This window comes from Polaribacter sp. Z022 (assembly GCF_023555495.1).
Classification (GTDB): Bacteria; Bacteroidota; Bacteroidia; order Flavobacteriales; family Flavobacteriaceae; genus Polaribacter.
This window is the reverse complement of sequence record NZ_JALCZO010000002.1, coordinates 1-57671: the sequence shown is the minus strand read 5'-3', so window position 1 is coordinate 57671 and position 57671 is coordinate 1. Positions and strand designations below refer to the sequence as shown.

Here is a 57671-nt window from a genome sequence, read left to right as displayed (position 1 = left end):
CGCATCATTTGACGCACAACAACCTCAAAGTGTTTGTCATTAATTTTTACACCTTGTAAACGATAAACTTCTTGAATTTCGTTTACTAAGTATTCTTGAACTGCAGAAGGTCCTTTAATTCTTAAAATATCTGAAGGAGTTGTAGCTCCATCTGATAATGGCATACCAGCTTTAATAAAGTCATTTTCTTGAACTAAAATTTGGTTAGAAAGTTTAACTAAATACTTTCTAATATCTCCTGTTTTAGATTCAACAATAATTTCTCTATTACCACGCTTAATTTTACCAAAAGATACTACACCATCAATTTCTGAAACAACAGAAGGGTTAGATGGGTTACGTGCTTCAAATAATTCTGTTACACGAGGTAAACCTCCAGTAATATCACCTGCTTTACCAGATTTTCTAGGTATTTTAACTAAAGTATGTCCAGATTCAACTTTATCTCCGTCATTAACCATTAGGTGTGCACCTACTGGTAAACTATAAGAACGTAAAGCATTTCCATCTTCATCTTCAATAATTAAAGAAGCAATGATTTTCTTATTTTTAGAATCAGTCATTACTTTTTCTTGGAAACCAGTTTGTTCATCAATTTCAACAGAGTAGTTAATACCTTGTTCTAAATTATCAAACTTCACTTTTCCTCCAAACTCAGAAACAATCACACCATTAAATGGATCCCACTGAACAATAACATCTCCTTTTTTAATAGATTTTCTATCTTTATCAAAAATGATTGAACCGTAAGGAATAATATTTGTACTTTGAGTAATTCCTGTTTTCTTATCTATAATTTTAATTTCGGCTGTTCTTGATATTACAATATCAACTTCATTACCTTCATTGTCTTTACCAACAACTGTACGTAAATCTTCTATAACAACTTTACCATCAAACTTAGCAATTAACTTATTTTCTTCAGAGATGTTACCTGCAACCCCACCAACGTGGAATGTACGTAAAGTTAACTGTGTACCAGGTTCTCCAATAGATTGTGCTGCAATTACACCAACTGCTTCACCAATTTGTACTTTGTTAAGAGTAGATAAACTCTGACCATAACATTTAGCACAAATACCTCTAGAAGACTCACATGTTAATGGAGATCTTACTTCTAATCTATCAATTCCAGATTTTTCAACAGCTAAAGCTAACTGAGAAGTAATTGGTTGATTAGCTTCTAATAAGATTTCTTCAGTAACTGGGTGATAAACATTGTTTAAAGAAATTCTTCCTTCAATTCTGTCTGATAAAGATTCTACAATCTCATCGTTTTTCTTTAACGGAGTAACTTCTAATCCTCTTAAAGTACCACAATCTTCTTCGTTAATAATAACATCTTGAGAAACATCTACTAATCTACGTGTTAAGTAACCTGCATCTGCCGTTTTTAAAGCGGTATCTGCTAATCCTTTACGTGCACCGTGAGTAGAGATAAAGTATTCTAAAATTGATAAACCTTCTTTAAAGTTAGAAAGAATCGGATTTTCAATAATTTCTCCACCACCTGCAGTAGATTTCTTTGGTTTTGCCATTAATCCACGCATACCTGTTAACTGACGAATTTGTTCTTTAGAACCCCTTGCACCAGAATCAAGCATCATGTATACTGAGTTAAACCCTTGTTGATCTTCACGTAAACGTTTCATAGATAACTCAGTTAAATCGTTATTGGTTCTACCCCAAATATCAATTACCTGATTATAACGCTCTTTTTGCGTTAACATACCCATGTTATAGTTAGATACAATTACATCCACCTCTTTATTGGCTTCTTCAATCATACCTTGTTTTTCTTTAGGAATAATAATATCCCCTAATGAGAATGATAAACCACCTTGGAAGGCAAATTTATATCCCATATTTTTTATCTCATCTAAGAATGCTCCTGTAGTAGGAATATCTGTAGCTTTTAAAATACCACCAATAATTCCACGTAAGTTTTTCTTAGTTAATACTTCATTAATATAACCAGCAGCAGCAGGTACTTTTTCATTAAATAAAACTCTACCAACAGTAGTTTTTATAATTTTAGTTACTTGCTCTCCATTCTCGTCTATATCTTGAGTTCTTACTTTAATTCCAGCATTTAAGTCAACTTTTTCTTCGTTAAAAGCAATTGTTACTTCTTCTGGTGAATAAAAAGTTAATCCTTCTCCTTTAATTGGTACTTCTGGAGTAGAAATTCTCTCTTTAGTCATGTAGTATAAACCAAGTACCATATCCTGAGAAGGTACAGTTACTGGTGCTCCATTTGCAGGATTTAAAATATTATGAGAAGCCAACATTAATAATTGTGCTTCTAAAATAGCTTCAGGTCCTAATGGTAAGTGAACTGCCATTTGATCCCCATCAAAATCCGCATTAAATGCAGAACATGCTAATGGATGTAATTGTATAGCTTTTCCTTCAATTAATTTTGGTTGGAAAGCTTGAATACCTAGTCTGTGTAAAGTAGGAGCCCTATTTAATAATACAGGATGACCTTTAATTACATTTTCTAAAATATCCCAAACAACTGGTTCTTTTCTATCTATTATTTTCTTTGCAGATTTAACTGTTTTTACAATTCCTCTTTCAATTAATTTTCTAATTACAAAAGGCTTATAAAGTTCAGCTGCCATATCTTTTGGCAATCCACATTCAGATAATTTCATTTCTGGCCCAACAACAATAACAGAACGTGCAGAATAATCAACACGCTTTCCTAATAAGTTTTGACGGAAACGTCCTTGTTTACCTTTTAATGAATCTGATAAAGATTTTAAAGGTCTGTTAGATTCTGTTTTTACTGCAGATGATTTACGTGTGTTATCAAATAATGAATCTACTGATTCTTGTAACATACGTTTTTCATTACGTAAAATAACTTCTGGAGCTTTTATTTCAACTAATCTTTTTAAACGATTGTTTCTAATAATAACTCTTCTATATAAATCATTTAAATCTGAAGTAGCAAAACGACCTCCATCTAATGGAACTAAAGGTCTTAATTCTGGTGGAATTACCGGAATTGCCTTCATAATCATCCATTCTGGATTATTCTCTCTATTCTTTTGAGAATCTCTAAATGCTTCAACAACATTTAAACGTTTTAATGCTTCAGTTTTACGTTGTTTAGACGTTTCTGTATTTGCTTTATGTCTTAATTCAAAAGATAAAGCATCTAAATCAATACGAGCTAATAAATCAATTAAACACTCTGCTCCCATTTTAGCGATAAACTTATTTGGGTCAGAATCATCTAAGTATTGATTGTCTTGTGGTAATTCATCAGCAATATCTAGGTATTCTTCTTCTGTTAAGAAGTCCATTTTTTGTAATGGCTCTCCTTCAACATTCTTAGCAATACCAGGTTGAATTACTACGTAACGTTCGTAGTAAATAATCATATCTAACTTCTTAGATGGTAAACCTAAAAGGTATCCCATTTTGTTAGGTAATGATCTAAAGTACCAAATATGAGCAACAGGAACCACTAAATTAATGTGACCTACTCTATCTCTACGTACTTTCTTTTCTGTAACTTCTACACCGCATCTATCACAAACGATACCTTTGTAGCGAATTCTTTTGTACTTTCCACAAGCACATTCATAATCCTTTACAGGACCAAAAATACGCTCACAAAATAAACCATCTCTTTCTGGTTTATGTGTACGGTAATTTATTGTTTCTGGTTTTAAAACTTCACCTTTAGAAATTTCTAAAATAGCTTCTGGTGATGATAAACCAATTGAGATTTTATTAAACTTTTTTACAGTGTACTTCTCTTGTTTTCTTGCCATGTTGATGGATTCGAATTAAAATTGTAAAAATGGTCTCAATGAGACTTATAAATAAATGACAACAAGAAGTAGCATAAATCTACTTCTTGTGTCAATTTTTGTTATTCTTCTAATCTAACGTCTAAACCTAAACCTTTAAGTTCGTGCATTAATACGTTAAATGATTCTGGTAATCCAGGTTCTGGCATAGTTTCACCTTTAACAATACTTTCGTATGTTTTAGCTCTACCCATTACATCATCAGATTTTACAGTTAAGATTTCTCTTAAGATACTTGATGCTCCATATGCTTCAAGTGCCCAAACTTCCATCTCTCCAAAACGTTGACCTCCAAATTGAGCTTTACCTCCTAATGGTTGTTGTGTAATTAATGAGTAAGGTCCAATAGAACGTGCGTGCATTTTATCCTCAATCATGTGACCTAACTTAATCATATAAATGATACCAACTGTTGCTGGTTGATCGAAACGCTTTCCTGTTCCACCATCATATAAGTAAGTATGTCCAAACCTTGGTACACCAGCTGAATCCGTAATTCCATTGATTTGATCTAAAGATGCTCCATCAAATATTGGTGTTGCATATTTAGTATTTAATTTTTGACCTGCCCAACCAAGAACAGTTTCATAAATTTGACCAATGTTCATACGAGAAGGTACCCCTAATGGATTTAATACGATATCTACAGGTGTTCCGTCTTCTAAGAAAGGCATATCTTCTGCTCTTACAATACGAGCCACAATACCTTTATTACCATGACGTCCTGCCATTTTATCACCTACTTTTAATTTACGTTTTTTAGCAATGTAAATCTTAGCAAGTTTTAAAATTCCTGCTGGTAATTCATCTCCAACAGATATTGTAAACTTTTGACGACGTAAAGAACCTTGTAGATCATTTACTTTAATTTTATAGTTGTGAACTAATTCACCAACTAAATTATTTAAGTCTTTATCAGTAGTCCAAGATCCTGTTAAGTGAACATAATCATCTACAGAGTTTAACATTTTAAGAGTATATTTTTTACCTTTTGGTAAAACTTCTTCTCCTAAATCATTATATACTCCTTGAGAAGTTTTACCACTAATTAAAGTAAATAATTTCTCAATTAAAATATCTTTTAAACCTTCAAATTTACTCACAAAAGAAGCTTCTAAAGTAGCAACTGCTTCTTTATCTCTTAATCTCTTGTTTTTATCTTTTACAGCTCTTTTAAATAATTTTTTGTCTATTACAACACCTCTTAATGATGGAGAAGCTTTTAATGATGCATCTTTTACATCACCTGCTTTATCACCAAAAATAGCACGTAATAATTTTTCTTCTGGAGTTGGATCAGATTCTCCTTTTGGTGTAATTTTACCAATTAAGATATCACCAGGATTAACTTCTGCTCCAATTCTAATCATTCCATTTTCATCTAAATCTTTTGTTGCTTCTTCAGAAACATTTGGGATATCATTAGTTAACTCTTCAGTTCCTAATTTTGTATCTCTTACGTCTAAAGAATACTCATCAATATGAATAGATGTAAATATATCTTCACGAACAACTTTTTCAGAAATTACAATTGCATCCTCAAAGTTATACCCTTTCCAAGGCATAAAGGCTACTTTCATATTTCTACCTAAAGCTAATTCTCCTTTTTGTGTTGCATAACCTTCACAAAGGACTTGACCTTCTTCAACTCTATCACCTTTTTCTACAATTGGTTTTAAGTTAATATTTGTTCCTTGATTGGTTTTTCTAAACTTAATTAAGTTGTAAGAAACTTCTTCAGAATCAAAACTAACTAGTTTTTCTTCTTCATTTCTATCATACTTAATTGTAATTTTATTTGCGTCTACATAAGTTACTTCTCCTGCTCCTTCTGCATTGATTAAGATTCTAGAATCTTTTGCAACTCTACGTTCTAAACCAGTACCAACAATTGGTGATTCTGGTCTTAATAAAGGAACTGCTTGACGCATCATGTTAGATCCCATTAAGGCTCTATTTGCATCATCATGCTCTAAGAATGGAATTAAAGATGCAGATATAGAAGCAATTTGATTTGGAGCAACGTCCATATAATCAATTACATCTGGAGTAACTACAGGGAAATCTCCTTCTTCACGTGCAATAACTCTATCTAAAACAATGCTTCCATCTTCTTTTAATTCTAAATTAGATTGAGCAATTTTCATTCCTTCTTCTTCTTCAGCACTTAAATATATAGGTGGTTCTCCAACTGCAACTGCTCCGTTATCAACTTTTCTATAAGGAGTTTCAATAAATCCTAAATTGTTAACTTTTGCAAATACAGAAAGCGATGAAATTAAACCAATATTTGGTCCCTCAGGAGTTTCAATCGGACATAAACGTCCATAATGAGTATAATGAACATCACGAACCTCGAAACCTGCTCTTTCTCTTGATAAACCTCCAGGTCCAAGTGCAGATAATCTACGCTTATGAGTTATCTCTGCTAATGGATTTGTTTGATCCATAAATTGAGATAATTGGTTCGTACCAAAGAATGAGTTAATTACAGATGATAATGTTTTAGCATTAATTAAATCAATTGGCGTAAAAACTTCGTTATCACGTACATTCATACGCTCACGAATTGTTCTAGCCATACGTGCTAAACCAACTCCAAATTGACCTGCTAATTGTTCACCAACAGTTCTTACACGTCTGTTAGATAAGTGATCTATATCATCAACTTCTGCTTTAGAATTGATTAACTCAATTAAATATTTAATAATTGTAATAATATCTAATTTTGTTAATACCTTTTGATCAATTGGTTCATTTAACTGAAGCTTGGTGTTCATTCTAAAACGACCAACTTCACCTAAATTATATCTTTGTTCAGAAAAGAATAACTTATCTATAATACCTCTTGCAGTCTCTTCATCTGGCGGTTCTGCATTACGTAATTGTCTATAAATATGTTCTACTGCTTCTTTCTCTGAATTGGTAGGATCTTTTTGTAAAGTATTGTGAATAATTGCATAGTCTGCCATATCGTTATCTTCTTTATGAAGTAAAACGGTTTTAGCACCAGCATCAATTATTTCATCAATATGTTCTTTTTCTAAAATTGTATCACGATCAAAAATAATTTCGTTTCTTTCTATTGATACAACTTCTCCAGTATCTTCATCTACAAAATCTTCATGCCATGTTTTTAAAACTCTAGCTGCTAATTTACGACCTAATACTTTTTTTAATCCAGCTTTAGAAACTTTTACTTCTTCTGCAAGATCAAAAATTTCTAAAATGTCTTTATCTCTTTCAAAACCAATAGCTCTGAATAATGTTGTAACTGGTAATTTTTTCTTTCTATCAATATAAGCATACATTACTTGATTGATATCGGTAGCAAATTCAATCCAAGAACCTTTAAAAGGAATTACTCTTGCTGAATATAATTTTGTACCATTTGCGTGGAAAGATTGTCCAAAGAACACACCTGGTGATCTATGTAACTGAGAAACTACCACACGTTCTGCTCCATTTATAACAAATGTACCAGAGTTAGTCATATAAGGAATTGTACCAAGATAAACATCTTGAACAATAGTTTCGAAATCTTCGTGTTCTGGATCTGTACAGTAAAGTTTTAGACGAGCCTTTAAAGGTACACTATGTGTAAGACCTCTTTCAATACATTCTTGAATAGAATATCTTGGTGGATCTACAAAGTAATCTAAAAATTCTAATACAAATTGATTTCTTGTATCTGTAATTGGAAAGTTATCCATGAAGGTTTTGTACAAACCTTCTTCACCTCTTTCTTCTGCTTTAGTTTGAAGTTGGAAAAAATCTTGGAAAGATTTTACCTGAATATCCAAAAAATCTGGATATTCTTTAATCATTTGAGAAGTTGCGAAGTTGATTCTTTCAGTAGTGTTTTTCGTTGCCAAAAGAGAATATATTTTTGATTAAAATCTGAATTAAAATAAAGAACGAATATATACACAAAATGGTTTAGGCCTAAAAACTTACGTTTCTAGTACCTAAACCTATATTTGTTTTCCCGTTTTTTAGTCTTACAAAAAAATCGGGAAGTTGTAGCTTACTTAAGCTCTACTTCAGCTCCAGCTTCTTCTAAAGACTTCTTAAGACCTTCAGCCTCATCTTTAGAAACACCTTCTTTTACTGCTGCAGGAGCGCTATCTACGATACCTTTAGCTTCTTTTAATCCTAAACCAGTTAATTCTTTAACTAATTTTACAACTGCTAATTTAGAAGCTCCTGCTGCTGTTAAGATAACATCAAATTCAGTTTGCTCTTCAGCTGCTTCACCACCACCTGCTGCTGGTCCTGCTACTGCTACTGCTGCTGCTGCTGGCTCAATACCATACTCATCTTTTAAAATAGTAGCTAATTCATTAACTTCTTTTACTGTTAAGTTAACTAATTGTTCTGCGAAATCTTTTAATTCTGCCATTTTAATTGTTTTTAAAATTTTGTTTTATTATAATTTATTTGTGCGCTTATTCTTTTTCAGATAAAGTTTTAATAATACCTGAAAGTGTTTGTCCACCTGACTGTAATGCTGAAATAACATTCTTAGCTGGTGACTGTAATAATCCAATGATTTCACCAATTAATTCTTCTCTAGACTTAATGTTTACTAAAGATTCTAATTGATCATCTCCAATATATACAGACTCTTCTGCAAATGCTCCTTTTAATAAAGGTTTATCTGCTTTTTTTCTGAATTCTTTGATTAATTTTGCTGGAGCGTTAGCTGCTTCAGAAATCATCATTGAAGTATTTCCTTTTAATACTGTTGGTAAGTCTCCAAATTCTTTATCTGAAGCTTCCATTGCTTTTGCAAGTAATGTATTTTTAACAACTGATAACTGAACTCCTGCCTTAAAACAAGCTCTACGTAAGTTAGAAGTTGTTTGTGCATCTAATCCAGAAATATCTGCTAAATATAACGTATTTGTGTCTGCTAATACTGCTGTTAAATCTTGTATTACTTGTGATTTCTCTTCTCTAGTCATGATTATAAGTTTTAACGTATTAAACAGTTTTAACCTCAACCTCAATACTAGGACTCATAGTACTAGACATAAAAACGCTTTTTACATACGTTCCTTTTGCTGTTGTTGGTTTCAATTTAATAATAGTTTGTATTAACTCGTTTGCATTTTCTTCAATTTTCTTAGCATCAAAAGATACTTTTCCAATTGCTGCATGAACGATACCAGTTTTATCAACTTTAAAATCGATTTTACCAGCTTTTACATCTGTAACTGCTTTTGCAACATCCATTGTTACAGTACCAGTTTTAGGGTTAGGCATTAAACCTCTAGGACCTAAAATTCTACCTAAAGGACCTAATTTACCCATTACACTAGGCATTGTAATAATTACATCTACATCTGTCCATCCTCCTTTAATTTTTTGAAGGAATTCATCTAATCCAACATAATCTGCACCTGCTGCTTTAGCATCTGCTTCTTTATCTGGAGTTACTAATGCTAATACTTTAACATCTTTACCTGTTCCGTGAGGTAATGTTACAACACCACGAACCATTTGATTAGCTTTGCGAGGATCAACTCCTAAACGTATTGCTAAATCTACAGATGCATCAAACTTTACGTTAGTAATGTCTTTGACTAGCGATGAAGCTGCTGCTAAATCATAAGATTTAGAGCTATCTAACTTTGCGTGAGCTTCTTTTTGCTTTTTTGTTAATTTTGCCATTTTACTACTTTTTATAAAGTTTATGCTGGTGCATCACCTTTAACTGTTAATCCCATAGAACGAGCTGTACCTGCAATCATACGCATTGCTGAAGAAATTTCAAAGGCATTTAAATCTACCATTTTATCTTCTGCAATAACTTTAATTTGATCCCAAGTAACTGACGCTACTTTCTTTCTGTTTGGTTCTCCTGAACCTTTTTTAATTTTGGCCGCTTCTAGTAACTGAACTGCTGCAGGAGGAGTTTTTACAACAAAATCGAACGATTTGTCTTTGAAAACAGTAATAACAACAGGTAATACTTTACCTTGTTTGTCTTGCGTTCTTGCATTAAACTGTTTACAGAACTCCATAATGTTAACACCAGCAGCTCCTAAAGCGGGTCCAACCGGCGGCGATGGATTCGCTGAGCCTCCCCTTACTTGTAACTTAACTACTTTACTAACTTCTTTTGCCATTTTAAAATGTTTAATGATTTGTTTTAAATTGGAAGCTTAAAAACAAATCGGTCATATATATTTGTGTAACAATTATATCTTTTCTACTTGCATATAACTTAATTCTAATGGTGTTTTTCTTCCAAAGATTTTCACCATCACTTCTAGTTTACGCTTTTCTTCATTTACTTTTTCTATAGTACCATCAAATCCATTAAAAGGACCATCAACAACCTTTACAGTTTCTCCTATATTAAAAGGTATTGCAATATTTTCATCTTGTACAGAAAGTTCATCAACTTTCCCTAGCATTCTGTTTACTTCAGATTTTCTCATTGGAACAGGATCACCTCCTTTTGTTTCTCCTAAGAAACCAATCACTCCAGTTATAGCTTTAATAACGTGAGGCACTTCTCCTGAAAGATTTGCTTCTACCATGATATAACCAGGAAAATAAACTCTTTCTCTATTTACCTTTTTTCCATTTCTTATCTGAACAACCTTTTCAGTAGGTACTATTACCTGACTTACATAATCAGATAAACCTACTCTTGAAATCTCATTTTCTATATAAGACTTCACTTTATTTTCTTGTCCTCCAATGGCTCTAACAACATACCATTTCATTACTGAATCAGCTGCCATAATTAATTTGATTTAAACATTCCGAAAAAATTATCTAAACCTGTTTGAAAAACATAATCTATACCAGCTACAGCTAAAGCAAATACAATTGTAAAAACAGCTACAGTAACAGTTGATTTCTGAGCATCTTCTTTAGAAACCCAAGTCATATGATTACTTAATTCTTCAAAAGAATCTTTGATATATTGTATGAAATTCATAATAATTATGTTTTTTTTTGCACGGATTGAGGGACTCGAACCCCCGACACCTGGTTTTGGAGACCAGTGCTCTACCAACTGAGCTAAACCCGTTTCTTATTCATTGATAAAGGCGTTCCGTAGAAACGGAACACCCTTATATTTTATTCATTAATTAAACTAATAATTAGTCTAATAATTCTGTAACTTGACCTGCACCTACAGTTCTACCTCCTTCACGGATAGCAAAACGTAAACCAACATTTAATGCGATTGGTTGGATTAAATCAACAGTAATTGTTAAGTTATCTCCTGGCATCACCATTTCTACACCTGAAGGCAAGTTAATAGTACCTGTAACATCCGTTGTTCTTACATAGAACTGAGGACGATAGTTGTTATGGAATGGAGTATGACGTCCACCTTCTTCTTTTTTAAGAACATAAACCTCTGCCTTAAATTTAGCATGAGGAGTTACAGAACCTGGCTTACAGATTACCATCCCTCTTTTAATATCTTCTTTAGCAATACCTCTCAATAAGATTCCTGCATTATCTCCAGCCTCACCTCTATCTAAGATTTGACGAAACATCTCAATACCAGTAATCGTAGAAGACATCTTTTCAGCTCCCATACCAATAATATCTACAACATCCCCTGTATTAGCAATACCTGTTTCTATACGACCTGTTGCTACAGTTCCACGACCAGTAATTGAAAACACATCCTCAACAGGCATTAAGAAATCTTTATCTACCTCTCTTAATGGCTCCTCAATCCAAGTATCACAAGCTTCCATTAATTCCATTACAGTATCAACCCATTTTTGTTCACCGTTTAAAGCTCCCAAAGCAGAACCTGAAACTACAGGACCATTATCTCCATCATAATCATAAAAAGATAACAATTCTCTAACTTCCATATCAACTAATTCTAAAAGCTCTTCATCATCAACCATATCAACTTTGTTTAAGAAAACAACGATACGAGGAATACCTACCTGACGACCTAATAAGATATGCTCTCTAGTTTGAGGCATTGGACCATCCGTTGCAGCAACTACTAAAATAGCACCATCCATTTGAGCAGCACCAGTTACCATGTTCTTTACATAATCCGCGTGACCTGGACAGTCAACGTGAGCGTAGTGACGATTAGCAGTTTGATACTCAACATGAGAAGTGTTAATTGTAATCCCTCTTTCTTTTTCTTCTGGAGCGTTATCAATTTGATCAAAATCTTTCGCTTCTGATAATCCTGCATCAGCTAATACTTTTGTAATAGCAGCAGTTAAAGTTGTTTTACCGTGATCTACGTGTCCGATAGTACCAATATTTAAGTGTGGTTTCGAACGGTCAAAAGTTCCTTTTGCCATGATTATTAATTTTTAATTCTTAGTTTAAATATATTTAGTGTCTAATAATACGTATTAAATGAGCCAGCGATGGGATTTGAACCCACGACCTCATCCCTACCAAGGATGCGCTCTACCAACTGAGCTACACCGGCCTGTTGATAATTTAGAGCGAAAGACCGGGTTCGAACCGGCGACATTCAGCTTGGAAGGCTGACGCTCTACCAACTGAGCTACTTTCGCAAAATGTAAATTGTGGGGAGAGCAGGATTCGAACCTGCGAAGACATAGTCAACGGAGTTACAGTCCGTCCTCGTTGGCCGCTTGAGTATCTCCCCTTGAATTTACTATTTTAATGAACTTGTTATTTTGAGCCAATGGAGGGACTCGAACCCACGACCTGCTGATTACAAATCAGCTGCTCTAGCCAGCTGAGCTACATCGGCTTTTGCTGCAAAAAAACAACCCGCTATTTCTAACGGATTGCAAATGTATAAAGTTTTTTTACATTCTAAAACTTTTTATTATTTTTTTTTCATTTTTTTTATGAAATAATTGAATCACGATGTTTTTCCTTTGATCTTTTTAATTGTCTTTTTAAGTTATCTACCGCAGTATTAACACCTTCCTCAAAAGTTTTGGTTTCTCTCTTAACAATTAAATCTCCTCCTGGAATATGAATTTTTATTTCAGTTAACTTGTTTTCTTTATCACTTGTATTCAAAACTTTTAAAAAAACCTCTGCATTTACTATTTTATCATGGTATTTAACCAATGTTAAAACTTTTTCATCTACAAATTTTATAAGTTCTTTATCTGCGCTAAAATTTACTGATTGTGTGAATACCTTCATACTTCATCCTTTTTTATTGCTCCTAGGGTGAGCGTTATTATATACTTTTTTTATAACATCAAGACTATTTTTAGTATAGACTTGTGTTGAAGCTAAAGAAGAATGCCCTAGCAATTCTTTAACTGAATTTAAATCTGCCCCTTCATTTAAAAGATGTGTTGCAAAAGAATGCCTTAATATATGTGGACTCTTTTTTTCTTTTGATGAGACTCTACTAAAGTAAGTATTTATAATTCTGTAAACAAGAGTTTCGTATATTTTATTTCCTTTTTCTGTAATAAATAACTCTCCTAAGCCTATTGAAAATTCTTTTTTTAATTGTAAATATTTTTTTAAAGTTTGAATTACAGAACCTAACAAAGGAACATACCTTTCTTTATTTCGTTTTCCTAAAACTTTTATTGTTTTATCTGAAAAACTTATATTATGTTCTTTTAAATTAATTAATTCTGTTCTTCTGATTCCTGTAGAATAGAACAACTCTACTATAAGTTTATTTCTTATAGAAACAAATGTATCTTCTTTATCTATATCTTTTATTACTTCGTTTATTTCTCTTGCTGTAAAAGGCACCTGAACTTTTTTTTCTACTTTTAACATCTTATGTTTAGAAAGTGGATTTAATTCTATTTGATTTGACTTTTGCAGAAACTTATAAAAAGACTTTAAAGAACTTACTTTTCTATTGATAGTTCTATTAGAAACATTATTATTAACAAGAGTTACTATCCAAGACCTGATTAATGAATAATTTACTTCTGAAAGATCTTCTAGATTACAATTGTCGATTAAAAAGCTTTTAAATGAATTTAAATCTGTTTTATATGCAGTAATTGTATGTGCAGAATATTTTTTTTCTAAGGAAAGATAATCTAGAAACTCGTTAATCAAATTAGATGTGTTTTATAGGTAAATCTACAAAAAAAACATAAAAAAACTCGTATTGAATATTCAATACGAGTTTAATATTTTAAAATAAGTTATCTCTAACCTACTTCTTCTTGTGTTCTTAATCTTTGAACGTAAGATGCTTTTATTCTTTGAGCTCTTTTCGCTACAGATGGCTTCGTGAAGTTTTTTCTGTTACGTAAGTTCTTCATTGTCTTAGTTCTATCGAATTTTCTCTTATAACGTTTTAACGCTCTATCGATATTTTCTCCTTCTTTTACTGGTATAATTAACATGAGTTATCACCTCCCTTCATAAGTTCTTTTATATTTTTAATAGTATTTCTACTAATGTTTTATTTTTTGGACTGCAAAAGTAGAAATTAAATATGAAATAACAATTCTTATTTACTATTTATTTTTGGATTTGCTTTTGCGTTAGCGATTGAACGGTTTGTTTGAGCTCTTTTGTTTTGGTAAAAACAAAAAGCGAGTAGTGAAAGCGCGACCTTTAGGTAACGCCCGAAAAAATTATCAGTTATCAGTTATCAGTTATCAAAACTAAAAAACAAAAAACTTATGTAGCTGGTTTATATTCTTTTCTGTCTATTACTATTTTTGCGATAATTTCTTTCAAAATTTCTGAAGTACCTCCTCCAATTGGACCTAACCTACTATCTCTTAATAGTCTTGCTAAAGGATATTCTTCCATATAACCATAGCCACCTAACATTTGTAATGCATCATAAATAACCTCATCTGCCATTTTTGTAGAAAGTAATTTAGACATACTAGCTTCTTTAACTACATATTGACCATCATCTAAACGTTTGGTTATAGAGTAATTGTATTCTCTACACATATCTACTCTACTTGCCATTTCTGCAATTTTATGTCTTAATACCTGAAAATTATCTAAAGATTTACCAAAAGCGACTCTTTCTTGTATATAATTTAAAGCATAATCTACAGCATATTCTGCTCTTGCATGAGCATTAACACCCATTACCAACCTTTCTAAGGCAAAATGTTGCATTATATAAGGAAAACCTTTTCCTTCTTCTCCTAACAAGTTTTCTGCTGGAATTTCTACATTATCAAAAGCTATTTCTCCTGTATCTGAAGCTTTCCAACCTAATTTTTCTAACCTTGTTGCTGATAATCCTTTAGAATTTCTGTCTACAACAAAAAGACTGATTCCTTTATATTTATCTGATGGGTTTGTTCTTGCTGATACAATTAAGTAATCTGAATCTACTCCATTTGTAATAAATGTTTTTGACCCGTTTAAAATATACTTATCTCCTTGTTTTATAGCTGTAGAGCGCATTCCTGCAACATCTGACCCACCAAAAGGTTCTGTTATACAAAGACAACCAATCATATCTCCTTCTACACTTGGAACTAAGTATTTATTTTTAATAAAATCACTTCCTTCTTTATTAAGATGTGTCATTGCTAAATACTCATGTGCCCACATTGCTGCAGCAAATCCACCAGAATTTACTTTTTGTAATTCTTCTAAAAAGATAACTGTATAAAATAAATCTAAGTTTAAACCTCCAAATTCTTCTGGAGTATTTAAACCAAAATATCCCATTTCTCCAAATTTCTTCCAGATGAAACGCTCTACCCTACCATCTTTTTCCCACTTATTAATATGAGGAACTACTTCTTTCTGTAAAAATTCTTTGAAACTAGCACGAAAAGCTTCATGCTCTTCAGTAAAATACATACTGTTCATTATGATAAAAATTGGTTTTTATTCAGCCACCAAATATAAGACTATTCTATCATATTTATCCAAAGGAAAACCACTGATATTTTTTAACTCTGAAATATTTTGAAGTTCAGCAACTTCATCTCTATATTCAAATATTTTTTTACATAGATTATAATCGATGTAAGGTTTTTTTAATAAATCTTTAAAAGAAACTGTATTTACGTTAACCTTTTTAATAATAGGCTTTTCAATAATTTTAAATACTGATAAAACTTTTTTTACTACTTCTTGATCTAAACCCCAAACTTCATTAAGCTGATTATTATAAGTAAAACCTTGTAATTTTGTTCGGTATTTTACAATACGTTCAGAATATGCTTCTCCTATACCTCTTATTGTTTTAAAATCTTCTGCAGTAGCTTTATTAATATCTGAAGTTGATATTGATATCTTTTTAATATTATTTGAACTATATAAGTTTTTAGATGTAATTTGATTTCTTTTTGTTACCCATTCTGGAAATTTAAAATATGGAGAAATCTTATTTAATAAACTGTCTGAAACTTTTGTAACTTTTTGAAATTCACTTTTAGAATTGACAAATTTATTTGTTTTTCTAAAAAGTAGCAATCTATCAATTTCTTCTATTGACATTCCTAATTGTTCTCCTTTAAAATCTGTTATATAATTAGGATTAAAAGGATAAATTTTAGGTTTTCTATTTTCTAACTCTACACTCTTTAAACTATCTATTTGATTACGAAAAGCTAAAACTTCTGAAGTTTTTAAGTCTATTTTATTATTTGAAGTAAAATCTACAAAAACAATAATTAGTTGAAAAATGATAATTAACGTTACTAAAAAGAAAATCCCATTTCTTTGGCTTTTGTTATACCAGAAATGGGATTTAAATATTTTCATATTGAATTTCTTATTAACTTTTTGTTTTAATAGCATTCATATATCTAGAAAGCTCTTCTTTTACTTTAGGAGCTAAAATTATTAAACCAATCATATTAGGAACCATCATTGCAAAAACCATTGCATCTGAGAAACCAATTACTGATCCTAAACTTGCTGCTGCTCCAATAATTACGAATATACAGAAAATTACTTTGTAAGTATATTCCATTTTTTTAGATCTTCCGAATAAATATACCCATCCTTGAAAACCATAATAAGACCAAGAAATCATAGAACTAAATGCAAATAATACTACTGCAATAGTTAAAACATATGGAAACCATGAAATAGCAGATTCAAAAGCTCCTGAAGTTAATAATATTGCTTGTGCATCATTTAAAGATGCATTTTCAGCTGCAACATTACCAGTAATAATTAAAACTAAAGCTGTCATAGTACAAACCACAACAGTATCTATAAAAGGCTCTAATAAAGCAACCATACCTTCACTTGCTGCATATTTAGTTTTTACTGCAGAATGCGCAATAGATGCAGAACCAATACCAGCTTCATTAGAAAATGCTGCTCTTCTAAATCCTTGAACTAAAACTCCTACTGCTCCACCTGCAACTCCTTCTGGACTAAAGGCTCCTTCAAAAATTTGTCCAAATGCACTTCCAATCATATCGTAATTAGAAAAAATTACAAATAATGATGCTGCAACATAAATTGCCACCATAAAAGGAACAATTTTATCTGTTACTTTGGCTATTTTTTTAATTCCTCCAATAATTACAATACCAACTAATACTGACATTACTAAACCAAACAACCATCCTTTACCATGTAGTACAGAAACCCCACCAACTGGTGTAGTAATATTTTCTACTAATTGAAATGCTTGATTTACTTGGAACATGTTTCCACCTCCAAAAGATCCTCCAATAACGAAGATTGCAAAGAATGCTGCTAATATTTTTCCTAAAGTTTTATTTTTAAGTCCTTTTGTTAAATAATACATTGGACCTCCATAAACAGTTCCATCAGATTCAATATCTCTATATTTAACACCTAAAGTACATTCTACAAATTTAGAAGCCATTCCTAAAAACCCTGCAATAATCATCCAAAAAGTAGCACCTGCACCACCAATAGAAACTGCAATTGCAACACCAGCAATGTTTCCTAAACCTACTGTTGCAGATAAAGCTGCTGTTAATGCCTGAAAGTGAGAAACTTCTCCATCATGACCTTCTATAGCTATTGTTTCTTTTATATCACCTCCTGGAGTAGAATCTCCTGCAGCAATCATAGAATCGTGCTTATCTATTTCATCATATTTACCTCTAACAATATTTATAGAAGTAAAAAAACCTTTAAAGTTTATAAAATTGAAGTAAAAAGTAAAATACGTTGCTCCCAAAATTAAAGGGAATAATACCCAATAAATACTAATTGTATCTGTAAAAGGAATTTGATAAAAAATAAAATCTACAAACCATCCTGTTGCATTACCAAATGCCTCATCTATTTGTTGATCTAATCCTTTTTCTTGTGCAAATGTTAACATTGGAATTGCTAATAAAAGCAATGAAAGAAGTTTTTTCTTCATAATATGTAATTGTTAGTTTTTCAATTAGTAGCGTGCAATATCATAAAAATATGCGCTTTTAACAACTTTTGAGCGTTAAAAGTAATTTTTACATTAAGATATCTTTAAATCTTTGCAAATCTTCTTTAAAGGATTTTGGATAAAAATCCAACTGCATATTTGTTTTTGATAAATTAAAACCTGTTTTTGCAGGTCTAGGTGCTGTTTGGTTTAATGTGGATGTAGATATAGGTTTAATTAAACTTTTATCTAACTTAAATGTTTCTGCAATTTGTTGGGCAATTTCATAAACACTTAGCAATTCATTTGAAGCAATATTAAAAACACCCATTGCTTTTTTATCTATAGAAATTTTACATGCTAAAGCCAAATCTTTTACATAAGTAGGTGTTCTAAATTGATCATCAACTATTGTAATTTCTTTTCCTTCTGATAACATTTGACGAACCCATAAAACAATGTTATTTCGAGACATATCAAACACTTTACCATATACTAATATGGTTCTTAAAATAGTGTAATTTATTTTTGACTCTTTTAATACTTCTTCAGATTTTAACTTAGACAATCCATAATAACTTAAAGGATTTGGTGTATCAGTTTCTTTATAATTTCCTTTTTTCCCATCAAAAATAAAATCTGTTGAAATATGAATTAAATGAATATTTAATTCTTGAGAAATTTCTGCCAACCATTGTACAATAGTTACATTTAACAAATCGCAAGCTTCTTTATTGTTTTCACAGTCGTCAACTTGCGTCATTGCAGCTGTGTTAATAATAAAGTTTGGTTTTATTGTAGCTAATTGTGCTTTTAAATTTTCTTCTTTTGTAATATCTATAGAAACATAAGAAAAATCATCTCTCCCACTTCTATTTTTTCCTCTAGATAAACCAAAGACTTCATATTTTTCTTTTTCTAAAAGTAATAATTCTATTAGTGACTGCCCTAACAACCCATTACTACCTGTAATAGCTATTTTAATCATTTTTAAAATAAATCTCTAAGTTTTATAATTTGTTCTGGTCTTCCTAATACAATTAAATGAGAGCCTTCTGTTAAAATACAATCTGCTTCAGGATTAATTATATAATCTTTATCTGGATTTCTATAACCAATAACTGTACACCCTGTTTCTTTTCTAAGATCTAAATCTAAAATTGTCTTATTTAAATATTTTTTTGGCAAATCGTCTACAGCTATTTCTTCTAAATTTGCAGTTGTTTCTCCTTCTATGGTCAATCTATCAACAAATTCTATTACATCTGGAGTTGTAACTAAAGAAGCCATATGATCACCTCCTAATTTATCTGGCATAATTACATTATCTGCTCCTGCAATTTTTAATTTACTATAAGAAGACTCATTTGATGCTCTACTTATTACCTTACAATTACTATTTAACTGACTAGCAGTAAGAACCACAAATAAGTTATTTGCATCAGAAGGCAATGCTGTAATTAAATTTGCAGCTTTTTCTATACCTGCTCTTATTAAAGTTTCGTCTAAAGTGGCATTTCCATTAATATTTAAAATTCCTTCAGAGTCTAAAAACTGAGACATTTCTTTGTCTTTTTCTACAACAACAAAGTCTTTATTATAGTTTTTTAATTTTAAAATTGCTTGTTTTCCATTTCTTCCATAACCACAAACAATTGTGTGCCCTTTTAAATTTTCTATTTGCTTTTCCACTTTTTTGTGTTTAAAATGTTCAAATAACCTACCACTAACTAAATACTCAGAAAACGACGAAACAGTATAACCAAAAATAGATATACTTGTTAAAATCAAAAAAATTGTAAATACTTTCTCTTCTGGAGTAAAAGGTTTTACTTCTCCAAAACCAACTGTAGTTATTGTAATTACAGTCATGTATAAGGCATCTATAAAAGAATAACCAGACAATAATTTATATCCAACAGTTCCAATTGTAATAATTGTAACCACTAAAAGAAGTGTCTTATTTATTCTAGAATCTAATACTTTTATTTTCATATACTACAAGTCAAATACTGAGCTTCTTTTGGTATACATCTTATCTTTTAACTTAAATAAAAAGGCCATTGTTAAATAAAACCCAAAAGATAAACCAACTGTAAAAAAAGTAACATAAATAAAAAACAAACGTACATTTATGGCTCTTATACCCATTCTATCTGCTAATCTAGAAGAAACATGAAATCCATTTCTTTCAAAATAATGTCGAATATTATCAATCATTTATGTTAAAAAATTTAAATGCAAGATACTATTTTATCATTTGTTAACAATACACCAATTAAATTAAAATTGGATTCTTTAACTTTGCGTTTTTCCAAAAAATTTTCCTCTTTTGAAAGACCAAGAATATATTGAAGTTTACGGAGCTAGAGCTCATAACTTAAAAAATATCGATGTAAAAATTCCTCGTGAAAAATTAGTTGTAATTACTGGTTTAAGTGGAAGTGGAAAATCTTCATTAGCTTTTGACACCATTTATGCAGAAGGTCAAAGACGATATATTGAAACTTTTTCTGCTTATGCTCGACAGTTTTTAGGAGGCTTAGAAAGACCAGATGTAGATAAAATTGATGGTTTATCTCCAGTAATTTCTATAGAACAAAAAACCACTAACAAAAGTCCACGTTCAACAGTTGGTACAATAACAGAAATTTACGATTTTTTAAGATTATTATATGCAAGAGCTGCAGATGCTTACTCATATAATACCAATGAAAAAATGGTAAGTTATTCTGACGAACAAATAAAACAACTTATTTTAAAAGATTTTGCTGATAAAAAAATTGCTGTTTTAGCACCTCTTGTTAAATCTAGAAAAGGACATTACAGAGAGTTATTTGAGCAAATTTCTAAACAAGGTTTTGTTAGAGTTAGAGTTGATGGTGAAATAAAAGAGATAGAAAAAGGAATGCGTTTAGACAGATATAAAACGCATGATATTGAAGTTGTTATTGATAGATTAAAAGTTAATAAATCTATAGACAAACGCTTAGATGAAACTATAAAAACAGCATTATATTCTGGTAACAATATAATGATGGTTATTGACATAGAAGATAACAATCCTCGTTATTTTAGTAGAGAATTAATGTGCCCAACATCTGGAATTGCTTATCCAAATCCAGAACCAAACACATTTTCTTTTAACTCTCCAAAAGGAGCTTGTAGTAAATGTAATGGTCTTGGAATTACTAATGAAATTAACCTAGAAAAAGTAATTCCAGATAATACAATTTCAATTAAAAATGGTGGTATTTCTCCTTTAGGAGAACAAAAAAATAGTTGGATTTTTAAACAACTAGAAAATATTGCAGAACGTTATAAATTTAAATTAACAGATGCTATTAAAGACATTCCAAAAGAAGCTTTAGAAATTATATTAAATGGTGGTAATGAATCTTTCGAAATAAAATCTAAAGCAGCTGGTGTAACTAGAAATTACAAAATTGATTTTGAAGGAATTATTTCGTTCATAGAAAACCAATATTCTAGTGCAGAAAGCACAACTATTAAAAGGTGGGCAAAAGGTTTTATGGATGAAGTTTCTTGTTCTTCTTGTAAAGGAAAAAGACTTAAAAAAGAAGCGCTTCACTTTAAAATTACCGATAAAAACATCAGTGATTTAGCTCAAATGGATGTTACTGAATTAGCAAACTGGTTCAAAAATATTGAAGAAAAACTATCAGACAAACAACTTACAATTGCATCAGAAATATTAAAGGAAATAAGAACTCGAATTCAGTTTTTGTTAGATGTTGGTTTAGATTATTTAGCTTTAGATAGAACTTCAAAATCTCTTTCTGGTGGAGAAGCTCAAAGAATTCGTTTAGCAACTCAAATTGGCTCGCAATTAGTTGGTGTACTTTACATTTTAGATGAACCTAGTATTGGTTTACACCAAAGAGACAATCAAAAATTAATAGATTCTTTAGTAAAATTAAGAGATATTGGAAATTCTGTTTTAGTTGTAGAACATGACAAAGACATGATAGAACACGCAGATTTTGTTTTTGATATTGGCCCAGGTGCAGGAAGACATGGAGGAGAAATTGTTAGCGAAGGTACTTTTAATGATTTAAAAAAACACAACACCTTAACTGCAGATTATTTAACTGGCAGAAAAGAAATTGCTGTTCCAAAAAAACGTAGAAAAGGAAATGGAAAATCGATAAAACTAAAAGGTGCTACTGGTAATAATTTAAAAAATGTATCTGTAGAATTCCCTTTAGGAAAAATGATTTGTGTTACTGGTGTTTCTGGAAGTGGAAAATCTACTTTAATAAACGAAACTTTATATCCTATTTTAAATGCGCATATTTATAGAGGTGTAAAAAAGCCTATGCCATATAAAAAAATAGAAGGTTTAGAGCATGTAGATAAAGTTATTGATATTGATCAATCTCCAATTGGTAGAACTCCACGTTCTAACCCAGCAACTTATACAGGTACTTTTTCAGAAATTAGAAGTTTATTTGCAAAAACACCAGAAGCAGCAATTCGTGGTTACAAACCAGGTAGATTCTCTTTTAATGTAAAAGGAGGAAGATGTGAAACCTGCCAAGGAGGGGGTGTTAGAGTTATAGAAATGAATTTTCTACCTGACGTACAAGTTGAATGTGAAACATGCCAAGGAAAACGTTTTAACAGAGAAACTTTAGAAATTAGGTATAAAGGAAAATCTATTTCTGATGTTTTAAATATGACTATTGAAGATGCTACAAACTTCTTCGAAAACATCCCTAAAATCCATAGAAAATTAAAAACTATTAAAGATGTTGGGTTAGGATATATTACACTTGGTCAACAATCTACAACGCTTTCTGGTGGAGAAGCTCAAAGAATAAAACTAGCTTCAGAGTTATCTAAAAGAGATACTGGAAATACGTTTTATATTTTAGATGAACCTACAACAGGCCTCCATTTTGAAGACATTAGAGTTTTAATGGAAGTATTAAACAAATTAGCAAATAAAGGAAACACTGTTTTAATTATTGAACACAATTTAGATGTTGTAAAATTAGCAGATTACATTATAGATGTAGGAATTGAAGGTGGAAAAAAAGGAGGAGAAATTCTTTGTACAGGAACTCCTGAACAAGTTGCAAAACATAAAACGAGTTATACTGCAAAGTTTTTGAAAAAAGAACTAATTTAGCAAGCATTTCTTTTTTCAAAAAAAAGAAATAAACTTTAAATTAAAATTACAGAATATGACAAATGACGACAGAAAAATAAAAGAAAAATTACAACCAAAAACTTGGAACGAAATAAAAACTAACGATTCTTGGGCTATTTTTAAAATAATGGCAGAGTTTGTAGAAGGTTATGAAAAGCTTAGTAAAATAGGACCATGTGTGTCTATTTTTGGTTCTGCAAGAACAAAACCAGACCATCCTTATTATAAATTAGCAGAAGAAGTTGCTTTTCAATTAACACAAAATGGATATGGTGTAATTACTGGTGGTGGACCAGGAATTATGGAGGCAGGAAATAAAGGTGCTCATAGAGGTAAAGGAACTTCTGTAGGTTTAAACATTGAACTTCCATTTGAACAACATGACAATCCTTGGATAGACCAAGGTAAAAGTTTAGATTTTGATTATTTTTTTGTTAGAAAAGTAATGTTTGTAAAATACTCTCAAGGTTTTGTTGTAATGCCTGGTGGTTTTGGAACTTTAGATGAACTTTTTGAAGCAATTACATTAATTCAAACTCATAAAATAGGAAGGTTTCCAATTGTTTTAGTTGGTACAAAGTTTTGGGGAGGATTGCTAGACTGGATTAAAAATACTTTGCTAGAAGAAGGAAATATTAGTGAAAAAGATTTAAACTTATTTAGAGTTGTTGACACAGCTGAAGAAGCTTTAGAACACTTAAATAAATTCTACGCTAAATATCAATTTAAACCTAACTTCTAAAATGTTTTTAAGAAGAATTCTATTTTATTTGTTTAGTTTTTGGTCAGTCTTTTTAGTAGGACAAACCAACATTAAAACTATGTTTTACAATACCTTAAACTACAACTCAGATTTATCGAGTCAAAATAGAACTCACCATTTAAAAACTATTTTAGAATCTGTGCAACCAGATTTATTTATGGTTTGCGAAATAAAAAACGAAACTGCATCTAATTATTTATTTAATAATGCAGTTTTGCCTTTTAATAGAAATTTTAGTAAAACACCTTTTAGCCAAGGGCAATCTCCAGATACCAGTTTATTACAAACAGTTTATTACAACTCTAACAAACTAATTTTAGAAAATAATGCTGTAATACCAACAGGAACAAGAGATATTAATCATTATACTTTTATTATAAAAACAGAAAACAATGAAAGTAATCCTATAAAAATTGAAGTGTTTGTTACCCACCTAAAAGCATCTAGAGGTAGTTACAATAGGCAAAAAAGGTTAAACTCTGTAAATAGTTTTGTTAGAGAACTAGACAGATTACCAAAAAACAGCAATATTATTTTTGCGGGCGATTTTAATTTTTACACAAGTAATGAAGAAGGTTTTTTAAGTTTAATTAACGAATCTAATTCTATTAAAATTGTAGATCCTATAAATCGTTTGTGCCCTACTTTTCCTAATGATGGTAAAGATTATTTTGATACAGACTATAACTCAACTTATTTTTGGAATAATTATTCTTTTAAAGATATTCATTCTCAATCTACAAGATCATCTGCTTTAAGTGATGGTGCTGGAGGAGGAATGGATGATCGTTTTGATTTTATAATGATGTCTGAAAACTTAAAAACTAACAGCAATTTATTTTATAAAAACGGAACTTACAAAGCTGTTGGAAACAATGGAAACTGCTACAATTCTTATGTAAGCAACACTTCTTGTACAGGAGAGTTTTCTCAAGAAATAAGAAATGCATTATATAATTTCAGTGATCATTTACCAATTGTAATGGAAATAGAAACTCCAGAAAACACATTAAGTGTCTCTAAAAACCAACAACCAATTACCTTTTCTTCTAATAATGTTATTAATAACTATTTATCTTTTAACATTCTTTCTTCATTAAACTTAAAAAATGTGACTATTTATAACAATCTAGGTCAAATAGTAAAAGAATTAAAAGTTACAAATCAAACAGAAGTTACTATGAATATTAGTTCATTTTCTAAAGGTATATACTACATTAAAGCTGATTTTTACAAACCAATTAAATTTGTGAAAATTTAATTGAAAAAACAATTTTACATATTACTAATTTGCATTTTAGCGACTCCATTTTTGTTTTCTCAGCAGAATTCAATCAAAATAAAAGCTGAATTAGATGTAGAAAATGATGAATTAAAGATTCAACAAGAAATTATCTTTCACAACACTTCAGATTCAATATTAAATAACATATATCTACATAATTGGGCAAACAGTTATAGAGATAGAAAAACACCATTATCTAAAAGATTTATTAAAGATTTTAAAAAAGACCTATATTTTGCTAAAGAAAAAGAATTAGGCTCTTCAACAATTAAAAGTCTTTCTGTAAATTTTGAAAACGTTACTTATAACGAATTAAAAAATCAAGCAGACATTATAAATATAGATTTAGAATACCCTTTATTACCTAAATCTAAGGTTAATATATCTGTAACATATATTGTAAAAATACCCAATGCTCGTTTTACAAAATATGGTAAAACTAAAACAGGTTATCATTTAAGAAATTGGTACATAACACCAGCAATTTATAATGATGGTTGGCATTTTATGAGCAACTTAAATTTAGATGATTTATATGAACAAGGAACAGATTTTGAAATTGAAATAAATGTTCCAAAAAATCATATTGCAGAATCAAACTTATATAGATACGAAACAAAAAAAGAGAAACATAATAATTATTTATTTGTTGGAAAAAACAAAACAGATATTCTTTTAGGTATTAATAAAACTACACAAATAAAAACATTTACAACAAAAACTGTAACTGTACATACAGATGTGTTTTCTGAAGAGTTAGATTTTAATTTAACAACAAGTATTTTAAATAGAGAATTACTTTTTATACAAAAATATCTAGGCAAATATCCTCATGTAGAAATTTATATAGACAAAGCTACATCTAGTAAAAACCCTATTTTTGGGCTAAACCAACTTCCAAAATTCTTACGTCCATTTTCAGATACTTTTAAATGGGATATAGCAATGTTTAAAGCGCTCACAAAAAGATATATTGAAAACACAATTTTACTTAACAAAAGAAAAGATTATTGGTTAATTGATGGTATTCAAAACTATTTAATGATTGAATATATTGAAAAATATTACCCAGAAGTTAAACTTTTAGGAAACGCTTCTAACTCATGGTTTTTAAAACGATTTAATATCTCTAAATTAGAATTTAACGATAAATATCCTTTCATTTATCAGTTTACAGCTCGTAAATTCTTAGATCAAGCACTAAATACTTCTGCAGATTCTCTTTCAAATTTCAATAGAAAAATTGTAAGTAAATACAAAGCTGGTTTAGGTTTTAGATTTCTTAAAGGTTATGTTGGAGATAGCATTTTAAATCAAACCATACAAGAGTTTTATCAAAATAATCAATTAAAAATCATCAACGGAAATTCCTTTTACAAACTTCTTTCTTCTAAAACAACTAAAAATTTAGATTGGTTTTTTAATGATTTTGTAAAAACAAATAAAAAAATAGATCATACCATTAAATCTATCAAAACTAAAAAAGATAGTATTTCTGTAACTATTAAAAACAAAAGAAACATAACAACTCCTGTTGCTATATATGCTTTAAAAGGAGAAGAAATTAAATTAAAAAAATGGGTTTCTAATGTTGACAGTACAAAAACAGTTAATTTTAAAAAAGGAGATTACGATACATTTGTTTTAAATTATGAAAACTTATACCCAGAACTAAACACTTTAGATAACTGGAAAAAAGTAGAGAAAAAAATATTTCATAAACCCGTTAAACTTTCATTAATAAAAGACGTAAGTAGCCCTAATTACAATCAATTATTTTACCAACCAGATTTAAGTTATAATTATTACAATGGTTTAATTCTTGGAATGAAACTTCATAATAAACCGTTAATAAAAAGGAATTTTGATTTTAAAGTTGCCCCATATTACGCAACTAAAAGTAAATCTGTTGTAGGTCAGTTTGCACTTTTATATGATCATTTTTTTGAAGAAACTAAATTATATAAAATTTCATATGGTCTTGTTGGTAGCACTTCAGATTATGCTCCAAATCTTGCTTATAAATCTCTTATACCATATGTAGATATTATTTTTAAAAGAAAAACATTAAGAGATGCTAGTACAGAATCATTAAGAGCAAAATTAGTACACATTAATAAAGATGTTGCTCCTAGTGCTATTAAAACCGACCAAGATAATTATAGTGTTTTTAGTTTAAGTTACAATTATTCTAATCCAGATATTATTAAAGAGTTTAGATACAGCTTTAATACAGAATTTGCTAAAAACTTTTCTAAAGCTGCTTTAGATTTAAGATTCAGAACATTAACATCTACAGATACTCAATTAGATTTTAGGTTTTTTGCAGGTGTTTTCTTTAAAAACAATACAAATGGAGATTATTTTAGCTTTGGTTTAGACAGAAGTAATGATTATTTATTTCAGTTAAATTATTTAGGAAGATCAGAAAGCACAGGTTTTTTTAGTCAACAATACATTATTACAGAAGGAGGGTTTAAATCGGTTTTACCAACTAGATTTGCTAATCAATTTATGATTTCTAACAACTCTAGCATAGGTTTATGGCGTTGGTTAGAAGTTTACAATGATGTAGCTTTTTTAAAAAATAAAAATCATCCTGTTTACTTTGCTTATGAAAATGGAGTACGTTTTAATTTTGTTCATGAAATATTTGAAATATATTTTCCTTTTTACTCAAATAACGGATGGGAAATCTCTCAAAAAGCCTATCCTCAAAAAATTAGATTTTCATTATCTGCAGATATAAAATCTATTTATAACTTTTTTAGAAGGGGTTTTTTATAAAAACACCTATATATAGGTATAAAAAAGGGTGAAAACCCCCATACTTAGTACTACTTTTTAATCATCATAATTTATATTTTTGGCTAATATTTTAACCAAATAACTTACTATGAATATGAAAAATTTTTTATTATCCATTTTTCTTATTTCTTTTTGCTTTCAAAGTAAAGCTCAAAACGACAAAGAAATTAAAGAAAAAAAGAACGCATTTGCAATTTCAATTGGATCTCCTGGTCTAGGATTAGAATATGCAAGAAAACTGAGTCCAAAACTTAATGCAAAACTTGTTTGGCACTCTTTTAAATTAGAAGATTTTGAACAAGAAGATCTTGAAATTAAAGATGATAAAGTGGATTTATTAGCAAACGTAGAAATATCTATTATAGATATGGGAATAGAATATCTACCGTTTAAAAATTCTGCATTTAAACTTACTGCTGGATTTGGAATACTATCTAAACTAAATACAAATGCAGTTATAACTTATACCGAAGATGTTTCTGTAGGAAATGTAATAATTTCTAAAGCAGATGTTGGTGAAATTGATGCAAACATAAGTTGGAGTGGAGTTGCTCCTTATTTAGGTCTTGGATTTGGAAGAGCTATACCTAAAAGACGTTTAGGTTTTGGACTAGAAATTGGGACATATTTTGCCTCTTCACCTACTGTAGACCTAACAGCATCAAAGCTACTTGCACCTACAGCTACTCAAGAAGACAACCTACAAGAATCTTTAGAATCTTTTAAATTTATTCCTAGAATACAATTTAGACTTGCTTACAAATTTTAAATAAAAAACTATGAAAACCAATAAAATATTAACATTATCAATTGCATTTTTGCTAACCACATTTGCAATAATTACATCCTGTAAAAGTTTTGACGAAATTACTGAAGACTTTGATATTATTATTAACAACTCTGTCTTTAAACAGCAAATCCTTGTAGAAGTTTTTGACCCAGTGGATCAATCAAATTTAAACGGAAGCAATGTTTTAAAAGTAGAAGTTATGGGAGAAGATGCAGACAAAATTGTTACAGATGCAGGTAATAGTACAAGCACCCTTAAAGTTGTAAACGGTGCTATAGCTTTAGCTGTAAACCCTAACAAAAATACTAATAATGAACCTGTACAATTTATGTTAAAAATATCAGGAGACAATTACTTAACAACTACAATTCCTGTTTTTTTATCTGAAAACGATTCAATAGCCACATTTAGTGCTAATGTTGTAAATAAACTAAACACATCTAAAGGTGTAGATTATATAAAATCTGATGAAACATTAGTTAACAATACTTTAAGTCAAGATGTTTCTGTAGAAACATCTGGTACTAAAGCAGGCACAACATCTAAAGTAACAATTAAATCAGGTACAATTTTTAAAGATATAAATGGAAACAATATTTCTGGTAACAAAATAGAAAGTGAAGTTGTTCACTTTAATAGCAATGACCCAGAATCTCTTTCTTCTTTCCCTGGTGGTTTTATGCCTCAAGAAATTACTGATGAAAATGGTGACAAAGTAGATGATGCGTATTTTGAAACTGCAGGTTTTGTTTCTATAGACATGAAAATTGGTGATAAAGAAGTTAAAAACTTTTCTGAACCAATTACAATTAAAATGCAAGTTGCTCCTGATTATGTTAACCCAGAAACAGGAAACGTAATTAAGGTAGGTGACATAATTCCAATTTGGTCTTACTCTAAAGATGATGGAAAGTGGGATTATCATACAGATGGTACTGTTACTAAAGACAGTAATAATAATTTTGTTGTAGAATATACTACTACACACCTTTCATGGTATAATTTAGATTTTAAAGGTAGAAGATGTTCTAGTTGGGTAAGATCTGGTGGTAGATGGACATATTCTCCTTTAGCTAAAATTAATGTTTCAATGAATGGAATTACAAGAGCTAATGCTTTTAGATTGTTTAGTACATTTGTTTATGAAGGAACAAACCAATCAGTATCTCGTTTTGCAGGAAAAACAAAATCTTGGTATGATGGTCAAACTTTTCAATTAAACAACGCTCCTTCTGGAAGAAATATTCAAATGGTTATTTATAGTGGTCAAAGTAGATATAGAAAAGGAGAAATACTTTATAAATCTCCAGCTTTTAATCCATGTTCTGGAACTGTTAACTTAAATGTTTCTAGCATTATTTCAAAACTACCTCAATTGGTTAATGTAAAAGTTAATTACACTGGAATTTGTAATGGCAAAAAAATCGAGCCTTCTGTATACCTTTACATGAAAGACCCAACTTATGGTTATTGGAGATATATTGGTTATGTTTATAAAGGAAGTGTTACCATAAGACAAATAGAATTAAACAAAGAATATGAATTTGGGACATACTATAATGGTCAATTCTATTCTCAAAGTTTATCGTTTGATAAAACCGAATACATCAATGATAACTATCAAATTCCTTCTGATTTATGTAATAGACTATTTTAAAAAAACGTAATATAAATCTTAAAAAGAGATATTGTGAAAACAATATCTCTTTTTTTTATATTATATTTAAAATAAATAATAATTATATTCATAAAATTAACATATTCATAAAATAACAATTACATTTTTAAATATCAACTAAAAAAACTATCTTTGCATCACTTAAAAAATCCTATAAAATGTTGCAAGAAACACAAACAAAGAATAATCAAAAACTTTCTTTTGAGGATTTTAAAACTGAAGTTTTAAACGATTACAGAATTGCTAAAGTAAGTAGAGAATGTAGTTTATTAGGACGTAGAGAAGTTTTAACTGGTAAAGCTAAATTTGGAATCTTTGGTGATGGTAAAGAAGTTCCTCAATTAGCAATGGCAAAAGCTTTTAAGCACGGAGACTTTAGATCTGGATACTACAGAGATCAAACCTTTATGATGGCTTTAGGAGAGTTAACTGCTCAACAATTTTTTGCAGGTTTATACGCTCATACAAGCATAGAAGCAGATCCAATGTCAGCAGGAAGACAAATGGGGGGTCATTTTTCTACTCATAGTTTAAACAATGATGGAACTTGGAAAGACTTAACAAAACAATATAATTCTAGTTCAGATATATCACCAACTGCAGGTCAAATGCCTCGTTTATTGGGTTTAGCACAAGCTTCTAAAATTTATAGAAACGAAAAAAGTGTTCAACATAAATCAAAATTCTCAAATAAAGGAGATGAAGTAGCTTGGGGTACAATTGGAAACGCAAGTACAAGTGAAGGCCTGTTTTTTGAAACTATAAATGCAGCAGGAGTTCTACAAGTTCCTATGCTAATGAGTGTTTGGGATGATGAATATGGAATTTCTGTACACGCAAAACATCAAACAACAAAAGAAAGTATCTCAGAAATTTTAAAAGGTTTTCAAAGAGACAATGAAAATGAAGGTTACGAAATATTTGTTGTAAATGGTTGGGATTATGTACAACTTATAGACACTTATAATAAAGCTGCAAAAATTGCTCGTGAAGAACATGTACCAATTTTAATACATGTTAAAGAACTTACACAACCTCAAGGACACTCTACTTCTGGCTCACATGAAAGATACAAAGGTAAAGAAAGATTAAACTGGGAGAAAGATCATGATTGTATTTCTAAAATGCGAAAATGGATTTTAGATTTTGAATTAGAAACTGAAAATGGTGAAATCTTACGTTTTGTTGATGGTGAAGAAGACTTAATTATTTTAGAAAAAAGCGCAAAAAAAGAAGTAGTTAACGCAAAAAGAAATGCTTGGAATTCCTATATAAATGAAATAAAATATCAAGTTACAGTTGTAGCTGATATTTTAGATAAAATAGCAACAAAAAGTAAAAACAGTAATTTTATTTTAAAAAACAAAAAAGACTTAGTTGCAATTATAGAACCTAGCAAAAAAGATGTGTTATCTACTGCAAGAAAATCTTTAAGGTTTTTAAAAGATGAAAAGTTTGCAGAAAAAATATTACTTCAAAATTTTATTAAAGATTGCCTTAAAGATGCAAATGAAAAATATTCAACTTTTCTATATAGCGAATCAGATTTAAGCGCATTAAATATTGTAGAAAAAAAGCCTACTTATTCTAAAAACAAAACCTTAGTAGATGCTAGAATTATCATGAGAGATAATTTTGATGCTATCTTAAAAAAATATCCTGAAGTTGTTATTTTTGGGGAAGATGCTGGTTTTATTGGTGATGTTAATCAAGGTTTAGAAGGGCTGCAAGAAAAATACGGAGATATAAGAATATCAGACACAGGTATTAGAGAAGCAACTATTATTGGCCAAGGAATAGGTTTAGCTATGAGAGGTCTAAGACCAATTGCAGAAATACAATATTTAGATTATCTGCTTTATGCATTACAAATTATGAGTGATGACTTAGCAACTCTTCATTACAGAACTTTTGGTAAGCAAAAAGCACCTTTAATTATTAGAACTAGAGGACATAGATTAGAAGGAATTTGGCACGCAGGTTCTCCGATGGCTGGAATTATTAACCACGTAAGAGGTATTCATGTATTGGTTCCTAGAAACATGACAAAAGCTGCAGGTTTTTACAACACTCTTTTAGAAGGTGATGATCCTGCTTTAGTAATTGAGTGTTTAAACGGTTATAGATTAAAAGAAGAATTACCAATTAATCTAGGAGAATACAAAACTCAAATTGGAGTTGTAGAAACTGTAAAAGAAGGAACAGATTTAACTGTAGTTTCTTATGGATCTACATTAAGAATTGTAGAAGAAGTAGCTATAGAATTACAACAAGTTAGCATTAATATTGAAATTATTGATGCTCAAAGCTTATTACCTTTTGACATAAACCATGACTGTGTTAAAAGTTTAGAAAAAACTAATAAATTATTAGTAATTGATGAAGACTTACCTGGTGGAGCCACAGCTTATATTTTACAAGAAATTTTAGAAAATCAAAACGGATATATGCACTTAGATAGCAAACCTGCTACTCTAACTGCTAAAGCTCATAGAACTGCATATGGTACAGATGGAGATTATTTCTCTAAACCTTCTGCCGAAGATATTTTTGAGAAAATTTATGAAATTATGCACGAAGCTAATCCAAACAAATACAAAAGCCTATACTAACACTTTTGTAAAAATATTTAAATGCTCAAAACTATTAAGTTTTGAGCATTTTTTTTTAACATTATAATAAGAACTGATAAGTTCATATTTTGGTAAATTAGTAGATTAATTAACAACAAACAACCATGAAAAAATTATTTTTACCCTCACTACTACTTACATTTTTTCTATCATCAAATGCTTACTCTCAAAGTGGCAAAATCCTAAAAAAAAGAAAGAAAAACAAGAAAGTAGAAAAAATAATACCTGTAACTAAAAAAAAGAAAAGTAAAACTTCAAAATATACAGATTTTGTAAATAAAGACACAAAAACTGATGAAGGCTTATTTAAAATTCATAGCAATAAAAATAAATTTATTTATGAAATCCCTAAATCGTATTTAGGAAAAGAAATGTTATTAGTTACAAGATTAAAAGATATTCCTGCTGGCTTAGGAGGAGGTTATGTAAATGCAGGTTCTAAAATAAATACCCAAGTTGTAGTTTGGGAACATTTTAAAAATAAAATTTTATTAAAAGTAAAATCATACAATGCAATTGCTAATGATTCTTTACCAATTTTTAAATCGGTAAAAGCTAATAATTTAGAACCAATTATTTATTCTTTTGATATTAAAACTGAAAACATAGATTCTACAGCAGTCTTAGTTGATGTTACAAAATTCTTTTCATCAGATATTAAAGCAATTTCTGGTTTACCATCATACTTTAGAAAAAACTACAAAGTTAGAAGACTAGATGCATCAAGAAGCTTTATTAATTCTATAAAAAGTTTTCCTAAAAACATAGAAGTTGTTCAAGATTTTACTTTTGATGCTGATGCTCCTCCAAGCAACAGAAGAACTAACACTATAACATTACGTATTAATCAATCTATGATTTTATTACCAGAAAAACCAATGATACCTAGAATCTATGATAAAAGAGTAGGTTATTTTTCTGTAGGAAATATAGATTACAGTTCTGAAGCTTTAAAAGCAGATGACAAAAGGTATATAACACGTTGGAGACTTGAACCAAAAGACATTGAAGCATACAACCGAGGAGAATTAGTAGAACCAATAAAACCAATAGTTTATTATTTAGATCCTGCAACTCCAAAAAAATTAAGAAAATTCATAAAACAAGGTGTAGATGATTGGCAAAAAGTTTTTGAAACTGCAGGTTTTAAAAATGCTATTATGGCAAAATTGCCTCCAAGTAAAGATGAAGATCCAGATTTTAGTATGGAAGACATTCGTTATTCTTCTATTAGATATGTAGCTAGCACAACAAGAAATGCAATGGGACCAAGTGTTTCAGATCCACGTTCTGGAGAAATTATAGAAAGTGATATTATTTGGTATCATAACCACTTACGTTCATACAGAAATAGATATTTATTAGAAACTGGCGCTGCTAATCCTTCTGCTAGAACTTTAAATACTCCTGCAGAAGAAATTGGAGAAATGATGCGAATGGTAATTTCACATGAAATTGGTCATGCTTTAGGTTTACCACACAATATGGCTGCAAGTTATGCATATCCTGTAGATTCTTTACGTTCTGGAAACTTTACTCAAAAAAACGGAATTGCTGCAACTATTATGGATTATGCTAGATATAATTATGTTGCTCAACCAGGAGATAAAAATATAAGGTTTATAAGACAATTAGGACCATATGACCACTACTCTATTAATTGGGGTTATAGAGTAATACCCAATGCAAAAAACCCAAAAGATGAAGTTAAAACTTTAGACAAATGGATTGAAGAAAAGTCTGGAAATCCTATTTACAAGTTTGGTTTTCAAAGAAGAAATAGTTTTGACCCTGAATCATTAACTGAAGATATTGGTAATGACCACGTAAAAGCAAGTACTTATGGTGTAAAAAACCTTAAAATTGTTGCTAAAAACTTACCAAATTGGACTTCTAACCAAACTAACAATTACGATGATTTATCTGAATTATATGGAGAACTAATGAGTGTTTGGGCTAGATATGTAGGACATGTTGTTGGTAATATTGGTGGTATTTATGAAAATAATAAAAAACCAATTGAAACAGGAAATATATACACACCAATGAGTAAATTGAAACAAAAAGAATCGATGAGTTGGTTACATAAAAATGCTTTTCAAACTCAAAAATGGTTGTTAGATAAAAATATTTTAAATAAAATAGACGAAGCAGGTTATGCAGATTTTATGTTGCGTTATCAAAACATATTTTTAAACGGAATCATCAATTCATCTAAAATTAAAAGAATGATAGATTCTGAAATCTTAGATTCTAAAACATATACTGCAACAGAAATGATGAAAGATTTAAGAAGAGGAATTTTTTCTGAAACTACTGCAACCAGAAATGTTGATGTAAACAGAAGAAATTTACAAAAGTCTTATATTGAACAAATGAGCTTGTTATTAAAAGATGATAAAACTAAATATTCTGATGTTCATTCAATTGTTAGAGGCGAATTAGAAACTTTAAAATACCAAGTTAATATTGCAAGTAAAAGAGCAATAAATACAATTTCTAAATACCATTACAAAGATTGTTATGCTAAAATTAACAACATTTTGAATCCAAAATAGTAGTTTATTACCTACTTAATATACTCTTACCTATTGCGCATTGTAAACACAGTTTCTTTGCGCAATAATTATTTTTAAGCTCTAATAATGATTGGGTTTCATAAGCATTATTAGAATCTATTTTTAATTCTTTAAATTTAGATATTATACTATTTTTTTCAGGTTTAATTTTTTGCAGTAATTCTAAAAACTCACTTTCATTAACAGTTCCACTACGTTTTTGATATAAAAATTTTAATGGAATTATGGTATTTATCAACAACAAATCAATAAATGGTTTGGTTATTTTTTTTGGTGAAGATTTAGATTCTTTTTCAAAAGTGTAATGCGTTTTCCAAAATAGATTTACAGTAACATCAAATAATTTATAAAACTCATTCAATTTTTTACTTTCTAACATTTTTGAAAATAAATTTTGATGTATATGATATAATGAAGCCAATTGTGCAATTCTAATTGTTGGAAAATTAGAAGGTCTCATCCTAAAAAAAGAAAACATATTTTTAGTTTTTGATTCTAGCTGAAACTTATGTTGAAGGTATTTATAGTCCTTTTTTAATTGCTGATAATATACATTTTCAACTTCTTCTTCTAAAAAACCTCCTTGACCAAATAATAAAGCCGTTATTACACTTTCATTAAAACGTACTTTTCTTAAAACAGAGAAATCAAATGATGTTGCCAATCTAAAAAAAGCGTCTCCATTAACTTTTAATCCAAAATTTTTAGCAAGTAATTGAAACAAAGTAGCTTCAAAATCATTTTTATTTATTTCTAAAACAGCATTCATTTCAGTAGATTTTCTTTCTAATCTTTCAAAAAACAAACGTTCTTTCCAGTTATTTAAAGTAAAACTATCTATTGTTGCAATTTCATTTTCACAAGGAATCCAACTTTGTTTTACAGCAAATAAATTTCTATAATTTTGCAATGCCGTTTTTAAAACAAAATCTTTTAAAACCAATACAGGTAAAGGTTTGTTGTTTTTCATATAAACTTCTGCATCATCTTCCCAAACAACATGTAAAATAACAGCATCATAATTTTTATCTATTTCATGATGATGCATGTACCAATCTGAAGATTTTAAGTGAATTTCTACATTTCCAACCCAAAGTTGATGATTTATTTTAATTTGAGCATTTAAAAAGTCGGGACCAGAATTAAAATTATGCATACCCGTTTTAACAACCAGTAAATCATCATTCTGTGTAGTTTTTAAATCTTGAAAAGAAAATAACTGGTATTGCCACACATAATGAAGAAAATCCTCATTCATAGTTTTTTGTTTTCAAGATACAAAAATTCATTTATAACGATATCAATTTTTATAATCATGTTAACAGAAAACCTCTATCATAAAAAGTTATTTTTGCATTATAATTTAGAAAAATGAATATTATAGAAAGTCTTAAATGGCGATATGCTGTTAAAAAATTCGATTCAAACAAAACGCTTTCTGAGTCGCAAATAAACACTTTAAAAGAAGCTTTTAATTTAACTGCAACTTGTTATGGTTTACAACCTTTAAAACTTGTAGTTATAAACAATAAAGAAATTCAAAAAGAATTGGTAGAGCACTCCATGAACCAAACTCAAATAGAACAAGCTTCTCATGTTTTGGTTATATGTATTCCTAATAATTACACTTCTAAAGAAGTAAAAACATATTTCGATTTAATTCAAAAAATTAGAAATACACCAGATGAAATCATCAACCCATTTAAAGGATTTTTAACTTCTGAAATAGAAAAAAAGACTCAAGAAGAATTACATATCTGGAACAAAAACCAAGCGTATATAGCATTAGGAAACCTAATGACAGTTTGTGCTGTAGAAAAAATAGACGCTTGTCCAATGGAAGGTTTTAATCCTGAAAAATATGATGAACATTTGAACTTAAAAACTCAAAACTTAAAGTCAGTTTTAGTATTACCTGTTGGTTACAGAGCAGAAGATTGTTACATGAAAGATTTAGCAAAAGTTAGAAAAGAAACACAAGATATTGTGATAGAAATAAACTAAATTTATACCATAAAATTTTTTAATAAAATGAGTGAAGTTGTAAGAAATTTAGAACCAAAAATTGTTTGGAATCATTTTGCAGATTTAAATGCAGTTCCTCGTCCTTCAAAAAAAGAAGAACGTGTTATACAATTTATGGTAGATTTTGGTAAAAGTTTAAACTTAGAAACTTTAGTAGATAAAGTTGGTAATGTAATCATTTCTAAACCTGCCACTAAAGGATTAGAAGACAGAAAAACTGTTGTTCTTCAGAGTCATTTAGATATGGTTCATCAAAAAAATAATGACACAATTTTTGATTTTGATTCCGAAGGTATTAAAATGATTATTGATGGTGATTGGGTTACTGCAGATGGTACAACTTTAGGAGCAGACAATGGTCTTGGTGTTGCTGCAATTATGGCTATTTTATCTTCAAAAGATATTCAACACCCAAACATTGAAGCACTTTTTACTATTGATGAAGAAACTGGTATGACTGGGGCAATGGGTTTAGAAGGTGGTATTTTAAAAGGTGACATCCTTTTAAACTTAGATACTGAAGAAGATGATGAAATTGGAATGGGGTGTGCAGGAGGAATAGATATTACTGCTACAAGATCTTATACAGAAGAAGAAACTCCAGAAAAATCTACTGCTTTTTCTATTACTGTAAAAGGTTTAAATGGAGGACATTCTGGAATGGATATTATAAAAGGATTGGGTAATGCAAATAAAATTATGAATCGTTTATTGTTTGACGGTTTCACAAATTTTGGTTTACGTATTTCTGAAATAAATGGAGGTAGTTTACGAAATGCTATTCCTCGTGAAAGTTTTGCAACTGTAACAGTAGATACTATTTCTAAAGAAGCTTTTTTATTAGAAACCAACCTACTTATTAACAATATAAAACAAGAGTTTTTAACATTAGAACCTAATTTAACAATAGAAATTGAAGCAATTAATTCTGTTAACAAAGTAATAGATTTAGGCGTACAAGAAGGTTTGCTAAAATCTATATACGCTGCTCATAATGGAGTGTATAGAATGAGTCCAGATATTACTGATTTAGTAGAAACTTCTAACAATATTGCAAGAGTTATTGTAAAAGAAGGTAAAATTAAAATTGGTTGTTTAACACGTTCTTCTTCAGAAAGCAACAAATTAGATTTAGCAAATTCTTTAAAATCTGCATTCGAATTATCTGGTTTTGAAGTAGAATTATCAGGAGAATATCCTGGTTGGCAACCTAATGTAAATTCAGAAATTTTAGAAACTGTAGCAAACCTTTATGAAAAACTTCATGGTGAAAAAGCACATGTTGCTGCTTGTCATGCAGGTTTAGAATGTGGTATTTTAGGTCAGAATTACCCAAAAATGGATATGGTTTCTTTTGGTCCAACTATTAAAGGAGCTCACTCTCCAGATGAAAGAGCAAGCATCTCTTCTACTCAAAAATTTTGGAAATTTTTGATAGAAATTTTAGAGAATATTCCAAAGAAATAAAATATAAAAAGATGTTTAAAACCGAAGTTTATACTTCGGTTTTTTTACACTTAACTTTGTTTAAAAAAACAGAATAACAAAACACAAAACACTAAAAATCAATAATTTAAAAAATTACCTTTTTGTTAACATCTTTAACTTTATAAAAACAGAAAAAAACGTAATTTTACTTTTTAGAAAGATAACTAGTTATAATGGGAAAAATCATAGCAATTGCAAATCAAAAAGGTGGTGTTGGTAAAACAACAACTAGTGTTAATTTAGCAGCTTCTCTTGGTGTTTTAGAAAAAAAAGTTCTGTTAATTGATGCAGACCCACAAGCAAATGCTTCATCTGGTTTAGGTATAGATGTAGAAAGTGTAGATTATGGAACTTATCAAGTTTTAGAACATACTATTTCTACTAAAGAAGCTATAGTAACAACAGAATCTCCTAATGTAGATATTATACCTGCACATATTGATTTAGTTGCAATTGAAATTGAATTAGTAGATAAGCAAGAGAGAGAATACATGCTAAAAAAATCTTTAGCAGATGTAAAAAACGATTATGATTATATTTTAATAGACTGTGCTCCTTCTTTGGGTTTAATTACTTTAAACTCTTTAGTTGCTGCAGATTCTGTTATTATACCAATTCAATGTGAATATTTTGCTCTTGAAGGATTAGGAAAATTATTAAACACAATTAAAAGTGTTCAAAATATTCATAATTCAGAATTAGATATTGAAGGTTTATTATTAACTATGTTCGATTCTAGGTTAAGACTTTCTAATCAAGTAGTTGATGAAGTAAGAAAACACTTTTCTACAATGGTTTTTGATACTATTATAAGAAGAAATACACGTTTAGGTGAAGCACCAAGTTATGGTGAAAGCATTATTGCTTACGATGCAACAAGTAAAGGTGCTATAAATTACTTAAATTTGGCCCAAGAATTATTAAAAAAGAATTCGTAAAATGGCAAAAGCAACCAAGAAACAAGCTTTAGGAAGAGGATTATCTGCTTTATTACAAGAATCTTCTAACGTAATTTCTGCATCTGATAAAAATGCAGATAAAGTTGTTGGTAGTATTATAGAAATTAATTTAGATTTAATTGATGTAAACCCTTATCAACCAAGAACTTATTTTGATGAAGAAGCTTTAAGAGAATTAGCTAGCTCCATTAAAGAACTAGGTGTAATTCAACCAATTACAGTAAGAAAACTAGAAGAAAATAAATTTCAATTAGTATCTGGTGAACGTCGTTTTAGAGCATCAAAATTAATTGGAAATAAAACAGTACCAGCATATATAAGAATTGCTAATGATCAAGAAATGCTAGAAATGGCATTGGTTGAAAACATTCAACGTAAAAACCTTGATCCAATTGAAGTTGCACTTTCTTACCAACGTTTAATTGACGAAATTCAGCTTACACAAGAAGAATTAAGTACTAGAGTTGGTAAAAAAAGATCTACTGTAACAAACTACTTACGTTTATTAAAATTAGACCCAATATTACAAACAGGTATGAGAGATGGTTTTATTTCTATGGGACATGGTAGAGCCATGATTAATGTAGAAAACACAGAAGACCAACTTGCTATTTATGAGAAAATTTTAAGAGAAAAATTATCTGTTAGACAAACTGAAGATTTAGTAAAAAGTCTAAAAACAGGAACTGTAGCAAAACCAAAGAAAAAACCAATTCCTGGATACATAAAAACAAGTATTAAAGACATTAGCGAATACTTTGGTCATAAAATAGACGTTACTGTAAGTACTAATGGTAAAGGAAAAATTTCTATTCCTTTTCATTCTGAAGAAGATTTTAATAGAATAAAAAACTTATTAAAATAAGTGTTTTTAAAAAATATCATACTCGTTTTTTGCATTGCATTTTTTTCTGCTACAATGTTTGGTCAGAAAGATTCTTTAAATGTAGAAGACATTAAAATAAAAGGAAAGATTAAAGTAGAAAAAGGTGGTGTATATGATGCATTAGCACCTTCTAGAGCTGCTTTTTATTCTGCAATATTTCCTGGAATGGGACAAGTTTATAATAAAAAATATTGGAAAGCTCCAATTGTTTGGGGAGCTATGGGTACAAGTATTTACTATTATTTACACAATAATAAAGAATATAAAAGGTATAGAACAGCCTATAAATTAAGAAAAATTGGACTTCAAGATGAGTTTACTTTAGATGATGGAACACAAGTTATATCATTACAAACTTTAGAAACTGCACAAGATCAATTAAAAGAAAACAGAGACATGTCACTTTTAACAACAGTAATTCTTTATGTATTGCAAATTGTTGAAGCTAGTGTAAATGCTCATTTACTACAATTTAACACAGATGATAATTTATCATTTAAACCTACTTTTGTAAATGACCCACTATATGTAGATGCTCCTAAAGTAGGATTAACAATTAAATATAATTTTTAGAATGAAGATAGCACTTTTAGGTTATGGAAGAATGGGAAAAGAAATTGAAAAAATTGCTTTATCTCGAGGACATGAAATTGTAATAAGAAAAGATGTAGATGATGTAATTGACATTAGTTTAGCAGATGTTGCTATAGATTTTAGTGTACCATCTTCTGCATTTAACAATATTACTAATTGTATAAACAACAACGTTCCTGTAATATCAGGTACTACTGGTTGGTTAGATAAATACGAAGATGCAGTAGCATTATGTAAAGAAAAAAATAGCGCTTTTATTTATGCTTCAAACTTTAGTTTAGGCGTAAATATTTTCTTTGAACTTAACAAACAATTAGCTAAAATGATGAGTACTTTAGAAGATTATAAAATATCATCTGAAGAAATTCATCACACAAAAAAATTAGACGCACCTAGTGGAACTGCAATTACTTTGGCTGAGGGAATTATAGAACATACTTCTAAAAAAGATTGGGTTTTAGGTGATGATGCTACAGAAGAAAGTATTCCAATTGTAGCTAAAAGAATTCCTGATGTACCTGGAACACATACAATTTGGTATGATTCTGACGTAGATTCTATAGAAATTAAACATACAGCACATAATAGAAAAGGCTTTGCTCTTGGAGCAGTTGTTGCTGCTGAATGGATTATTGGAAAAACAGGCGTTTTTTCTATGAAAGACGTGTTAAACATTAGTTAAAGACTATAACTTTTTGGCTTTTATACGCCTTATAAAAAAATAAAATTATTCTCTTTAGAGAAAATAAAGCATACAATTATGACATTTACACAATGGTTTATATTTTTCATAGCAGTACAAGTAATTCACTTCTTAGGTACTTGGAAACTTTATGTAAAAGCAGGTAGAAAAGCTTGGGAAGCTGCAGTACCAATTTATAACGGTATTGTTTTAATGAAAATGATTAATCGCCCAAAATGGTGGATTATTTTATTATTTATACCAGTTGTAAACCTTTTAATGTTTCCAGTAATTTGGATAGAAACTATTAGAACTTATGGCTTTTATAAAAAATTAGATTCGTTTTTAGTAATTGTAACTTTAGGTTTGTATATTTTTTACATTAACTACGCTACTGATGCTAAATATAATGCAGATAGAAGTTTAAAACCTCGTTCTGAATTAGGAGAATGGGTTAGTTCTATTGCTTTTGCAATTATAGCTGCAACCTTAGTGCATACGTATTTTATGCAACCTTTTACAATACCAACTTCATCTTTAGAAAAATCATTATTAGTAGGTGATTATTTATTTGTAAGCAAATTTCATTATGGAGCTAGAGTGCCATCAACAGTAGTTGCTGCACCAATGGTTCATGATTCTTTACCTTTTACAGGTACTGCTTCATACCTAAAAAAGCCACAATTACCTTATACACGTTTACCAGGTTTGCAAAAAATTAAAAATAACGACATCGTTTGTTTTAATTGGCCTGCAGATACTCTTGCTACAATGTGGGGAGATAATTCAGGGAAATTTACATACAAACCTGTAGACAAGAAAACCAACTATGTAAAAAGATGTGTGGGTATTGCTGGTGATTCTTTAGAAATGAAAAATGGATACTTTTATATAAATGGAGTTAAAAATAACTTACCAGAAAGAGGTAAATTACAATTCTATTATACATATGAATCTAAGAAACCAATAAACCAAAGTACGTACCCTAAGTTTTTAATAAAAAAAGAAAGAACAAACGTATATAAAATTCTTAGTGAATATTGGAACAATCCAAAAGTACAAGATGCTATTAAAGAGAATGGATTTTTATCTAAAATTGGGGCTGACTCTTTATATACTGAGGTAGCAGGTGGTATAAACCCAGATTTTGCTAGAAGATTAAAAATGGTTTCTGTTGATAATAAAATAAATATCAACTTAACAGAAGATGAAGTAACTCGTTTAGAAAAATACCCATTAACTGTTTCCATAAAGAAAGTAAACCATGGTGCAGATAAAGACATTTTTCCTCATGTAGAAAGTTTAGGTTGGAGTCAAGATAATTTTGGTCCTATTTATATTCCAGAAGCTGGAGCAACTGTTAAAATAGATACAGAATCTCTACCTTTTTATGAGCAAATTATTAAAAACTATGAAAATAATGATTTACAAGTTGTAGGAGATAACATTTATATAAATGGAGAAAAAGCAGATTCTTATACTTTTAAACAAGATTATTTTTACTTAGTTGGAGATAACAGACACAACTCATTAGACGCACGTTATTGGGGTTATGTTCCTTTTGATCATGTTTTAGGAAAACCAGTTATGGTATGGTTTAGTTGGGATGCAAATGCAGGTTCTTTTGGAGAAAAAATAAAATCTATAAGATGGGATAGAATGTTTACAACTGTACATGGAGATGGTAAACCTGTTTCTTATAGATATTTAGTATTTGCTTTAATTGCAATATATATTGGCTACAGTTTTTTCAAAAACAAAAGAAAATCTGCTAAATAACAAATAAGATGTCTTCATTGTTTATACCATCTTATTTTGGTTCTATTTATGAGTATTCAGAAATATTAAAATCTGAAGCTGTAGTTTTTGAAATGGAAGATAATTTTCAAAAACAAAGCTATAGAAATAGATGTTACATCTTTAATTCTAATGGAAAACAATTACTAAATATTCCTGTAAAAGATAAACACAAAGGAAATTCTCAAAGAAAAAAAACAAAAGATTTATTAGTAGATAATGATTCTAACTGGCAAGACAATCATTTAAAATCACTACAAACTGCCTATAGAACTTCACCTTTTTATGAGTTTTATGAAGATGATTTACTTAAAATTTTCAATAAAAAATACTCTTATTTACAAGATGTAAATATTGATACTTATTTATTTATTACAGACGCTTTACAGATTTCTCAACAATATTCTAAAACAGAAGAGTATATTGTTAACACTTCTAATAAAGATTTTAGAGAGTTTTCTAATATTAAAAAACAACCTACAAAAACCGTAAATCGTTACATACAAATGTTTGATGAAAAGCATGGTTTTATTGCGAATTTATCAATTTTAGACTTACTTTTTATGGAAGGTCCTAACACAATTAGCTATTTATAACTAAAAATTCATTAACTTTAATGCAAATTATATTTTCTTATTAAGTTTTCTCTAGTAAGATAAATTATAAAGTATTAAATGAATTTTTTATTCGATTTTATAAATACTCTTGTAGATTTACCTAAAACTTCTGCAGAAAAATTAATGCCTTTAATTCGATTAAAAGAATTAAAGAAAGGGCATAATATTGCTGTTTTTGGTGAAATACCAAAAGATTTTTTTGTCATAAAAAAAGGCCTTATTAGGTCTTATTATACAGATGAAAAAGGAAGAGAATATATTAGACATTTTTTTACACCTCCAAGAACAACTGGTGCATTAGGTTCTTTAGTATTAAATAAACCATCTAGATTATCTTATGATTGTTTATCTGATTGTGAAGTTTATGCAATTAATTTTAAAGATTTTAAAAAATTAATAAGTACAGATAAAGCTTTAAGTAATATGTATTCTACTATTTTAGAGTTAATATTTCTTACATTAGAGTCTAGAATTTATGATTTATCTGTCTTAAATGCAACAGAACGATATTTAAAACTTAAAAAACAAATACCCGAAATAGAAAACCTAGTACCACAATATCACATTGCTTCATATTTAAATATTACACCAGTACAATTAAGCAGAATTAGAAAAGAGTTGTATTCAAAATAAATAATTCAATTAACATATGTTAATCTATAATTGGTCTTAATAAACTAAATTTGCACTATATTATTTCCCCCAATATATTGTTGCAATAGCAATTTATACAAAGGCTTATTTTTAATAAGCCTTTTTTTATTTATGAAATTAAATTTTATCATTCATTATGGGCTGCATTTTGTGGCTCCTTTATTTATCTCTTACTTTTTCTTTAAAAGTAATTGGAAAAAAGTTTACCTAATTTTTATTTGTTCTATGCTGGTAGATTTAGATCACTTATTAGCAACTCCGATATTTGATAAAAATAGGTGTAGTATTAATTTTCACCCTTTACACTCATATATTGCAATAGGTTTTTATTGTTTAGGGCTATTTTTTAAGAAAACAAGAATCATATGTATTGCTCTACTTTTTCATATGATTACAGATTACATAGACTGCTATTTGTAAAACTTTTTTAATAAATTATCTAGTTCTGGAGAGATGTTTAATTTAAATATTAAAAAGAGATAAATTACTGAAATTACTATACTTTTCAGAGCAATATTAAATATTGGATGAATTGGAAAATTCCAAATATAAATATCATCAATAGGAAAGTCCCAAAAATTGAAAGCTAAATACAAACCTGCTATTATTAATAGCATTCTAAATGTTTTGTTTGTAAAAGGTGTCATAGAAAACTTACTTTTCACAAAAAAAAGTTTAAAAGAATTAGCCGAAAAAATTACAATTAATGTAGCTAAAGCTAATCCATCTGTACCCATATCTAACGTATAATAAAAAAGTTTATTTAAGAAATAAACAGATAATGCCATAGAAACACTAATAGGTAATGTTATTCTGTAAAATTTAGAATTATTAATTATAGCGCCATTATTTCCTAAAAAACCATTGTATAATTTTAAAGAAGATATCATTAATACCACTAATGTTCCACCAGCATATTCTTGAGGCAATAATTTAAATAATTGTCCAACATTAGCATTAATTAAAACAAAGAAAAAACCACTAATCAATAATAAATTAATAGAACTTTTTTTATACAAAGACGCTACTTCTTTATGGTTGTCTTCATTTAACGTTTTTGATGTTAAAGGCTGTAAAATATTTAACATTGCTCTACTTGGAGCTTCAATAAAAGAACCAATGAAAACTGCAACAGAATAATAAGCTGCTTTAACTAAAGATTCCTTTCCAGGAATCATAAATTTATCAATATCTAAAATAATTGCACCAGCACTACCTGCTAAAATAATATAACCAGAAAAACGCAATACTTCTTTAAAGTTATCTGGTCTTACAAAAGTAAATTTTGGAATATATAATTTAAATGCATACAACATCATTACAAGCATTCTTAAAAAGTAAGCGCCTGTTAAATAATAAATAAACTCTTCTTTAGTTAAGAACTCAAAATAAACTGCAAATAGTAGTATCATAACCACAACTCTATTCCATAGTTCTTTTAAAATATTACCAATTACTGATTGAAACTGAACCTTAGCCCAAGCATAAAAAATTTCGAAATAAGCACAAGCAACTGCTATTAAAAAAATTACAAACGTATAATCTTTTATAATTGGGTTTTCTACAGATAAATAATTTCCTATTTCTTGATAAAAATGATTTCCTATAAATGCTATAGGAATTGCAATTAAAAAGGGTAAAAACAATACTGAAGATAAAAAACGATCTTGTTCTAATTTTGTAAAATAACTAGAGAAATACTTTACAATTGTATGGTGTATTCCTAATGCTATTAAGGGCATTAATAAATTTGAAGTAGATAATAAAAAAGTTACTAATCCATAATATTCGTCTTCTAAAAAACGAGTATATAAAAACAAGGTATTTATTCCTCCAAAGGCAAAACCTAAGTAGATAAAAAACGTATTTTTTAAAGATTGTTTAAATACAATTCCCATTTTACGAATGTAAACTTTTAATTATAGATGCTAACTTTTTAGTTAATTCTTTTCTATGATATTTTTTGATGTTTGTAGATTTTACATACAAATTACCTTCTTTGTATTTATTGTACAAAGTAAGTATTTCTGATGTTAATTTTTCTTTATTATCAAAACCACAAACAACACCAGCATTTGTTTCTTTTAAAACAGTTGATAAATCTCCATTTTCTGGTCCAATAGCTAAAATTGGTCTTTTTGCTGTTAGATATTCAAAAAGTTTTCCAGTTAAAATTCCTTCAGATTTTTTAACATTAGGTATTAACAATAATAAAACTTGTGCTTTTTTTTGGTATTCAATTGCTTCTCTATGAGAAACATACCCAATAAAACTAACATTATTTTGCAAATTATTCCCTTTAATTTCTGCTTTTACTTCGTCAGAAATATCTCCAACAAGGTTTATGTGCAAATCATTTTTAAAGTCTTCATTATGGCTACTTAATTCTTCTAAAACTTTAAAAAACAACTTTGGATTACTTTGTTTAGGTAATAAACCAATATAAGAAATTGTAAATTTTTTATCTGGTCTTACAATATTTTTCGTTATTACTTCATCATCAAAACCATTGGTAATTACTTCTACTCTACTAGCTATTTTAGAGAATCCTTCTTTAAGAGAATTACTAACTGTTAAAACACAATCTGCTTCTTTTAAAACTGATTCCTCTAATTTTCTATTTCTTCTTATTACTGTAGATAATTGCTTAAATTCTTTGTTATAATATAAATCTGTCCAAGGATCTCTAAAATCTGCAATCCATTTTATATTATTTTTTTTATGCAATTTTTTAGCTATTAAATGCATACTATGAGGAGGACCAGTAGAAATTATTACGTCAATTTTATTACTTTTTAAATACTTATGTAAAAATCTATAAGAAGGCTTTACCCAAAATATTTTAGGGTCTGGAACAAAAAAATTACCTCTAATAAATGATAAAATTCCATTTTTGGTACTGTTAGAAACACCTTTATTTTGAGAACCTTTTTTATTTTTAGACACCAAACTTGTTGGGTCCCAAATAGGTTGTTTTAATATTTTAATATTATTGGGAATTTCTTTTATTAAACTAGCATCTTCTTTAGGATAATTAACATTATCTACAGTATAAACAATTGGTTCTATACCAAATTCTTGTAAATATTTTACAAACTTTAACCAACGTTGAACCCCAGAACCTCCTGCAGGAGGCCAATAATATGTAATTATTAAAACTTTCAATCTAAAATGTTTTCATATAACTTTATTAGTGAAGTTGAAGTAGTTTCCCAATTAAATTTATCTTTCACAAAACCTTCTCCATTTTCTGCTAATTTAATTCTTAAACTTTCGTTTTTATATAAGATTAAGGCTTTTTTTGCAAAATCTTCTACATTTTTTGCTTGATGTACTAAACCAGATTCAACTCGTTCAACTATTTCTTTTTGGGCTGTTGCATCACTAACTAATAAAGGTTTTCTAAGACTCATATACTGAAATATTTTATTAGCATAAGTAGTATCATGATGTAAGTTTCTATGCAATGGAGATATACAAACATCACTACTATTAATTAATGATTTAAAATATTTTTGGTCTTGCCATCCTAAAAAATCTACAAATTTTTCAATATTTAATTTTTGAGTTAATTCTTTTAGCACAAAATCTGTAGTATTTTTTCCTACAATAACTAACTTAATATTTGGTATTTTATTTTTTAAAATAGCAATAGCTTTTATTGCTGTTTCTAAACCTCTTCTTAAGCCTGTATCACCAATATAAAGTAAAGTAAAATGATTAGAATACTTATTTTTAAACTCTAATTTAATAGAATTTTCATAAAAACTTTTTCTTACAGTATTGGGTAAAACTATTACCTTATCATCATTAATTGGTAGCCTATTTAATATCTCTTTTTTAGCTAAAGCAGTTACAACAACTATTTTAGTTGCTTTTAAAATAAACTGTTCTTCCTTCTTTTTCCAAGTATTAGGTGATATCAAAAAGTTACCAGGAAATTTAGACAGGTGTGGATAATACTTCATTATATCTGGTCTATTTTCATGCAAATCAAGAATTATTGGTAACTCTATTTTTTTATTTGCTTTAAAAACTGCAGCTGCTATTCTTATATCATGCGTATGAATTACGTCAATTTTATTTTTTACAATAAAATCTTTTATTTTAATAGACATTAAAATCTTATAAAAAGGAAATGTATAAGCTAATGCAGAAAGTTTGTATTCTATTTTATTAGATAAATACCTTTTAACATTAATTCCATTGATAACTTCAGAAGCATTTTTAGAATCGTATTGTAAACAAAACAGAAAAACTTCATGACCAGATTTAATTAATGAAACTGCTTCATTCTCAACCCTTGGATCAGGAGGAAACACTTCATCTAATATCATTCCTATTCTCATGAATGTGTTTTTTCGGCATAAACTGCATAATATCTAGGTGTAAACTTTCTTAGAATTGGTCTAAATCCTATTTTATTTATTGGACTTGTCCATTTCTTTGTTTTTTTAATATTCCAACCAGATTTTTCTAACAACCAATTATACTGCCAATCTTCAAATTCATGATAATGTCTATCCCACATATCTGTTTTACTTCTATATGCAGAAGCAAACCATAGTTTTAAAGGTATTGTAGTTATTATTTTTGTAGATTCTATTTCTCTTAAAACATTAAAAGGAGCTATTAAATGTTCAAATATTTCAAAAGCAGTAACAGCATCTACTTTATGTTTTTTTACAATTTCGGGTAACAGATCTAAATCTTCTCCATTTGTATTAATTACTGTATACCCATTTTCTTCCATAATTTCAGAAAACGGATTTCTAACTCCCAAATCTAAAATAACTGCTGGACTAGGTAACACTTCTCGAAGAAATTCTAAGGTATGTTGGTATCTTCTTTGAGGTAATTTTTTATACATATAGATTATAATTAAAAAGTAAAATTACTAAAAATAAATTTTAAATTTTAATTGTAAAATCTCAAAATAGTGCAAAAAAAAAGAAGAGGATTTTTAACTCCACTTCTTTTTGTCTTTCTCATAACAATGCATCTAAAATGCACAACAAATATAATTTTAATTCTACCTTTAAACTAATTAAGTATTTCGCTTTTTATAAAAAGCACAGGCATTTAATTGCTAAAAATGTAGTATATTAACTGATTATAATTAAGTATACTTGTAAACCCTAAAAGATTTATAATAAAACATCTACATTGAAAAGATTATTATTTTTTGTTTTAATTTTATTAAATATTCAGTTTTTGAGTGCTCAAAAGACTGATAATGATGAAATATATTTACAAAAACTATATAAATATACTAACTCTAATAACGATAGTATTTTTTATTATTCTAACAAACTCAAAAAATCAGAAAATGAATGTAATAGATATAGAGCATTAAATTTTGAAGCTAAAGCTTTGTATCAAACAGATAAATGTGTTGAATCTGAAGAAAAGTGTTTAACAATTTTAAAGGAATTAAATAACACAGATGTTAAATGTTTAAAATTAAATAAATTAACAGCCTTAAACAGATTGTTTTGGATATATAAAAACAAAACAGACTATAATAAAGCTTTTGAAATAGCTATTAGAAGAAAAAAACTTACAGAAACTTTAGGTAAAAAGAATGCAATTTACAATGCAAGCATACTTGGAGATTATAATAATATTGCGATCATTAAAGATTGTATGGGTTTTTATACTGAATCTAGAAAAATTTTAAAAGAATCTTACGCTAAATTACCTGAAATTTATTTTAATTTAAGTAAAACAGATTATTACAAAAACCCTAACCAAAGTGAATATTTTTTAAAATTAAATCAATCTTCAACTCTTAATTTAATTGCAGAATCTTATTTAAATTCTAGCGCAGATTATACAAGTAAAGATTTAGATTCTGCCAGTATATACTTTAAAAAAGCATATAATGTTGCAAAAACATTTAATCCGCCTCACAAAAACTCTGAAACCCTTTATCAAATTAGAGAGGTAGAAGTTTTAATTGCAAAGAAGAAATTTAAAAATGCTTTAGAATTAATTCAAAAATTTAATTCAAATTCTAAAGAATTTAAAACAGAGCAAAATATCAACTCTTTAAAAGCAATTTGTTTTTACAATTTAAACAACACAGATTCTACATTAATCTACGGAAAAAAATATTTATTATGTTACAATGAAAACCCTAAATCTAAAAAAAGGTTGCATGTTATTTATGATATTTTAGCAAATCAATATTATAAAAATAATCAAAAAGATAGTGCTTATAAATATTCTGAATTAACAATTAAAGAGTTAAATTTTATTACTGACAATAAAAATGCTACAAACAAATTGCATTATTTATATGATTTTAATAATACCAAAGAATTAAATGAAACCATTAAAAACACTAACAAAAAAAATAAATACACTTTTATATTTTATTCATTTGTTCTTTTAATAATAGCAATAATTATCATTTACTATTTCTACAAAAAAAATAGAAAAACAAAAATTGAACTTGCCAAAATAAATATTGAAGTAAAGGATAAACCAATTACCCCCAAAAAAGAATATAATATTAATGAAGAGTTAGAAGAAACAGTTTTAAACGGACTAATTGATTTAGAGAACTCTAAAGATTTTTTAAAGCCAACTTTTAATATAAATGTGTTAACCAAAAAACTAAATACAAACACAACTTATTTGTCTTACATTATTAATAAAACTAAGAATAAGACTTTTAAAAACTACATAACCGAATTAAGAATAGAGTATCTTATAAAATTACTTGCAGAAAATAAAGATTATAGAAAATACACTATAAAGTATCTTGCAGAAGAAATTGGTTATACAAATGCCTCAGCATTTACAAGAGCATTTAAAAAATACAAAGGAGTTACACCTTCAGAATTTATTAAGACTCTAAAATAGATTATAGTTCATTTCTTTTTTTCTTATCGTAAAAAAACCATCCAAGAGAAATTAAAATTAATAGAGCATATGAAGAAAGCGAAATAAACTTTCCTTGCTGAATTACCTTAGGTTCAAACTTAAATTCTATTTCATGATTTCCTGCAGGAATAACCATTCCTCGTAAAACATAATTAACTCTATAATGTGGAGTCAATTTTCCATCAACATAAGCATTCCAACCATCTTTATAATAGATTTCAGAAAACACTGCAAATTGTTTTTTTGTAGTTTTAGATTGATAAACTAATGATGTTAGATTGTTATTTACTAGTTTAATTACAGCTGTAGAATCTTTTTCTGTAGGAAATAAACTTTGTTTTTGTTTTAAAAATTCTTTTTGATAAACTGCCTCTTTCTTGGTATTTAAAGAGTCTAAAGCTTGCATTTCTTCATTCGCAGAATTCACAACTTTTACATTTTCTACAAACCAAGCATTACCATTTGCATCTGGATTTAATTGTGCTTGTTTTTCTCCTTTATCATTACCAATAATAAAATATTTAGTATTCAACATGTTTAAAACTTGCATGTTGTTTTTTGCAATTTGAAAATCAAATAACTCTTGATAACGTCCTAATTTTGCAGCATGATAACCACCTATAGAATTATGAAAATAAGATGTACTTCCATCATTTATAGGGTTTACAGTAAAGTTACCAACTCTAAAATGTGTTTTGTCTTGTAAAATTATTTTATCTGCTTTTGATGCTGTAAATGGTTTATCTATTTTTCTAGACGATTTAAAATCGTCTTCATTTACATATTTTTTATTTACAGAAATTAAATCAAACAACACAAAAACTGTTAATGCAATTATTGTAATATTTTGCTTTAGTTTGTCTTTTAATAACATATATAAAACTCCTGCAGACAATAACATTAATACAATAGAACGTAAAGAATCTACTAATAACATTGATTTTCTATCAGCAATAATTGCATCTGTTAACCCTGGTAATTGACTGTATTGAGCATCTCTTATTCCTTCAAAAGTTGCATAACCATGAGCTAATAAAAATCCAACTACAATTAAACCTCCAAAAACATACACTGCTTTCTTTAAAGCTTCTTGTTTTTCTTTAGATGAAATAGATGAAGAAAAGAACTCTTTTAAAGCCAAAACACCTAAAATTGGCACACATAATTCTGCAATTACTTGTATAGAAGAAACAGCTCTAAACTTATTATATAAAGGAAAATAGTCTATAAAAAAGTTAGTAAGCACTTCAAAATTTCTTCCCCAACTCATTAAAACAGAAAAAACTGTAGCAGCTACTAACCATTGTTTTAATCTACCTTTTACTAAGAAAATTCCTAAGAAAAATAGAAAGAAAATTACGGCTCCAATATACGCTGGTGCTTCTATTATGGCTTGGTCTCCCCAATAAGTTAAAACTTGACTAGCGTAATCTTTTGCAACCTTTTTACCAGCAGCAGCTTCTATTGTTTTATAAAAATTAGAATCTTCTCCTAATTTTTCTATAGTTCCCCCACCCATAAATCGTGGAATAAACAAATTAAAAGTTTCTAACTTTGCGTAACTATATTCTGTAATATATGCTTTATCTAAACCTTTAGTAGCTTCTTTTTTACTACCATCTACGTTTATGGTTAATTCAGATTTTCCTCTTGTACTTTTATCTGCATATTCTTTCATAGCCATTAAACGAGAAGAATTAGCACCAATACCTAACACAACTGCAGCAAGAATTACTATACTTTGTTTTATAAATACTGTAGTTTGTTTTTCTTTAATTGCATTTATAAATTCTACAATTCCTAAAATCAATAAACAAAAACCTAAATAATAAGTCATTTGTGGATGATTTGTATAAATTTCTAGAGCCATTGCAACTCCAGTTACAAGAAAACCAAGTATATATCTTTTCTGGAAAACCCATAAAATTCCTGCTACAACCAAAGGCATATATGCAATTGCATGAGCTTTTGCATTATGTCCTGCTCCAAAAATAATAATTAAATAGGTAGAAAAACCAAAGGCGAGAGATCCTAAAATTGCCAATCTCCAATCAACTTTTAAGGCCAACATTAATACAAAAAAACTAAGAAAGTAAAGAAAAGTATAATCTGCAGGTCTTGGTAAAAAACGTAAAGATCTATCTAACAATCTTACAAAATCATTAGGATAATATGCACTTACTTGATAAGCAGGCATACCACTAAATGAAGAAGCTGTCCAATAAGGTTCTGCATTTTTTTCTGTTCTAAAGTCATTAATATCTTTAACCATCCCTCTAAATTGAGTGATATCTGATTGATGTAACTTTTGTCCTTTTAAAACCGGATGAAAATATATAATTGAAGCCAATGCAAAAACCGCAATTGCTATTATATAAGGAATAACTTTATTAGAAATTTTCAAGTGAATACTTTTTAGTTAATAAAATACAAGGTTAATCAACTTCTTCAAAATCAACATACTCACCTACAGTATCTTTACTTTGTTGTTGTTTTCTTGGTTGCTTATCTATTACTGTTTCTCCTTCTTGAACAGTATTACTTTGTTGCTGTTGTTGTCCTCTAAATTGTTGTTCTGCTTTTTTCTGCATAGTTTCTGCAGCCTTTTTCATTAAAAAAGGTGCAAATAATCTTGCTAAAAATTTAAAAGCATAGTAAAAAAGAAGTATAAAAAATATAGTTTTTAGTAAACCCATTTAAATTAATATTTATAAAAAAATCAATCAAAAATAACAATTTGAACACAATTGAAGCGTTAACAATCTATAAAACTTTCACAAAGTCAAAAAAGTATACTTTGCTTTTTTAAAATAGCATTTTTAACTTATGTTTGTGTTAATTGATTACTACAGCTTATAAACTTGTATTTTTTTTATGAAAAAACTTTTTATCAAAATATTTTTCACGTTTTTCTTACTCGTAACAAACTCTATACAAGCACAATATACAGATGTAATTAATTCTAACAAACCAGGTTTTTCTGAAAGTCCTTATAGTGTTGGTACAGGAGTTTATCAGTTTGAGAGTAACTTTTTTTTTAGAAATACAAGTATAGACCCTACATTTTCTAAACCTCAAGCTTTTGGAGTAGATTTACTTTTTAGAACAAGTTTTTTTTTAGAGAAATTAGAATTAAATGCCCAATTAGCTTACCAAAAAGACAAAGTTGCTTTTAAAAATATTTTTACGTCTCATTACTTTTCTACAGGGTTAAGCAAATTTACAATTGGTGCAAAGTATTTATTGTTTCAACCAGAATATACAGACAAATCTAAAGAAGTTAGAAGTTGGAAAAAAAGACATGCTTTTGATAAGAAACGTTTAATACCATCTGTTGCCCTGTATTTAGGAATGAACACAGATTTAGTAAATGAAATTCATAAAACGCAAAGTATAACACCTAAAGTTGGTGTGCTTTTACAACATAATTTAACCAATGAGTTTAATGTTATTTCTAATGTTTTTTATGATAAAATAGGAACCGATTTTTCTGAAATATCATATATAATTACAGCTACACAAAATTTTGGATCTAGATGGTCTGGTTTTGTAGAGCACCAAGGAATTTTTCAGAAACACCAAAACAATGTAAATTTTGGTACTGGTTTAGCTTACTTATTTAACAAAGATTTTCAAATAAATGCTTCTGCAAGATATCTTTTAGAAGGAAAAACAAATGGTTTTTACAGTGGCTTAGGAATTTCTTATAGAATTGATAATCATGAAGATTCTTATATAGATTTAGATGAAACTCCAATTTCATTAAAAAAAGACACACCAATTACTAGGTACAACAAACGTCAAAATAACTTTTTTAATAGAATACTTAGTATTTTTAAAAGAAATGAAAGTAAAAAATCTACAAGAAAAAGACCAAGTAGAAGCAGAAAAAGAACAACTGCAAAAAAGAAAAAAAATGGCTTTTTAGGGTTATTTAAGAAGAAAAAGAAAAAAGAAGAAACAGAGATTGAAAAATTAGAAAGAGAAATTAAAGAGCTAGAAAAAGAAATGAAGAAAAATAACAAATAGAAATACTATTTTTGTAATATGATTACAATCAAAAAAATGACTACCAAAAAGGAAATGAAACAATTTGTAACATTTCCTTTTTCGTTATATAAAAATAATAAATACTGGGTTCCTCCTATTATTAAAGACGAAATTGACAATTTTGACCCTACAAAAAATCCTGTTTTTGAAAATGCTGATGCTCAGTTTTTTGTAGCTTTAAAAAACAATAAAATTGTTGGTAGAGTTATTGCAATTATAAATTGGTTTGAAGTTGATAAACAACAAATTAAAAAAATGCGTTTTGGTTGGTTTGATGTTATAGATGATATTGAAGTTTCTAAAGCACTTTTAAACAAAGTAAAAGAAATTGGACTTGAAAATAATTTAGAATATTTAGAAGGACCTGTTGGTTTTAACAATTTAGATAAAACTGGTGTTTTAATTGATGGTTTTGATCATATTGGAACCATGATTACTTGGTACAATCACCCTTATTACAAAGATCATTTAGAGCAATTAGGTTTTGTAAAAGAGAAAGAATATTTAGAAAACAAGTTTAAATTTAACAATGTAGATGGTGTTTATTTTGATAGAATAAGTAATATCTTAAAAAGACGATTTAAGCTAAAAGCATTAGATTTTACAAAGACAAAAGACATTATGCCTTATGTCGATGAAATGTTTGAAGTATTTGATGCTTCTTACTCTAAACTATCTACTTTTGTTCCTATTTCTGATGCACAAATTGCCTTTTTTAAGAAAAAATACATTTCATTTATAAACCCAGAATATATAAAATTTGTGGTTGATGAAAATAACAAATTAGTTGCTTTTGCAATTGTAATGCCTTCTTTTTCTGAAGCTTTACAAAAAGCTAAGGGTAAATTATTTCCTTTTGGTTTGTTTCATTTATTAAAAGCTAGAAAACATGCAAAAGACGTTACTTTCTATTTAATTGGTGTGCATCCAGATTATCAAAATAAAGGTGTACATGCAATTATTTTTGACCAATACACCAAAACTTTTGCGCCTTTAGGTATAGATAACTGTATTAGAACTCCTGAGTTAGAAGATAACCAAGCTATTAATAAATTATGGAAAGATTTTAAGCCAGTTACTCACAAAAGGAGAAGAACTTATAAAAAGAGTATTCAGTAATTCAGTTGGAAGTTGGAAGTTGGAAGTTGGAAGTTGGAAGTTGGAAGTTGGAAGTTGGAAGTTGGAAGTTGGAAGTTGGAAGTTGGAAGTTGGAAGTT

General features: G+C 28.8%; 46 protein-coding genes and 5 tRNA genes (1 of these 51 running past the window's edge). 21 read left to right on the top strand and 30 right to left on the bottom strand.

Translation table 11 applies throughout. The features are described 5' to 3' along the window. The 23 genes from rpoC to MPF13_RS03935 form a co-directional block, all read right to left on the bottom strand. A protein-coding gene (gene rpoC / locus MPF13_RS04045) for a DNA-directed RNA polymerase subunit beta' (protein ID WP_249981046.1) crosses the window boundary here: on the bottom strand, positions 1-3791 show its 5' portion. Its footprint begins 484 nt before the window's first position; the window shows 3791 of its 4275 coding nt (coding positions 1-3791); the start codon lies at positions 3789-3791; its stop codon lies off the left edge, out of view. A gap of 101 nt (positions 3792-3892) precedes the next feature. Then, positions 3893-7705 carry a DNA-directed RNA polymerase subunit beta gene (gene rpoB, locus MPF13_RS04040; RefSeq protein WP_284041144.1) on the bottom strand — a complete coding sequence of 1271 codons (3813 nt, stop codon included), beginning with the start codon at positions 7703-7705 and terminating at the stop codon, positions 3893-3895. A gap of 152 nt (positions 7706-7857) precedes the next feature. After that, a complete protein-coding gene (rplL, locus tag MPF13_RS04035) occupies positions 7858-8232 on the bottom strand; it encodes a 50S ribosomal protein L7/L12 (RefSeq protein WP_249981045.1) in 375 nt (124 codons plus the stop codon). 46 nt (positions 8233-8278) lie between these two features. Beyond that, complete coding sequence (gene rplJ / locus MPF13_RS04030; RefSeq protein WP_249981044.1) at positions 8279-8797, bottom strand: 50S ribosomal protein L10; 519 nt, start codon at positions 8795-8797, stop codon at positions 8279-8281. A 19-nt stretch (positions 8798-8816) separates the two neighbouring features. Beyond that, positions 8817-9506, bottom strand: a complete 690-nt coding sequence (gene rplA, locus MPF13_RS04025; protein ID WP_249981043.1) for a 50S ribosomal protein L1 — start codon at positions 9504-9506, stop codon at positions 8817-8819. Positions 9507-9526: 20 nt separating this feature from the next. Further along, positions 9527-9964: a 50S ribosomal protein L11 gene (gene rplK / locus MPF13_RS04020; RefSeq protein WP_249981042.1), complete on the bottom strand. Its 438-nt coding sequence runs from the start codon at positions 9962-9964 to the stop codon at positions 9527-9529. A 72-nt stretch (positions 9965-10036) separates the two neighbouring features. Further along, the gene (gene nusG / locus MPF13_RS04015; RefSeq protein ID WP_249981041.1) at positions 10037-10588 is read right to left on the bottom strand and encodes a transcription termination/antitermination protein NusG; all 552 of its coding nucleotides are present in this window, start codon (positions 10586-10588) and stop codon (positions 10037-10039) included. Positions 10589-10590: 2 nt separating this feature from the next. Further along, entirely contained in the window at positions 10591-10788 is a 198-nt protein-coding gene (gene secE / locus MPF13_RS04010; RefSeq protein ID WP_249981040.1) for a preprotein translocase subunit SecE, read from the bottom strand. Between the two features lie 20 nt (positions 10789-10808). Further along, positions 10809-10881: transfer RNA gene (locus tag MPF13_RS04005), tRNA-Trp, on the bottom strand. Positions 10882-10954: 73 nt separating this feature from the next. Further along, positions 10955-12142 carry an elongation factor Tu gene (gene tuf, locus MPF13_RS04000; protein ID WP_249981039.1) on the bottom strand — a complete coding sequence of 396 codons (1188 nt, stop codon included), beginning with the start codon at positions 12140-12142 and terminating at the stop codon, positions 10955-10957. Positions 12143-12203: 61 nt separating this feature from the next. Beyond that, positions 12204-12276: transfer RNA gene (locus tag MPF13_RS03995), tRNA-Thr, on the bottom strand. A 15-nt stretch (positions 12277-12291) separates the two neighbouring features. After that, a tRNA-Gly gene (locus tag MPF13_RS03990) sits at positions 12292-12364 on the bottom strand. Between the two features lie 13 nt (positions 12365-12377). Further along, a tRNA-Tyr gene (locus MPF13_RS03985) sits at positions 12378-12459 on the bottom strand. A gap of 34 nt (positions 12460-12493) precedes the next feature. Next, positions 12494-12567, bottom strand: a tRNA-Thr gene (locus tag MPF13_RS03980). Between the two features lie 98 nt (positions 12568-12665). Next, a complete protein-coding gene (gene hpf, locus MPF13_RS03975) occupies positions 12666-12974 on the bottom strand; it encodes a ribosome hibernation-promoting factor, HPF/YfiA family (protein WP_249981038.1) in 309 nt (102 codons plus the stop codon). A gap of 3 nt (positions 12975-12977) precedes the next feature. Further along, on the bottom strand, positions 12978-13865 hold the full coding sequence (locus tag MPF13_RS03970; RefSeq protein WP_249981037.1) for a tyrosine-type recombinase/integrase: 888 nt from the start codon (positions 13863-13865) through the stop codon (positions 12978-12980). 95 nt (positions 13866-13960) lie between these two features. Then, positions 13961-14158, bottom strand: coding sequence for a 30S ribosomal protein S21 (gene rpsU / locus MPF13_RS03965; protein WP_015480739.1), 198 nt, complete (start codon positions 14156-14158; stop codon positions 13961-13963). 280 nt (positions 14159-14438) lie between these two features. After that, positions 14439-15605: an acyl-CoA dehydrogenase family protein gene (locus MPF13_RS03960; RefSeq protein ID WP_249981036.1), complete on the bottom strand. Its 1167-nt coding sequence runs from the start codon at positions 15603-15605 to the stop codon at positions 14439-14441. Positions 15606-15623: 18 nt separating this feature from the next. Then, on the bottom strand, positions 15624-16505 hold the full coding sequence (locus MPF13_RS03955; RefSeq protein ID WP_249981035.1) for a helix-hairpin-helix domain-containing protein: 882 nt from the start codon (positions 16503-16505) through the stop codon (positions 15624-15626). Between the two features lie 13 nt (positions 16506-16518). Further along, positions 16519-18099 carry an alanine/glycine:cation symporter family protein gene (locus MPF13_RS03950; RefSeq protein WP_249981034.1) on the bottom strand — a complete coding sequence of 527 codons (1581 nt, stop codon included), beginning with the start codon at positions 18097-18099 and terminating at the stop codon, positions 16519-16521. A gap of 88 nt (positions 18100-18187) precedes the next feature. Further along, entirely contained in the window at positions 18188-19087 is a 900-nt protein-coding gene (locus MPF13_RS03945; RefSeq protein ID WP_249981033.1) for an SDR family oxidoreductase, read from the bottom strand. A gap of 2 nt (positions 19088-19089) precedes the next feature. After that, complete coding sequence (locus MPF13_RS03940) at positions 19090-20094, bottom strand: potassium channel family protein (RefSeq protein WP_249981032.1); 1005 nt, start codon at positions 20092-20094, stop codon at positions 19090-19092. Between the two features lie 3 nt (positions 20095-20097). After that, positions 20098-20319 carry a PspC domain-containing protein gene (locus MPF13_RS03935; RefSeq protein ID WP_249981031.1) on the bottom strand — a complete coding sequence of 74 codons (222 nt, stop codon included), beginning with the start codon at positions 20317-20319 and terminating at the stop codon, positions 20098-20100. A 112-nt stretch (positions 20320-20431) separates the two neighbouring features. Between MPF13_RS03935 and uvrA the strand changes: the two genes are divergently transcribed. The 8 genes from uvrA to MPF13_RS03895 all read left to right on the top strand — a co-directional run bounded on the left by uvrA (position 20432) and on the right by MPF13_RS03895 (position 35790). Next, positions 20432-23254, top strand: a complete 2823-nt coding sequence (uvrA, locus tag MPF13_RS03930; RefSeq protein WP_249981030.1) for an excinuclease ABC subunit UvrA — start codon at positions 20432-20434, stop codon at positions 23252-23254. A 55-nt stretch (positions 23255-23309) separates the two neighbouring features. Then, positions 23310-24017, top strand: a complete 708-nt coding sequence (locus MPF13_RS03925; protein WP_249981029.1) for an LOG family protein — start codon at positions 23310-23312, stop codon at positions 24015-24017. 79 nt (positions 24018-24096) lie between these two features. After that, positions 24097-25299, top strand: coding sequence for a T9SS type A sorting domain-containing protein (locus MPF13_RS03920; protein ID WP_249981028.1), 1203 nt, complete (start codon positions 24097-24099; stop codon positions 25297-25299). After that, the gene (locus MPF13_RS03915) at positions 25300-28110 is read left to right on the top strand and encodes a gluzincin family metallopeptidase (RefSeq protein WP_249981027.1); all 2811 of its coding nucleotides are present in this window, start codon (positions 25300-25302) and stop codon (positions 28108-28110) included. 115 nt (positions 28111-28225) lie between these two features. Continuing rightward, positions 28226-28900: a hypothetical protein gene (locus MPF13_RS03910; RefSeq protein ID WP_249981026.1), complete on the top strand. Its 675-nt coding sequence runs from the start codon at positions 28226-28228 to the stop codon at positions 28898-28900. Between the two features lie 10 nt (positions 28901-28910). Further along, on the top strand, positions 28911-30578 hold the full coding sequence (locus MPF13_RS03905; protein ID WP_249981025.1) for a hypothetical protein: 1668 nt from the start codon (positions 28911-28913) through the stop codon (positions 30576-30578). A 179-nt stretch (positions 30579-30757) separates the two neighbouring features. Further along, positions 30758-33211 (top strand): alpha-ketoacid dehydrogenase subunit alpha/beta, encoded by a 2454-nt coding sequence (locus MPF13_RS03900; protein ID WP_249981024.1) that lies wholly within the window; start codon positions 30758-30760, stop codon positions 33209-33211. A gap of 125 nt (positions 33212-33336) precedes the next feature. Further along, on the top strand, positions 33337-35790 hold the full coding sequence (locus tag MPF13_RS03895; protein ID WP_249981023.1) for a zinc-dependent metalloprotease: 2454 nt from the start codon (positions 33337-33339) through the stop codon (positions 35788-35790). Positions 35791-35797: 7 nt separating this feature from the next. Here MPF13_RS03895 and MPF13_RS03890 read toward each other — a convergent pair whose 3' ends face one another. Then, entirely contained in the window at positions 35798-37069 is a 1272-nt protein-coding gene (locus tag MPF13_RS03890) for a DUF2851 family protein (protein WP_249981022.1), read from the bottom strand. Positions 37070-37182: 113 nt separating this feature from the next. Here MPF13_RS03890 and MPF13_RS03885 point away from each other — a divergent pair, with 113 nt between their 5' ends. The 10 genes from MPF13_RS03885 (at position 37183) to MPF13_RS03840 (ending at position 45933) form a co-directional block, all read left to right on the top strand. Further along, positions 37183-37815, top strand: a complete 633-nt coding sequence (locus MPF13_RS03885; RefSeq protein WP_249981021.1) for an NAD(P)H-dependent oxidoreductase — start codon at positions 37183-37185, stop codon at positions 37813-37815. Positions 37816-37842: 27 nt separating this feature from the next. Next, positions 37843-39303: an aminoacyl-histidine dipeptidase gene (locus tag MPF13_RS03880; RefSeq protein ID WP_249981020.1), complete on the top strand. Its 1461-nt coding sequence runs from the start codon at positions 37843-37845 to the stop codon at positions 39301-39303. Between the two features lie 194 nt (positions 39304-39497). Further along, complete coding sequence (locus MPF13_RS03875; RefSeq protein ID WP_249981019.1) at positions 39498-40262, top strand: ParA family protein; 765 nt, start codon at positions 39498-39500, stop codon at positions 40260-40262. A 1-nt stretch (position 40263) separates the two neighbouring features. Next, positions 40264-41148 (top strand): ParB/RepB/Spo0J family partition protein, encoded by an 885-nt coding sequence (locus MPF13_RS03870; protein ID WP_249981018.1) that lies wholly within the window; start codon positions 40264-40266, stop codon positions 41146-41148. A 54-nt stretch (positions 41149-41202) separates the two neighbouring features. Then, positions 41203-41742 carry a DUF5683 domain-containing protein gene (locus MPF13_RS03865; RefSeq protein WP_249981017.1) on the top strand — a complete coding sequence of 180 codons (540 nt, stop codon included), beginning with the start codon at positions 41203-41205 and terminating at the stop codon, positions 41740-41742. Between the two features lies 1 nt (position 41743). Beyond that, positions 41744-42445, top strand: a complete 702-nt coding sequence (dapB, locus tag MPF13_RS03860; RefSeq protein WP_249981016.1) for a 4-hydroxy-tetrahydrodipicolinate reductase — start codon at positions 41744-41746, stop codon at positions 42443-42445. Positions 42446-42523: 78 nt separating this feature from the next. Continuing rightward, the gene (lepB, locus tag MPF13_RS03855; RefSeq protein ID WP_249981015.1) at positions 42524-44224 is read left to right on the top strand and encodes a signal peptidase I; all 1701 of its coding nucleotides are present in this window, start codon (positions 42524-42526) and stop codon (positions 44222-44224) included. A gap of 8 nt (positions 44225-44232) precedes the next feature. Next, positions 44233-44838: a WbqC family protein gene (locus MPF13_RS03850; protein ID WP_249981014.1), complete on the top strand. Its 606-nt coding sequence runs from the start codon at positions 44233-44235 to the stop codon at positions 44836-44838. Positions 44839-44916: 78 nt separating this feature from the next. After that, the gene (locus tag MPF13_RS03845) at positions 44917-45492 is read left to right on the top strand and encodes a Crp/Fnr family transcriptional regulator (protein ID WP_249981013.1); all 576 of its coding nucleotides are present in this window, start codon (positions 44917-44919) and stop codon (positions 45490-45492) included. 132 nt (positions 45493-45624) lie between these two features. After that, a complete protein-coding gene (locus MPF13_RS03840; protein ID WP_249981012.1) occupies positions 45625-45933 on the top strand; it encodes a DUF6122 family protein in 309 nt (102 codons plus the stop codon). On the opposite strand, the gene MPF13_RS03835 is transcribed toward MPF13_RS03840, so the two are convergent. Genes MPF13_RS03835 through MPF13_RS03820 form a run of 4 tightly spaced genes read right to left on the bottom strand, consistent with a single transcriptional unit; the run spans position 45924 to position 50383 of the window. After that, complete coding sequence (locus MPF13_RS03835) at positions 45924-47411, bottom strand: lipopolysaccharide biosynthesis protein (RefSeq protein WP_249981011.1); 1488 nt, start codon at positions 47409-47411, stop codon at positions 45924-45926. The two genes, MPF13_RS03840 and MPF13_RS03835, sit on opposite strands and share 10 nt — an antisense overlap. Before the next feature lies 1 nt (position 47412). Then, a complete protein-coding gene (locus MPF13_RS03830) occupies positions 47413-48678 on the bottom strand; it encodes a glycosyltransferase family 4 protein (protein WP_249981010.1) in 1266 nt (421 codons plus the stop codon). Further along, on the bottom strand, positions 48675-49862 hold the full coding sequence (locus MPF13_RS03825; RefSeq protein WP_249981009.1) for a glycosyltransferase family 4 protein: 1188 nt from the start codon (positions 49860-49862) through the stop codon (positions 48675-48677). The genes MPF13_RS03830 and MPF13_RS03825 overlap by 4 nt, the downstream gene beginning before the upstream one ends. After that, positions 49859-50383, bottom strand: coding sequence for a class I SAM-dependent methyltransferase (locus MPF13_RS03820; protein ID WP_249981008.1), 525 nt, complete (start codon positions 50381-50383; stop codon positions 49859-49861). The genes MPF13_RS03825 and MPF13_RS03820 overlap by 4 nt, the downstream gene beginning before the upstream one ends. 296 nt (positions 50384-50679) lie before the next feature. Between MPF13_RS03820 and MPF13_RS03815 the strand changes: the two genes are divergently transcribed. Next, the gene (locus tag MPF13_RS03815; RefSeq protein WP_249981007.1) at positions 50680-52383 is read left to right on the top strand and encodes a helix-turn-helix domain-containing protein; all 1704 of its coding nucleotides are present in this window, start codon (positions 50680-50682) and stop codon (positions 52381-52383) included. Between the two features lies 1 nt (position 52384). On the opposite strand, the gene MPF13_RS03810 is transcribed toward MPF13_RS03815, so the two are convergent. Both MPF13_RS03810 and MPF13_RS03805 read right to left on the bottom strand, forming a co-directional pair. Continuing rightward, complete coding sequence (locus tag MPF13_RS03810) at positions 52385-54808, bottom strand: YfhO family protein (protein WP_249981006.1); 2424 nt, start codon at positions 54806-54808, stop codon at positions 52385-52387. 31 nt (positions 54809-54839) lie between these two features. Next, positions 54840-55100, bottom strand: a complete 261-nt coding sequence (locus MPF13_RS03805) for a DUF4834 family protein (protein ID WP_249981005.1) — start codon at positions 55098-55100, stop codon at positions 54840-54842. Positions 55101-55278: 178 nt separating this feature from the next. On the opposite strand from MPF13_RS03805, the gene MPF13_RS03800 reads away from it, so the two are divergent. Beyond that, complete coding sequence (locus tag MPF13_RS03800) at positions 55279-56433, top strand: transporter (RefSeq protein ID WP_249981004.1); 1155 nt, start codon at positions 55279-55281, stop codon at positions 56431-56433. An 18-nt stretch (positions 56434-56451) separates the two neighbouring features. Continuing rightward, positions 56452-57573: a GTP cyclohydrolase gene (locus MPF13_RS03795; protein ID WP_249981003.1), complete on the top strand. Its 1122-nt coding sequence runs from the start codon at positions 56452-56454 to the stop codon at positions 57571-57573. The last annotated feature ends 98 nt before the right edge of the window (positions 57574-57671 follow it).

Excerpts from the sequence above, each read along its gene's own strand:
- rplL (WP_249981045.1), bottom strand. The coding sequence starts at position 8,232 with ATGGCAGAATTAAAAGATTTCGCAGAACAATTAGTTAACTTAACAGTA.
- rplJ (WP_249981044.1), bottom strand. The coding sequence starts at position 8,797 with ATGACTAGAGAAGAGAAATCACAAGTAATACAAGATTTAACAGCAGTA.
- rplA (WP_249981043.1), bottom strand. The coding sequence starts at position 9,506 with ATGGCAAAATTAACAAAAAAGCAAAAAGAAGCTCACGCAAAGTTAGAT.
- rplK (WP_249981042.1), bottom strand. The coding sequence starts at position 9,964 with ATGGCAAAAGAAGTTAGTAAAGTAGTTAAGTTACAAGTAAGGGGAGGC.
- nusG (WP_249981041.1), bottom strand. The coding sequence starts at position 10,588 with ATGGCAGCTGATTCAGTAATGAAATGGTATGTTGTTAGAGCCATTGGA.
- secE (WP_249981040.1), bottom strand. The coding sequence starts at position 10,788 with ATGAATTTCATACAATATATCAAAGATTCTTTTGAAGAATTAAGTAAT.
- tuf (WP_249981039.1), bottom strand. The coding sequence starts at position 12,142 with ATGGCAAAAGGAACTTTTGACCGTTCGAAACCACACTTAAATATTGGT.
- hpf (WP_249981038.1), bottom strand. The coding sequence starts at position 12,974 with ATGAAGGTATTCACACAATCAGTAAATTTTAGCGCAGATAAAGAACTT.
- rpsU (WP_015480739.1), bottom strand. The coding sequence starts at position 14,158 with ATGTTAATTATACCAGTAAAAGAAGGAGAAAATATCGATAGAGCGTTA.
- MPF13_RS03960 (WP_249981036.1), bottom strand. The coding sequence starts at position 15,605 with ATGAACAGTATGTATTTTACTGAAGAGCATGAAGCTTTTCGTGCTAGT.
- MPF13_RS03955 (WP_249981035.1), bottom strand. The coding sequence starts at position 16,505 with ATGAAAATATTTAAATCCCATTTCTGGTATAACAAAAGCCAAAGAAAT.
- MPF13_RS03950 (WP_249981034.1), bottom strand. The coding sequence starts at position 18,099 with ATGAAGAAAAAACTTCTTTCATTGCTTTTATTAGCAATTCCAATGTTA.
- MPF13_RS03945 (WP_249981033.1), bottom strand. The coding sequence starts at position 19,087 with ATGATTAAAATAGCTATTACAGGTAGTAATGGGTTGTTAGGGCAGTCA.
- MPF13_RS03940 (WP_249981032.1), bottom strand. The coding sequence starts at position 20,094 with ATGAAAATAAAAGTATTAGATTCTAGAATAAATAAGACACTTCTTTTA.
- MPF13_RS03935 (WP_249981031.1), bottom strand. The coding sequence starts at position 20,319 with ATGATTGATAATATTCGACATTATTTTGAAAGAAATGGATTTCATGTT.
- MPF13_RS03925 (WP_249981029.1), top strand. The coding sequence starts at position 23,310 with ATGACAAATGACGACAGAAAAATAAAAGAAAAATTACAACCAAAAACT.
- MPF13_RS03920 (WP_249981028.1), top strand. The coding sequence starts at position 24,097 with ATGTTTTACAATACCTTAAACTACAACTCAGATTTATCGAGTCAAAAT.
- MPF13_RS03910 (WP_249981026.1), top strand. The coding sequence starts at position 28,226 with ATGAAAAATTTTTTATTATCCATTTTTCTTATTTCTTTTTGCTTTCAA.
- MPF13_RS03905 (WP_249981025.1), top strand. The coding sequence starts at position 28,911 with ATGAAAACCAATAAAATATTAACATTATCAATTGCATTTTTGCTAACC.
- MPF13_RS03900 (WP_249981024.1), top strand. The coding sequence starts at position 30,758 with ATGTTGCAAGAAACACAAACAAAGAATAATCAAAAACTTTCTTTTGAG.
- MPF13_RS03895 (WP_249981023.1), top strand. The coding sequence starts at position 33,337 with ATGAAAAAATTATTTTTACCCTCACTACTACTTACATTTTTTCTATCA.
- MPF13_RS03890 (WP_249981022.1), bottom strand. The coding sequence starts at position 37,069 with ATGAATGAGGATTTTCTTCATTATGTGTGGCAATACCAGTTATTTTCT.
- MPF13_RS03885 (WP_249981021.1), top strand. The coding sequence starts at position 37,183 with ATGAATATTATAGAAAGTCTTAAATGGCGATATGCTGTTAAAAAATTC.
- MPF13_RS03880 (WP_249981020.1), top strand. The coding sequence starts at position 37,843 with ATGAGTGAAGTTGTAAGAAATTTAGAACCAAAAATTGTTTGGAATCAT.
- MPF13_RS03875 (WP_249981019.1), top strand. The coding sequence starts at position 39,498 with ATGGGAAAAATCATAGCAATTGCAAATCAAAAAGGTGGTGTTGGTAAA.
- MPF13_RS03870 (WP_249981018.1), top strand. The coding sequence starts at position 40,264 with ATGGCAAAAGCAACCAAGAAACAAGCTTTAGGAAGAGGATTATCTGCT.
- MPF13_RS03865 (WP_249981017.1), top strand. The coding sequence starts at position 41,203 with ATGTTTGGTCAGAAAGATTCTTTAAATGTAGAAGACATTAAAATAAAA.
- dapB (WP_249981016.1), top strand. The coding sequence starts at position 41,744 with ATGAAGATAGCACTTTTAGGTTATGGAAGAATGGGAAAAGAAATTGAA.
- lepB (WP_249981015.1), top strand. The coding sequence starts at position 42,524 with ATGACATTTACACAATGGTTTATATTTTTCATAGCAGTACAAGTAATT.
- MPF13_RS03850 (WP_249981014.1), top strand. The coding sequence starts at position 44,233 with ATGTCTTCATTGTTTATACCATCTTATTTTGGTTCTATTTATGAGTAT.
- MPF13_RS03845 (WP_249981013.1), top strand. The coding sequence starts at position 44,917 with ATGAATTTTTTATTCGATTTTATAAATACTCTTGTAGATTTACCTAAA.
- MPF13_RS03840 (WP_249981012.1), top strand. The coding sequence starts at position 45,625 with ATGAAATTAAATTTTATCATTCATTATGGGCTGCATTTTGTGGCTCCT.
- MPF13_RS03835 (WP_249981011.1), bottom strand. The coding sequence starts at position 47,411 with ATGGGAATTGTATTTAAACAATCTTTAAAAAATACGTTTTTTATCTAC.
- MPF13_RS03825 (WP_249981009.1), bottom strand. The coding sequence starts at position 49,862 with ATGAGAATAGGAATGATATTAGATGAAGTGTTTCCTCCTGATCCAAGG.
- MPF13_RS03820 (WP_249981008.1), bottom strand. The coding sequence starts at position 50,383 with ATGTATAAAAAATTACCTCAAAGAAGATACCAACATACCTTAGAATTT.
- MPF13_RS03805 (WP_249981005.1), bottom strand. The coding sequence starts at position 55,100 with ATGGGTTTACTAAAAACTATATTTTTTATACTTCTTTTTTACTATGCT.
- MPF13_RS03800 (WP_249981004.1), top strand. The coding sequence starts at position 55,279 with ATGAAAAAACTTTTTATCAAAATATTTTTCACGTTTTTCTTACTCGTA.
- MPF13_RS03795 (WP_249981003.1), top strand. The coding sequence starts at position 56,452 with ATGATTACAATCAAAAAAATGACTACCAAAAAGGAAATGAAACAATTT.